The organism is Pseudomonas sp. LFS044, assembly GCF_047978245.1.
Taxonomy (GTDB): Bacteria; Pseudomonadota; Gammaproteobacteria; order Pseudomonadales; family Pseudomonadaceae; genus Aquipseudomonas.
Genome location: NZ_JBFPFX010000010.1, coordinates 56,563 through 111,833 on the forward strand (window position 1 = coordinate 56,563; position 55,271 = coordinate 111,833).

General features: G+C 63.1%; 54 protein-coding genes (1 of these 54 running past the window's edge). 29 read left to right on the forward strand and 25 right to left on the reverse strand.

What is annotated here, in order from left to right:
- The first annotated feature begins 324 nt into the window (after positions 1 to 324).
- Positions 325 to 2,736: a TonB-dependent siderophore receptor gene (locus tag ACNQPL_RS10915; protein WP_416466696.1), complete on the forward strand. Its 2,412-nt coding sequence runs from the start codon at positions 325 to 327 to the stop codon at positions 2,734 to 2,736.
- Between the two features lie 110 nt (positions 2,737 to 2,846).
- Here the strand turns inward: ACNQPL_RS10915 and ACNQPL_RS10920 are convergent, their stop codons facing one another.
- From ACNQPL_RS10920 to ACNQPL_RS10955, 8 genes are all read right to left on the reverse strand, one after another.
- On the reverse strand, positions 2,847 to 3,635 hold the full coding sequence (locus tag ACNQPL_RS10920; protein ID WP_416466697.1) for an EAL domain-containing protein: 789 nt from the start codon (positions 3,633 to 3,635) through the stop codon (positions 2,847 to 2,849).
- A gap of 139 nt (positions 3,636 to 3,774) precedes the next feature.
- Positions 3,775 to 4,173 (reverse strand): NUDIX domain-containing protein, encoded by a 399-nt coding sequence (locus ACNQPL_RS10925; RefSeq protein ID WP_416466699.1) that lies wholly within the window; start codon positions 4,171 to 4,173, stop codon positions 3,775 to 3,777.
- 159 nt (positions 4,174 to 4,332) lie between these two features.
- Complete coding sequence (locus tag ACNQPL_RS10930) at positions 4,333 to 4,653, reverse strand: hypothetical protein (RefSeq protein ID WP_416466701.1); 321 nt, start codon at positions 4,651 to 4,653, stop codon at positions 4,333 to 4,335.
- Positions 4,654 to 4,880: 227 nt separating this feature from the next.
- Complete coding sequence (gene arfB / locus ACNQPL_RS10935; RefSeq protein WP_346613376.1) at positions 4,881 to 5,294, reverse strand: alternative ribosome rescue aminoacyl-tRNA hydrolase ArfB; 414 nt, start codon at positions 5,292 to 5,294, stop codon at positions 4,881 to 4,883.
- Between the two features lie 171 nt (positions 5,295 to 5,465).
- Complete coding sequence (locus ACNQPL_RS10940; protein ID WP_346613377.1) at positions 5,466 to 5,951, reverse strand: heme-binding protein; 486 nt, start codon at positions 5,949 to 5,951, stop codon at positions 5,466 to 5,468.
- A 61-nt stretch (positions 5,952 to 6,012) separates the two neighbouring features.
- Positions 6,013 to 7,344: a cytochrome c gene (locus ACNQPL_RS10945; protein WP_416466702.1), complete on the reverse strand. Its 1,332-nt coding sequence runs from the start codon at positions 7,342 to 7,344 to the stop codon at positions 6,013 to 6,015.
- 10 nt (positions 7,345 to 7,354) lie between these two features.
- On the reverse strand, positions 7,355 to 8,980 hold the full coding sequence (locus ACNQPL_RS10950; protein WP_416466703.1) for a GMC family oxidoreductase: 1,626 nt from the start codon (positions 8,978 to 8,980) through the stop codon (positions 7,355 to 7,357).
- Positions 8,973 to 9,518 (reverse strand): sugar dehydrogenase complex small subunit, encoded by a 546-nt coding sequence (locus ACNQPL_RS10955; protein WP_346613380.1) that lies wholly within the window; start codon positions 9,516 to 9,518, stop codon positions 8,973 to 8,975. Before ACNQPL_RS10955 ends, ACNQPL_RS10950 begins: the two co-directional genes overlap by 8 nt.
- Before the next feature lie 582 nt (positions 9,519 to 10,100).
- On the opposite strand from ACNQPL_RS10955, the gene ACNQPL_RS10960 reads away from it, so the two are divergent.
- The 4 genes from ACNQPL_RS10960 to ACNQPL_RS10975 all read left to right on the forward strand — a co-directional run bounded on the left by ACNQPL_RS10960 (position 10,101) and on the right by ACNQPL_RS10975 (position 14,100).
- Entirely contained in the window at positions 10,101 to 11,234 is a 1,134-nt protein-coding gene (locus ACNQPL_RS10960) for an aminotransferase class V-fold PLP-dependent enzyme (protein WP_416466704.1), read from the forward strand.
- Between the two features lie 109 nt (positions 11,235 to 11,343).
- Positions 11,344 to 12,036, forward strand: coding sequence for a DUF421 domain-containing protein (locus ACNQPL_RS10965; RefSeq protein ID WP_416466705.1), 693 nt, complete (start codon positions 11,344 to 11,346; stop codon positions 12,034 to 12,036).
- A 97-nt stretch (positions 12,037 to 12,133) separates the two neighbouring features.
- Positions 12,134 to 13,708, forward strand: a complete 1,575-nt coding sequence (locus ACNQPL_RS10970) for a sensor domain-containing diguanylate cyclase (protein WP_416466706.1) — start codon at positions 12,134 to 12,136, stop codon at positions 13,706 to 13,708.
- 77 nt (positions 13,709 to 13,785) lie between these two features.
- Positions 13,786 to 14,100, forward strand: a complete 315-nt coding sequence (locus tag ACNQPL_RS10975) for a DUF7693 family protein (protein WP_346613385.1) — start codon at positions 13,786 to 13,788, stop codon at positions 14,098 to 14,100.
- 51 nt (positions 14,101 to 14,151) lie between these two features.
- On the opposite strand, the gene ACNQPL_RS10980 is transcribed toward ACNQPL_RS10975, so the two are convergent.
- Positions 14,152 to 15,150 carry a zinc-dependent alcohol dehydrogenase family protein gene (locus tag ACNQPL_RS10980; protein WP_416466707.1) on the reverse strand — a complete coding sequence of 333 codons (999 nt, stop codon included), beginning with the start codon at positions 15,148 to 15,150 and terminating at the stop codon, positions 14,152 to 14,154.
- 117 nt (positions 15,151 to 15,267) lie between these two features.
- On the opposite strand from ACNQPL_RS10980, the gene ACNQPL_RS10985 reads away from it, so the two are divergent.
- Positions 15,268 to 16,188 (forward strand): LysR substrate-binding domain-containing protein, encoded by a 921-nt coding sequence (locus ACNQPL_RS10985; protein ID WP_416466708.1) that lies wholly within the window; start codon positions 15,268 to 15,270, stop codon positions 16,186 to 16,188.
- Between the two features lie 52 nt (positions 16,189 to 16,240).
- Entirely contained in the window at positions 16,241 to 16,405 is a 165-nt protein-coding gene (locus ACNQPL_RS10990) for a hypothetical protein (protein ID WP_346613388.1), read from the forward strand.
- A gap of 17 nt (positions 16,406 to 16,422) precedes the next feature.
- Here ACNQPL_RS10990 and ACNQPL_RS10995 read toward each other — a convergent pair whose 3' ends face one another.
- The 4 genes from ACNQPL_RS10995 to ACNQPL_RS11010 all read right to left on the reverse strand — a co-directional run bounded on the left by ACNQPL_RS10995 (position 16,423) and on the right by ACNQPL_RS11010 (position 21,545).
- Positions 16,423 to 16,845: a hypothetical protein gene (locus ACNQPL_RS10995; protein WP_346613389.1), complete on the reverse strand. Its 423-nt coding sequence runs from the start codon at positions 16,843 to 16,845 to the stop codon at positions 16,423 to 16,425.
- A complete protein-coding gene (locus tag ACNQPL_RS11000) occupies positions 16,833 to 18,923 on the reverse strand; it encodes a PAS domain-containing protein (RefSeq protein ID WP_416466709.1) in 2,091 nt (696 codons plus the stop codon). Before ACNQPL_RS11000 ends, ACNQPL_RS10995 begins: the two co-directional genes overlap by 13 nt.
- A gap of 86 nt (positions 18,924 to 19,009) precedes the next feature.
- The gene (locus ACNQPL_RS11005) at positions 19,010 to 20,632 is read right to left on the reverse strand and encodes a methyl-accepting chemotaxis protein (RefSeq protein ID WP_416466711.1); all 1,623 of its coding nucleotides are present in this window, start codon (positions 20,630 to 20,632) and stop codon (positions 19,010 to 19,012) included.
- A gap of 106 nt (positions 20,633 to 20,738) precedes the next feature.
- Positions 20,739 to 21,545 (reverse strand): hypothetical protein, encoded by an 807-nt coding sequence (locus tag ACNQPL_RS11010; RefSeq protein WP_416466712.1) that lies wholly within the window; start codon positions 21,543 to 21,545, stop codon positions 20,739 to 20,741.
- Between the two features lie 633 nt (positions 21,546 to 22,178).
- Between ACNQPL_RS11010 and ACNQPL_RS11015 the strand changes: the two genes are divergently transcribed.
- From ACNQPL_RS11015 to ACNQPL_RS11035, 5 genes are all read left to right on the forward strand, one after another.
- Positions 22,179 to 23,204 carry an ABC transporter substrate-binding protein gene (locus tag ACNQPL_RS11015; protein WP_416466714.1) on the forward strand — a complete coding sequence of 342 codons (1,026 nt, stop codon included), beginning with the start codon at positions 22,179 to 22,181 and terminating at the stop codon, positions 23,202 to 23,204.
- Positions 23,205 to 23,243: 39 nt separating this feature from the next.
- On the forward strand, positions 23,244 to 24,269 hold the full coding sequence (locus ACNQPL_RS11020) for a Rieske 2Fe-2S domain-containing protein (RefSeq protein ID WP_416466715.1): 1,026 nt from the start codon (positions 23,244 to 23,246) through the stop codon (positions 24,267 to 24,269).
- Between the two features lie 66 nt (positions 24,270 to 24,335).
- Positions 24,336 to 25,190, forward strand: coding sequence for an ABC transporter ATP-binding protein (locus tag ACNQPL_RS11025; protein ID WP_346613395.1), 855 nt, complete (start codon positions 24,336 to 24,338; stop codon positions 25,188 to 25,190).
- 85 nt (positions 25,191 to 25,275) lie between these two features.
- A complete protein-coding gene (locus tag ACNQPL_RS11030) occupies positions 25,276 to 26,004 on the forward strand; it encodes an ABC transporter permease (protein ID WP_346613483.1) in 729 nt (242 codons plus the stop codon).
- 16 nt (positions 26,005 to 26,020) lie between these two features.
- Positions 26,021 to 27,454, forward strand: coding sequence for an amidohydrolase family protein (locus ACNQPL_RS11035; protein WP_416466716.1), 1,434 nt, complete (start codon positions 26,021 to 26,023; stop codon positions 27,452 to 27,454).
- A gap of 372 nt (positions 27,455 to 27,826) precedes the next feature.
- Here ACNQPL_RS11035 and ACNQPL_RS11040 read toward each other — a convergent pair whose 3' ends face one another.
- Both ACNQPL_RS11040 and ACNQPL_RS11045 read right to left on the reverse strand, forming a co-directional pair.
- Positions 27,827 to 28,444 (reverse strand): dTMP kinase, encoded by a 618-nt coding sequence (locus tag ACNQPL_RS11040; RefSeq protein WP_416466717.1) that lies wholly within the window; start codon positions 28,442 to 28,444, stop codon positions 27,827 to 27,829.
- A 2-nt stretch (positions 28,445 to 28,446) separates the two neighbouring features.
- Positions 28,447 to 28,953 (reverse strand): peroxiredoxin, encoded by a 507-nt coding sequence (locus tag ACNQPL_RS11045; RefSeq protein WP_416466718.1) that lies wholly within the window; start codon positions 28,951 to 28,953, stop codon positions 28,447 to 28,449.
- Positions 28,954 to 29,213: 260 nt separating this feature from the next.
- On the opposite strand from ACNQPL_RS11045, the gene ACNQPL_RS11050 reads away from it, so the two are divergent.
- Entirely contained in the window at positions 29,214 to 30,221 is a 1,008-nt protein-coding gene (locus ACNQPL_RS11050) for a zinc-binding alcohol dehydrogenase family protein (protein WP_416466719.1), read from the forward strand.
- Between the two features lie 47 nt (positions 30,222 to 30,268).
- Here ACNQPL_RS11050 and ACNQPL_RS11055 read toward each other — a convergent pair whose 3' ends face one another.
- The gene (locus ACNQPL_RS11055) at positions 30,269 to 31,639 is read right to left on the reverse strand and encodes an MFS family transporter (protein WP_416466720.1); all 1,371 of its coding nucleotides are present in this window, start codon (positions 31,637 to 31,639) and stop codon (positions 30,269 to 30,271) included.
- 139 nt (positions 31,640 to 31,778) lie between these two features.
- Entirely contained in the window at positions 31,779 to 32,702 is a 924-nt protein-coding gene (locus ACNQPL_RS11060; RefSeq protein ID WP_346613401.1) for a LysR family transcriptional regulator, read from the reverse strand.
- A gap of 264 nt (positions 32,703 to 32,966) precedes the next feature.
- Here ACNQPL_RS11060 and ACNQPL_RS11065 point away from each other — a divergent pair, with 264 nt between their 5' ends.
- The 11 genes from ACNQPL_RS11065 (at position 32,967) to ACNQPL_RS11115 (ending at position 42,542) form a co-directional block, all read left to right on the forward strand.
- Positions 32,967 to 33,497 (forward strand): thiamine pyrophosphate-binding protein, encoded by a 531-nt coding sequence (locus tag ACNQPL_RS11065; protein WP_346613402.1) that lies wholly within the window; start codon positions 32,967 to 32,969, stop codon positions 33,495 to 33,497.
- A complete protein-coding gene (locus tag ACNQPL_RS11070) occupies positions 33,485 to 34,081 on the forward strand; it encodes a thiamine pyrophosphate-dependent enzyme (protein ID WP_416466721.1) in 597 nt (198 codons plus the stop codon). The genes ACNQPL_RS11065 and ACNQPL_RS11070 overlap by 13 nt, the downstream gene beginning before the upstream one ends.
- A gap of 71 nt (positions 34,082 to 34,152) precedes the next feature.
- Complete coding sequence (locus ACNQPL_RS11075) at positions 34,153 to 35,316, forward strand: acyl-CoA dehydrogenase family protein (RefSeq protein WP_346613404.1); 1,164 nt, start codon at positions 34,153 to 34,155, stop codon at positions 35,314 to 35,316.
- A 56-nt stretch (positions 35,317 to 35,372) separates the two neighbouring features.
- Positions 35,373 to 36,575, forward strand: coding sequence for a CaiB/BaiF CoA transferase family protein (locus ACNQPL_RS11080; protein WP_416466722.1), 1,203 nt, complete (start codon positions 35,373 to 35,375; stop codon positions 36,573 to 36,575).
- Positions 36,576 to 36,605: 30 nt separating this feature from the next.
- Positions 36,606 to 37,355 (forward strand): electron transfer flavoprotein subunit beta/FixA family protein, encoded by a 750-nt coding sequence (locus tag ACNQPL_RS11085; RefSeq protein ID WP_346613406.1) that lies wholly within the window; start codon positions 36,606 to 36,608, stop codon positions 37,353 to 37,355.
- Complete coding sequence (locus ACNQPL_RS11090) at positions 37,355 to 38,080, forward strand: autoinducer binding domain-containing protein (RefSeq protein WP_009045585.1); 726 nt, start codon at positions 37,355 to 37,357, stop codon at positions 38,078 to 38,080. The genes ACNQPL_RS11085 and ACNQPL_RS11090 overlap by 1 nt, the downstream gene beginning before the upstream one ends.
- Positions 38,081 to 39,010: an electron transfer flavoprotein subunit alpha/FixB family protein gene (locus ACNQPL_RS11095; RefSeq protein WP_416466724.1), complete on the forward strand. Its 930-nt coding sequence runs from the start codon at positions 38,081 to 38,083 to the stop codon at positions 39,008 to 39,010.
- Positions 39,011 to 39,023: 13 nt separating this feature from the next.
- A complete protein-coding gene (locus tag ACNQPL_RS11100; protein ID WP_346613408.1) occupies positions 39,024 to 39,866 on the forward strand; it encodes an FAS1-like dehydratase domain-containing protein in 843 nt (280 codons plus the stop codon).
- Complete coding sequence (locus tag ACNQPL_RS11105; protein WP_416466725.1) at positions 39,863 to 40,771, forward strand: HpcH/HpaI aldolase/citrate lyase family protein; 909 nt, start codon at positions 39,863 to 39,865, stop codon at positions 40,769 to 40,771. The genes ACNQPL_RS11100 and ACNQPL_RS11105 overlap by 4 nt, the downstream gene beginning before the upstream one ends.
- Positions 40,756 to 41,316, forward strand: a complete 561-nt coding sequence (locus ACNQPL_RS11110; RefSeq protein ID WP_416466726.1) for a TetR/AcrR family transcriptional regulator — start codon at positions 40,756 to 40,758, stop codon at positions 41,314 to 41,316. Before ACNQPL_RS11105 ends, ACNQPL_RS11110 begins: the two co-directional genes overlap by 16 nt.
- An 86-nt stretch (positions 41,317 to 41,402) precedes the next feature.
- Entirely contained in the window at positions 41,403 to 42,542 is a 1,140-nt protein-coding gene (locus ACNQPL_RS11115) for an FUSC family protein (protein ID WP_416466728.1), read from the forward strand.
- Here ACNQPL_RS11115 and ACNQPL_RS11120 read toward each other — a convergent pair.
- From ACNQPL_RS11120 to ACNQPL_RS11135, 4 genes are all read right to left on the reverse strand, one after another.
- Positions 42,531 to 43,550, reverse strand: coding sequence for a hydroxyacid dehydrogenase (locus tag ACNQPL_RS11120; protein WP_416466729.1), 1,020 nt, complete (start codon positions 43,548 to 43,550; stop codon positions 42,531 to 42,533). The two genes, ACNQPL_RS11115 and ACNQPL_RS11120, sit on opposite strands and share 12 nt — an antisense overlap.
- Before the next feature lie 36 nt (positions 43,551 to 43,586).
- A complete protein-coding gene (locus ACNQPL_RS11125) occupies positions 43,587 to 44,942 on the reverse strand; it encodes an MFS family transporter (RefSeq protein WP_416466780.1) in 1,356 nt (451 codons plus the stop codon).
- A gap of 147 nt (positions 44,943 to 45,089) precedes the next feature.
- A complete protein-coding gene (locus ACNQPL_RS11130) occupies positions 45,090 to 45,905 on the reverse strand; it encodes an alpha/beta fold hydrolase (protein ID WP_416466730.1) in 816 nt (271 codons plus the stop codon).
- Between the two features lie 91 nt (positions 45,906 to 45,996).
- Entirely contained in the window at positions 45,997 to 46,893 is an 897-nt protein-coding gene (locus ACNQPL_RS11135) for a LysR family transcriptional regulator (RefSeq protein WP_401076210.1), read from the reverse strand.
- Between the two features lie 104 nt (positions 46,894 to 46,997).
- On the opposite strand from ACNQPL_RS11135, the gene ACNQPL_RS11140 reads away from it, so the two are divergent.
- From ACNQPL_RS11140 to ACNQPL_RS11155, 4 genes are read left to right on the forward strand one after another with little or no spacing between them, the layout of a single operon-like run.
- Entirely contained in the window at positions 46,998 to 47,663 is a 666-nt protein-coding gene (locus ACNQPL_RS11140) for an RraA family protein (protein WP_416466732.1), read from the forward strand.
- Positions 47,663 to 48,325, forward strand: coding sequence for an RraA family protein (locus ACNQPL_RS11145; protein WP_346613416.1), 663 nt, complete (start codon positions 47,663 to 47,665; stop codon positions 48,323 to 48,325). Before ACNQPL_RS11140 ends, ACNQPL_RS11145 begins: the two co-directional genes overlap by 1 nt.
- Entirely contained in the window at positions 48,325 to 48,975 is a 651-nt protein-coding gene (locus tag ACNQPL_RS11150; protein ID WP_346613417.1) for a dimethylmenaquinone methyltransferase, read from the forward strand. Before ACNQPL_RS11145 ends, ACNQPL_RS11150 begins: the two co-directional genes overlap by 1 nt.
- On the forward strand, positions 48,972 to 50,201 hold the full coding sequence (locus ACNQPL_RS11155; RefSeq protein WP_346613418.1) for a pyridoxal phosphate-dependent aminotransferase: 1,230 nt from the start codon (positions 48,972 to 48,974) through the stop codon (positions 50,199 to 50,201). The genes ACNQPL_RS11150 and ACNQPL_RS11155 overlap by 4 nt, the downstream gene beginning before the upstream one ends.
- A 7-nt stretch (positions 50,202 to 50,208) precedes the next feature.
- Here the strand turns inward: ACNQPL_RS11155 and ACNQPL_RS11160 are convergent, their stop codons facing one another.
- The gene (locus tag ACNQPL_RS11160; protein ID WP_346613419.1) at positions 50,209 to 50,913 is read right to left on the reverse strand and encodes a FadR/GntR family transcriptional regulator; all 705 of its coding nucleotides are present in this window, start codon (positions 50,911 to 50,913) and stop codon (positions 50,209 to 50,211) included.
- A 96-nt stretch (positions 50,914 to 51,009) separates the two neighbouring features.
- Between ACNQPL_RS11160 and ACNQPL_RS11165 the strand changes: the two genes are divergently transcribed.
- On the forward strand, positions 51,010 to 51,753 hold the full coding sequence (locus ACNQPL_RS11165; RefSeq protein WP_346613420.1) for a FadR/GntR family transcriptional regulator: 744 nt from the start codon (positions 51,010 to 51,012) through the stop codon (positions 51,751 to 51,753).
- 3 nt (positions 51,754 to 51,756) lie between these two features.
- Here the strand turns inward: ACNQPL_RS11165 and ACNQPL_RS11170 are convergent, their stop codons facing one another.
- The 3 genes from ACNQPL_RS11170 to ACNQPL_RS11180 form a co-directional block, all read right to left on the reverse strand.
- A complete protein-coding gene (locus tag ACNQPL_RS11170; RefSeq protein WP_416466733.1) occupies positions 51,757 to 53,538 on the reverse strand; it encodes a glycosyl hydrolase family 28 protein in 1,782 nt (593 codons plus the stop codon).
- A gap of 154 nt (positions 53,539 to 53,692) precedes the next feature.
- Positions 53,693 to 54,460: an ABC transporter ATP-binding protein gene (locus ACNQPL_RS11175; protein ID WP_346613422.1), complete on the reverse strand. Its 768-nt coding sequence runs from the start codon at positions 54,458 to 54,460 to the stop codon at positions 53,693 to 53,695.
- Between the two features lie 11 nt (positions 54,461 to 54,471).
- Positions 54,472 to 55,271 carry the 3' portion of an ABC transporter ATP-binding protein gene (locus ACNQPL_RS11180; protein WP_346613423.1) on the reverse strand. 40 nt of this gene lie beyond the right edge of the window, so 800 of the gene's 840 nt are visible here — the last part of the coding sequence; the start codon falls outside the window, past its right edge; the stop codon is at positions 54,472 to 54,474.

Genomic DNA, 55,271 nt, shown 5'->3' on the forward strand with positions numbered 1-55,271 from the left:
CAGAATGAAAGTGGGCCAAATCCGTAGCCATTGCGCTTGTATTCCTGCCTGCATTCCGAGAACTCCGACATCCTCGCTACCGCCAAGGCGACAAAAACGTTGGGGATAGGCTGCAGCCGATCCGACTATCTCGCCGCCATGCGCGATGAGGAAGCAACTTCTCAAGCTCCGTCTTTGAGGGTGTGCCAATTCAGCAAAACTGCAAAACATACGTTGACACTGCGACCTCAACGAAAGACTATCACGCCGCCCTTATGCGAAGGATTCCCATTAGCAATACGTTTCCTATTGGGAGGCCTGATTTCAACGAACAGGAGTCAATGGATGTCCGCTTGTTTGCCGTCTACCGCTACCAGCATCCGCCGAGCCGCACTGGCGATCAGCCTCTCGAGCTCTTTACTAGCTGCTAACAGTGCCCATGCGCAGGCTATCAGTTACAGCATCCCGGCTGGGTCTTTGGCCACTGCCGTGAACCAGTTCGCGAATGCCAGCGCAGTGGCTGTCAGCTTCAGCGATGAAGAAACTGCCGGTTTGCGCAGCGAGGGGTTGCGAGGCAGTTACGACCTGGAACAAGGTTTCGCTCAACTTCTGCAAGGTAGCGGCCTCCAGGTACAACAGGCGGGTGACAAACGCTACATGCTGGTTCGCCCAAGCCACGATGGCTCGATGGAGCTTTCCGCCACGACGGTTTCCAGCGTCGGGCTGGGTGCCACTACCGAAGGCACCGGCAGTTACACCACGGGCTCGGCCAATACCGCGACAGGGCTACGGCTCTCGGCCCGTGAGACGCCACAATCGGTCAGTGTGATCACACGCCAGCAGATCGAAGATCAGAACCTGAACAGTGTTGCCCAGGTTCTTGAACAAACCCCTGGCGTTGTCGTCGACAGCATGGGCCCGGCCGGTAGTGATGCCAACCATATCTATGTGCGCGGCTTCGAGGTAGGCAGCATTCAGGTGGATGGCATCAACAGGCCCAACACGTACGGGTTCCGGGACGACCTCGCCGACATGGTGTCCTACGACCGCGTGGAAGTGGTACGTGGCGCTACGGGGCTGATGTCAGGTACTGGCGATCCAGGTGCGACGGTCAACCTGATTCGCAAGAAGCCGACGCTGGAAACGCAACGGAAGCTGACCCTCAAGGCGGGCTCTTGGGACGACTACCGTCAGGAACTGGACGTGTCTGGCAAATTGTCCGACAGCGGCAACGTGCGAGGCCGCTTCGTCGCGTCGAACACCAACAGCCAGAGCTATGTCGACCGCCAGTCCTTGGAAAAGCAAGCGTTCTACGGAGTAGTGGAATGGGACATCACTGACAGCACGATGCTGACGGTCGGTGCGGAATACCAGGAGATGGATAACGAAGGCGCTGGTAACCACGGCTTCCCGATGTACAACTCAGACGGTAGCCACTTCAGCCCTTCCCGCTCGTTCAACTCCGCTTCAGACTGGAGTTATCACAAGCGTCGCACCAAGACGGTGTTCACCACCCTGGAGCAGCAGCTGGACAACGGCTGGCAGTTGAAACTCAATGCCGAGCACAACCGGCGCAGCTATGACGACGCCTTCGCAACGGCCGCCAGCGGTACCGTGAACCCAGATGGCAGCGGCATCAGTACCTGGACTGGCCGCTGGGCGGGCGAGCCCCGGCAGACCTCGTTCGACCTGTCAGCCGCAGGCCCGTTTGAACTGTTTGCCCGAGAGCACCAGGCGTATCTTGGGGCCAGTCACTACAGAGCCTATTACCGTAACGCCGGCTACCCGCTGTGGTCTTTCCAGACCATCGACAACATCAACACCTGGGACGGCTCGCTGGCGATCCCGGACGCCATCTACACCAAGTCATCGGAAGATGCCCTGGATGAAACCCAGGATGGCCTAGTCGCCTCGGTGCGCTGGAGCCTGGCCGATGACCTATCGCTGATCACCGGGGCGCGGGTAATCGACTGGCAACGTGATGAAACCTCAACCACCCTCGCCACCGGCGACACCAGCCGCACCTCGCGAAGTGAAACGGGCGTTGTCACGCCGTACCTTGGGCTGGTGTACGACCTCAACGAAAACTGGTCGGCCTACGCCAGCTACACCACCATCTTCAAGCCGCAGAGCAACAAGGATGTCGCAGGCACCTACCTCGATCCTTTGGAGGGCGTGAACTACGAACTGGGCTTGAAGAGCGAGTTCTTCGACAGGCGTCTGACGACTGCTCTCAGCGTATTCGAGGTTCACCAAGACAACCTGGCAGTGGCCGATGGCAGCAACCTGGCACCGGACGGCAATCAGGCCTACCGCGCCGAATCGGGTACCAAGACGCGCGGCTTCGAGATGGAAGTGGCCGGCGAAATCCTGCCCGACTGGCAGGTGTCTGCCAGCTACACCTACGCCGTTAGCAAAGACTCCGATGGCGACCGCTTGAACACTGAGGTGCCGCGAGACACGCTGAAACTGTTCACCACCTACCGTCTGCAGGCCCTGGCGCAGTTGAAAGTCGGTGGCGGTGTGCGCTGGCAGGGTACCGAATACTACAAAGGCGCCGGGCCCAATGACGAGACCTTTACTCAAGCTCCCTACAGCGTGGTCGATCTGATGGCGCAATACGCCTTCACCCCGCAAACTAGCGTATCGCTCAACCTCAATAACGTCTTTGACAAGACCTACTACACCGCCATCGGCTCACGTGGCTGGTATGGCACGCCGCGTAGTGCCACCGCCACATTGGTATACGCGTTCTAAATCAGTACCCTTCGAAGTGATGGTTCCCACGGACGGGCACCATCGTCGCTCCGTTTTCGCAATGCTGCCAACCGTCCACCATCGCGACAATGAGCGGGTGCGCTATCCGCTCAAGATGCTGCAAGCCGCTCGATCAAGGGCAACCCATTAACTTGCGGTCGCGCGAACAAATACCCTTGCATCAAGTCGATCCCCAGCGCCGCCAACGCTTGGCACTCTGCGTCAGTTTCGATTCCCTCGGCGATAAGCGTGATGCCCAGCCGCTCGGCCACCAGGACGATACCGGCGACGATGGCTTGGCGAACCGAATCCTGGCTAATTCCCCTGGTGAGTGCCATATCCAGCTTGAGTACGTCCGGCTGAAACTCCGCGAGTAGATTCAGCCCTGAGTAACCCGAGCCGAAGTCGTCTATCGCAGTGGTGAAGCCCTGTCGGTCGTACTCGTTGAAGATCGCTTTCAAATGCTCGGTATCTTCGATCCGCTCGCCCTCGGTCACTTCGAACATAAGCCGATTGGCGGGGAAGTCGAATAGCCGCGTGGCCTCCAAGGTAGCGCGGATGCAGGTGCTGGCACGATAGACGGCGTTGGGCAGAAAGTTGATGCTCAACTTACAGTCTGCCACCCGCCCCAAGCCCAGCCCTGCCGCTTGCTCGATGGCTTTCACCCGGCAGGCCTGATCAAAGCGGTACAGGTTGTCGGCCGATACCTTGGCCAGGATGTCCGCTGCGCCTTCACCGTTCAGGCCACGAACCAGGGCCTCATAGGCAAAGGGTTTGCCTGAGGGGACATGGATTATAGGCTGGAACGCCATTGTAATATCGAACCCCAAGCTTGCGAGGTCGCGACATTGGGAGCAGCCAATCGCTGCAAAAGGCTGGGGAAAAACAGGCTTGCGCATGAGTGATCGTCGAGGTACGTGAGTGCGGCTGTTTAGAATGCTTGAATACGCCTCATAAGCCAATCTCCGCTCATCCAACCTGGCTCTGGCTGGACTTCCAGGCGGCCATGAGGCAACTTCCGTGTACTTCAGCTTGGCTCTACGCGGTCAAGGCCGGCAGCTGACTTGATAAAAGCCCGGCAGCGGTTGCACTGAGCATCGCTGGGTTCAGCTTGTCTCTGAGTACCCATTTACAGGCCACGATCTCATTGCGAGCCACAGCCCTTTCTCGGTCATCGAAATGGGTGGTGAATACGTGGTGAACGGTCAACCCAACCTGCACGGTGCACAGAGGGAGCAAACCGTGGCCTTTGATGGACGTCTCCTCCTGGAGCTCCCGTGCAGCGGCTGCCACCGGCGACTCCCCAGGCTCGATAGCACCGCCAGGAAAATTCCACTTCCCGCTTTTTTTCCGCACCAGAAGAATACTGCCGCTTCGAAGGCAGATTATCGTTGCCCTAGCCTTGATTTTGACCTTGCGCGCTTTCTTGTCCCGCATGCACTCACTCAGCTCGTCATTAGGTTCATATCCGTCTCGTTGCAGCGACCTGAGACTTGTTCCCTGAAGACTCTTGTTTATGACGACTCGTTCAACATGATAGACACAGCCACAACCCGTGAAGCCATCAGCTGTAAAGCAGAGCGCTTTTTCGGGGGGTCATCCGCAATTCGTCTGGGAGCGATACCAATCAGCGTACGGAGTCTTGATGGCTTTGCGACGGTTGTAGTCAGGGCTGCCATCCGTCCACCACACCGGGCCCCTTTCCCCTAAAGCGACCTTTGCAGCGTCCACCTTGGCTCTGGCGGATCTGAGCTGCTCGGGATTACCCGAAGATTTCGCGGCTCTTACAGCTCGCCGCGCCTCCATCAGCTCGTGCACAAGGCGCTCACGCTCTTCCTCCGATAGCGCTGGATCGCTGCACCGCCACAACTGGCCTTTGACTACAAAATAGCGGCCATCTGGTGTTCTCGGATACATATCGCTGCTCCCATGATGCGCATAGAGGATTTACGACTGCTTCGCAGCCGATGGATCGCGGTCCTCCGGGCATGGATCGCGGTCCCTGTAGGAGCTGGCTTGCCTGCGATCGGCTGCGAAGCAGTCGTAAAATCGGTATCTGCGAAGCGCCAGACAGAATACGCATACAGGGTCTAAACCTGCCCCGCGGCCGGCCGCAGGCAAGCCAGCGTCTACAACTGCCAACCCTAGAAGTCCACCTTGCCCCGCCCCGCCTTGACCGTGCTGCGCCGGGCTTTGCCTTCGAGGCGGCGGGTCTTCGAGCCGAGGGTCGGCTTGGTGGGGCGGCGTTTCTTTTCGGTCTTGCCAGCAGCGATGATCAACTCGGCAAGGCGCGCCAGTGCGTCAGCCCGGTTCTGCTCCTGGGTGCGGTACTGCTGGCCCTTGATGATCAACACGCCATCGGCGGTGATGCGGCTGTCACGCAGCGCCAGCAGACGCTCTTTGTAAAACTCCGGCAGCGATGAGGCCGGGATGTCGAAGCGTAGGTGCACGGCGCTGGACACCTTGTTGACATTCTGCCCACCCGCGCCTTGCGCGCGGATGTATGTCAGTTCGATTTCGGCATCCGGCAGATGTACGTTATTGGAGATGGTCAGCATGACATGGCCCTCGTGATAGTCGCCATTATCACAGCCTTCGCCGCTCTCCCATAGACATTCCACTGAAAGGGTACTTCAAAGCGGTAGGCCCCAGCTCCACTGGTTTCCAAGGCTCGGGAACTGGAGCGCGTACTACCGCCATCGATTACGGCAAGTGCAGCAGCTCAACAGTTAGCGAGCGCCGTCCAACGCGTGTGCACCTGCCACCGAAATCGGGTCATCGTGCGCACCTACCGCAGTGCTCACGCCCACTGCACCGATCACCTTGCCGTCGACCAGTATCGGCTGACCGCCCGCCAGGGTGGTGACGTCCAGCGCCAGCAGCGCCGGGTGGCCGTCGTTCACACGGTTTTCGAAATTGACGCTGGGCGCGCCGAACAGCGCCGAGGCCTTGGCCTTGCGCATGGCAAGGTCTGCGCTGATGGCGGTAGCGCCATCCATGCGGCGGACCACGATGGGGTAACCGGCATTGTCGACCACGGCGATCGTACCGGCCCAGCCCTGTTGCCTGGCGTACAGGTCGGCGGCCTGGGCGATGCGCTCGGCAGCGGCCAGGTCCAGTTGTTTGATCGAAGGCAAGGCCACCTTTTCGGCAGCCTGGACGCCACCGGCGACGCCCAGGGCAAGCACGGCGGACAGCAGGAATCGTGCAGACATGAGGTTCTCCTGAGGATGTTGCGAAAGCGCCCGGCAAGCCGGGTGCGTGGGTAAAGGGCTTTCAGCGCAGCTTGGCCACTTCTGCAGCGGTGACCTGCACCTTGGAATTGCCGAACTGCTTGAACAAGAATGTGCTCAAGGTGGCCACCTGGGCATCGCTGAGGTTGGCGAAGCTCGGCATGAACACCTCCTGGCCATCGACCTTGCGGCGCACCCCGCGCAGCAGCACCGACACCACGTTGGTCGAATCGGTTGCGCCGAGCACACTGTTGCCGAACAGCCGCGGGTACTCGCCCACTCCCTTGCCCGTGACTGCATGGCAGGTGGCGCAGTTGGCGTTGAACATCACTTCAGCACCTAGCGCATCGCTGTTCGGGTCGTACTGCGGATGGCTGGCGCGCAGCGCAGTGGTGCCGGTGTAGGCCTGGCCCTGGCCGGTGCGGGCGGGCTTGCTGCCCGGGTTGCCGTTGGCGGGCAGGTCACGCAGGTAGGCGACCATCGCGTACAAGTCGGCATCGGGCAGGTGATTCAGGCTGTTCTCCACCGCCTCGGCCATGGGGCCGGCGGCGTTGGCCTTGCCGTGCACGGCACCGGTCTTGAGGTAAGTGAACAGCTCGTTATCGCTCCAGGTGCCGACACCGCCTGGCCCGCTGGTGATGTCATAGGCCTTCCAAATCCCCAGGTCGCCGCCCGCCAGGTGTGCATTGCCAAGCCCCTGGATGAAGTTACGCGGGGTGTGGCATTCGCCGCAGTGTTCCAGGCTCTGCACCAGGTAGGCGCCGCGGTTCCATTCTTCGCTCTTGCCGGCTACCGGCAACTGGCGCCCGGACTTGAAGTTCATGAGGTTCCAGAACGCCATGGCCCAGCGCTGGTTGAACGGGAAGCTCATGGTGTTTTCCGGCGGTTTGCTGTCGATCGGCTTGATCGTGCGCAGGTAGGCCACCAGCGCCAGAGCATCGTCGTCGGACATGCCCGTGTACGAGGTGTACGGCATGGCCGGGTACAGGCGCCGGCCATGCTGGGAAATACCGTTGCGCACCGAGCCGACGATCTCGGCGTCGGTGAACGTGCCGATGCCGTTGACCGGGTCCTGGGTGATGTTGGTCGAGTAGAGCCTGCCGAACGGTGTGTCGAAGGTCATGCCGCCGGCGTACGGCTTGCTCGCCTCGGAGGTGTGGCAGGCCACGCAGTCCGAGGCCAGGGCCACGGCGCGGCCGCGCTCGACCAGTGCCGCACCGCCCTGCCCCGGCTTGGCCACCGGCATGTCGATCTGCGCTTGCTGCCAGATCACGCTACCGGCGCCGATACCTGCGGCGACCGCCACGGCAAGGCCGGCCCAGGCCAGCGCCCGCCGGCGTGCGCGCGCTTTGATCGTTCCTGTTTTCATCAGCATGCGTAGGTCCTCACACCGAAGCCTTGATGATGCTGTCGGCGGCCAGCAGCGACAGCGCCACCCCGGTCAGCGTCGAGTTGACCAGCGCGGCGGTGGGCATCACGCCGGTTCCGCCGAAGTACAGGTTCTCGTGGTCGTGGGCCTGGGCCAGCTTGTTGCACACCGAGGTGTGCGGGTCGCTACCCATGCTCAAGGTGCCGGTGATGTGCTGGCTGTTGGTGTACTGGCCGCGCTCGGAGAACTTCACCTCGGTGCCGCCAGAGGCCTTCACGCAGTCGGCAAAATGCTCGCGGCAAACGTCGTAGCCACGGTGCACGTACTCGGGGAAGCGGTAGTGGACCTCCATCTTGGGGATGCCCCAGGCGTCCTTCTGGTCGCTGAGAACGATGCGGTTTTCCGGGTCCGGCAGCATCTCGAACATCGATTTGAGCAGCACGAAGCGTTCTGCGTCGCGCTTGATCTTGTCGTTCAGTTCGTTGCCGTAGTAACCCTGGGCCACGTACTTCTCGGTCAGGTAACGGGTCGGGTTGTCGTTGTGCACGTCGATGCGCAAGGCCGAACGCTCGCTGCGAAACGCGCCGTCACGGGTGTTGTTGATGCTGCCCGGGCACATCGGCCCACGCCCCACGTACAGGGGTTCGCCGGCCAGGTACTCCACGGCACTGGCCGGGTGATCCATCAGGCGGCGGCCAACCTGGTCGGTGGCGTTGGCCACGCCGTTGGGGTTGCGCTCGTCCTTGGACATCAACAGGATCTTCACGCTTTCCATGGCGTTGGCGGTGAGCATGAAGTGCTTGCCGGTGACCCGATGAATCTCCTTGTTCTGGTCGATGAAGTGGGCGGCGACGATGCGGTTGCCCTCCCCGGTCTCGAGCTTGAACACCACCGCGTTGCTGATCAGGTTCAGCCCCAGGCCCTGGGCGCGGCGCACCGACATGCTGCCGTTGTACTGGGCACCAATCGGGCAAATGGGCATGCAGTTGTTGTTGCCGCAGCACGCCGGGCGATCGTCGTAGGCAGTGCTGTTGCGCGCCTGGGGGCCAGGCAGCAGCTCCAGGCCAACCGATTGGTAGCGCTGGCGCAGGCGCTCGAAGGCGTAGGGCAGCGGCAGCACGTCCATGGGGTATGGCATCGAGCGCGGCGAGCCGTAGTCACCGGCCAGCGCACCGCCGCCGGACACGCCCATCTCGACCTCTGCTTCGCAGTAGTAGGGTTCGAGCTCGTCGTAGCTGATCGGCCAGTCCACCGATTGGCCATACAGGGACTGCATGCGGAAGTCGTTGGGGATCAGCCGCCAGGCTTGGCCGGCCCAGTGCCAGGTGGTGCCACCGACGCCGCGGATGTACTGCGCGGTATAGGGTGCCGGGCCCTTCTGGATCAGGTAGCCGTTGTCGTGGGGGACGAAGTTCGGGTGTGGCGCCCATGGCATCATCGGGTACGGCGCCATGTGGTTGTTCTTGTACGCGCCATTGCGGTAGTTGGACACCAGCATGCCTTGGTCCAGCGGTGCGCCGGCCTCGAGCATCAGCACCGACAGGCCCTTGCGCAGCAGCTTTACGGCAGCGGCGCCGCCAGCGGCACCGGCGCCAATGATGACCACGTCGGCCGACATGGGGGTGGAATTCGAATCAGGCATGGCGTTCGGCATCTTTTTGCAGGGCGTAGGCAGGAGGATTGACCCAGAAGTTAGGGCTTCCGGTGCAGTAGCTCGGGGGCTCGACGAAATCGGACACGGCCTGGTACGCCGCCACGCTCTCGAACGCCACGCACTCGCGTGCCCCTTCGGCATCCTCGACGGTGCCCAGGTACAGCGCGGTATTCATGCGCAGGAACAGGTTCTTCAGGGCCGGGTCTTTGCTGGCCAGTCGTTGCAGGCGCTCGGCCGGGGTGTTGGGCGCCGACAGTTCCGGTAGCGTTGCCAGCAACTGCTCGACCAGCGTGTCCAGGCCTGGGAGCGTCGACTGTAGTTTGTGGTGAACCAGGTTGATCAGCTCGCGATCGACACCGATCTGGCCGCAGAGCTGGTCTGCGAGAGCGATGAATGGGGCCGGGGCAACAGGGACTTCGAGTGCGCCACCGGCCGCCAGGGCCTTGGGCAGAAGTGTGGGTGCGCCCAGCGTCAGCAGCATCATGCCAGCGCCGCTGGAGACAAAGAATTCTCGTCTACTAAGCATGGGAAGTACCAATGAATGGAGAGCTGCCCAAGAGGGATGGCACAGTGCCCCCCTGCAAGGCGGCGCCACCCTAGCACATGTTACTAAATGTGTAGTTAATTTTTAACGGCGTTGAAACGCCCTTTCTAGAGCGGTTTAGTGCATTTATCTGCGACTTAAGGTGAGTGGTTTTTCGTGGATAAATCAGCTAGCCCCGGGGCTTCTGTGGCTTGAGGCTCAATGTTTACGGCACTCAGGAAAAAACTTGGGATCCAAAACTGACCGCCAACGCCGCGTCCGATAAACGCACACTTTCGTGACGGTGACTGGCCACAGCGGCATGTTCTACAGCCGTCCGGGGCGCCGATTGGCCCGCTATGATGATAGTGCGTTGTCTGTAGGAGCTGGCTTGCCTGCGATCGGCTGCGAAGCAGTCGTAAATCCTGAATCCGCATCCTGTCTGGCACTACGCAGATACCGATTTTACGACTGCTTCGCAGCCGATCGCAGGCAAGCCAGCTCCTACACTGACGGCGATACACAAGTGTTGTACAACCCTGGCGCAGGGTCGATACCACTGACATCCATGTAAAGGAGTTATCCATGTCAACGATTTACCCCAGCATCGATCCTGAGGGGCTGATCGAGTACTCGGTGGTCTACACCGACCGCTCGCTCAATCACATGTCCCAGGCATTTCAAGGCGTGATGAAGAACATATCCAGCACCCTGAAACAGGTGTACAGCGCCCAGGCTGTTGCGGTGGTGCCAGGCAGCGGCACATTCGGCATGGAGGCAGTGGCCCGGCAGTTTGCCACGGGCCAGCAATGCCTGGTGATACGCAACGGCTGGTTCAGTTACCGCTGGAGCCAGATCCTTGAGATGGGCAACATTCCGGCGGCCACCACGGTGCTCAAAGCCCGGCCGATCGACTCGGGTCGCCAGGCAGCGTATGCCCCACCCCCTCTTGACGAAGTTGTGGCAGCCATCAAGGCGCACAAGCCGCAGATCGTGTTCGCCCCCCACGTTGAAACTTCGTCAGGGATTATTCTGCCCGACGACTACTTGCGGGCCGTCGGCGACGCCGTGCATGCGGTGGGTGGCTTGTTCGTGCTGGACTGCATCGCCTCCGGCACAGTCTGGGTCGATATGCACAAATGCGCCGTGGACCTGCTGATCAGCGCACCGCAGAAAGGCTGGAGCGCCTCCCCTTGCTGTGCCCTGGTGATGTTCAGCGCGCTGGCCCTCGAGCGTATCGAGCAGACACACAGCAGCAGCTTTGCCTGCGACCTGAAAAAGTGGCTCCAGATCATGCAAGCCTACGAACAGGGCGGCCATGCCTACCACGCAACCATGCCCAGCGACTCGCTCGCGCGCTTCAATGATGTGATGAAGGAGATGCAAGCCTACGGTTTCGACAAGGTCCGCAGCGAGCAACAGGCGCTGGGCGATCGGGTGCGCGCCATGCTGGCCGGCAAAGGCATCAGAAGCGTGGCGGCTGCCGATTTTCAGGCGCCTGGCGTAGTGGTGAGCTACACCGATGATGCAGGCATCAAGACCGGCAAGAGATTTGCCGACCACGGCCTGCAGATCGCTGCCGGGGTACCGTTGCAATGCGACGAGCCTGCTGATTTCCAGACCTTTCGCATCGGTTTGTTCGGGCTCGAAAAACTGCACAATATCGAGCGCACGGTCAGCACCCTCGAGCAGGCGTTGGACGAAGTCTTGGGGAAATAAGGCATCAGTTTAGCCGCAGCAGCGACGCAGCTTGGAAGTGGGCTGCGTGCTGCTGGGCCACGAGCCCTACGTCGCCTTGACCCACTGGCCAGCAAAACAGGAAAAACGCATGGTCTCGTTCGATCTTCAACGCATGCTGCTGGGCGACCTGCCCTTGACCTTTCTTCTGGAGGTCGCCCTCAGGGTCTTCGCAGCCTTTGCTGCCGTCTTCTTCTTCCTCAAGTTCAGTGGCCGACGCGGGATCAAACAGCTCTCCCGCTTCGAGCTGGTCGTTATTCTCACACTCGGCTCCGCTGCCGGCGATGTGACGTTCTACGAGGATGTTCCGCTGCTGCCCGTCGCGTTGGTGTTCCTGACCCTGCTGCTGCTGTATCGGGGGACGGTCCACCTCATGAAGCGCAGCAAGACCTGCGAAGCCTGGATTGATGGGTTGCCCATCACCGTGGTGAAAGGTGGAATGTACGAGGTTCATTCCCTGCGCAATCTGAATATTTCCGCCAATGAGCTGTTCATGGAGCTGCGCCAACGCGGTGTAGAGCATCTGGGGCAAGTACGTTTGGGCCTGTTGGAAACCGATGGCGAGCTCAGCTTGTATTTCTATGAGCCCGAGGACACCAAGCCAGGGCTGTCAGTGCTGCCTTTCGAACATCGCCCGGAATACACCTCCCCGCCCTCTGCCGGCCTCTACTGCTGCGTCAGCTGCGGTTTTCCGACCTACCAAGAGGCGCAAGGCACGGCTGCATGTGAGCGTTGCGGCCATGGCGTCTGGTCTCCAGCGCTGAGCACAGCTCGCAACCGTTAGCGGTCACGCTGGCGTACACACCGCCCAACCGCCTGCCCAGCAATCCCCGTCTACGCTTGTGCCAAACTTTCCAGCTATCGAGGGATGAGGCGTACTCATGGGCAAAGTGCTGTCATCGCGTATCGGCCTGCGTGGCCTGGTTCTTGGCTTTGTCCTGCTCGCCGTGCTGGCCACCCTGTGCAACAGCTTGATCACCGCCTACGGTGTGCAGCGCGACGCGTTGGTGCACTCGGCGCTGGAGGCCAACCGTGCCTACGCCTTCAAGGTCGCCTCGAGCATCGATCAGTTTCTGTACTCGGTGAATGAACGCCTGAAGTACAGCAGCCAGCGCCTTGGAGATGGCTTCGCCAATCAAGCGTTGCTCGAGGAAGAAGCGCGTCGCCTGCAGGCGCAGGACTCGGAGTTGAACACCGTGCTGATCACCGACCCTGCTGGCAAGGTAGTGCAGGCTTACCCGCCTGCGGTGCCGATCGGTTCGAGCGTCAGCTCCGCCGAACTGCACGAAGCGCTCGAACTGCGTCGCCCCTTGGTCAGCCAGGCTTTTACCTCAACCAGCGGCAAGCTGATCGTTTTTGTCTCTCAGCCGATCTTCAGCCCCACAGGCCAGTATCTCGGGCTGGTCGGAGGCTCGGTGTTCCTGCAACAGCACGGCGTGATGCATTCGCTGATTGGCGAACATCACCTGGAAGGCGCCTTCGCCTTCGTCGCCGACGGCAACCGCCGGTTGCTCTACCACCCCGACCAGCAGCGCATCGGTGAAGTGCTCGGCTGGAGCCAGACGGTGGACAAGGCCTTGCTCGGTGACAGCGGCACACTGGAGACGGTCAATTATCAGGGCGTGCCCATGCTCGCAGGCTTTGCCCACGTGCAGGGCTCCAACTGGGCCGTGGTCGTCCAGCAACCCCGGGAACAGGCGCTGGCGCCACTGGGCAAGCTGATGCGCGACATGCTGGTCAGGATTATCCCGGCCGGCGTGATTGGGCTGGTACTGATCCTGCTCGGTGTGATGCTGATCACCCGGCCCTTGCGGGCACTGGCCGGCCATGCCATCGACCTTTCGACACCCAACGCCACGGCGGAACTGTCCGCGATCAATGCCTGGTACGCCGAGGCAGCGGCGATCCGCCAGGCGTTGGTCCTGCAGTCGCAACAGCTGCAACAGAAGATCGGCACCTTGAACGCAGCAGCCGACACAGATCCATTGACCGGCCTTGCCAATCGCCGCGCGATGAACGCGGCACTCCAGGCGCTCGACTCGACTCAACAGGCCTATTCGGTACTGGCGTTGGACATCGACCACTTCAAGCGGGTAAACGACACCTTCGGCCATGATTCAGGTGACCTGGCGTTGCAAAAGGTCGCCCAAGTGATACGTGACTGCACCCGGGCCGGGGACCTGGCGTGCAGGGCCGGTGGCGAAGAGTTCTGCCTGCTGCTGCCGAACACTGCGCTGAGCACGGCCTACGAGGTGGCCGAGCGCATCCGCACGACGCTCAGCGCTACCTCGATAGCTCAGATCGGCACGGTGACCATTTCCATCGGGGTGGCCTGCCGAGACCCAGCCACGCCTGACGCACCGGCAATCCTCAAGCGCGCCGACCAGCGTTTGTACTTGGCCAAACAGAACGGGCGTAACCGGGTAGTGACGGATGATTGCTCGACGCTCAACTGAAGCGCGCACTGTGCATGGCTGTTGGCAGCGCAGTCATGTACCCTGCCTCGCGCCATGCAATCGCCCGGAAATCGATTTTGTCCTCCAATGCCTTGACCCCCCGTGAAACCTACCAGCTGCTGCGTGATATCGCGCTGGGTATTCGCACCATGCGCCGCCTTGGCGAGCAAAGCTGGGCGCAGGTCCAGCCCGGCTTGATGACGGTGGAGGTAGAAGGTTGGGTGCTCACCTTCTGCAACGACGGCGACGCCCTGGGTTACTGCGCCAGCTGTTACGCACCAGACGGCAGGGCCTATGTCCTGGGCTCAGACCAGAAATTCGGCACCGACCCGATCGAGCTGATGAGTACCTGGGAGCACGGCGAGTTGCAGCGGCTGCTCAAGGCACTTTGACGCCAGCCACGGGGGCCTGGCCCTGCCGCTGTCGCAAGGCCAGGTGCTGCCTCAGGAGGGGTTCGGCACGAGCAGAATCTTGCCGCCCCGCTCGCCCTTGGCTGCGGCAGCGACCGCCGCCTTGACCTGGCTCAGATCATAGGTCGCTTCGATGGGCGCACTGAGCTTTCCTGCGGCTACCAAACCAGCCAGTTCGGCAAAAAGCTTGGCCTGTTGCGCCGGGCTGGTGGTGCGGAACCATCGAGCCAGCCAAAAGCCTTTGGCAGTCACATCATTGAATACCAGGTCTCGGGCCGACAGCTCGGACGGCGCCCCGCTCAGCGCGCCGTACGTCACGACGGTACCGCTTTCAGCCAGCGTGGCTGCCAGGTACCGGGTAGATGCGCCGCCCACGGCATCAATCGCCAGCTTGATAGCTGCGCCTTCGGTCGCCGCTTTCACCCGGGCGGCCAGATCGTCGCCATCCACCAGCACAACATCGCCACCCAGCGCAGCGACGCCTGCCACTGCTGACTCCCGCCGTACCACGTTTACAGTTCGAACCCCGCGCAAGGCCGCCAACTGGACCACATAACTGCCTACAGCCGAGTTTGCGGCGTTCTGGATGATCCAGTCCCCTGGCTGCAATTGCACAAAATCACTCAACAACAGCGCTGCAGTCGGTGGGTTGACGGCGAGCATGGACAGCTGGGCGTAATCGGCCACATCCGGTAACGCAATCAAACGCGCGGCATCCGCGACCAGGTGGGTCGCCCAGGTGCCGGAGCCTATGGGCAACAGCACCACCTGGCCGACCGCGATAGGGTCGGCCCCGGGCCCGCGTTCGATCACCCGGCCGACACCTTCATTCCCGCCCACGGCAGGCAGTGGCGGCAGGGAGCCGTACTGGCCAGTGAGCGTCAGCACATCACTTGGGTTGATAGGCGCTGCCATCACTTCAAGCAGTACTTGCCCCGGTTGCAGGTCAGGCACTTCAAACGGTACGGCTTCGATAACGGCTTCAGGTACGGGGCCACGTTCAGTGTATCGGGCCTGGAGTTTGGCTGGCATGGGTCGGTTCCTCGCATTCAGGGTGCCGCAAGACTAGGAAAAAATCCTCCAGCCCGAAATCGTCATAATAGGTAATATGTTTTGTCTTTAAGGCAATAGTGCCCCGAGTGTGATGTGATGGACAAACTGCGTGCCCTGAATTACTTCCTCAAAGTGGCCGAAACCCTTAGCTTCACCGAGGCTGCGAAGGCTTTCGACGTGCCAGCCTCATCGATCTCCCGCAGGGTGTCCGAGCTTGAAGCCGCCCTCGGCGCGCAGCTGCTGCACAGGACCACCCGCACGGTCCGGCTCACTGAAGCGGGTGAACGCTACCTGGAGCAGGTGCGTGTAGGCATGGCCCAGCTCACCGCCGCAGAAGAGCATGTGCGCGAGCGCGGCAACAAACCAGGCGGCACCCTGCGCATCAGCTGTATGGCGGGTTACGGCAGGGTCATGCTGATGCCGGTACTGCAGGCCTTCAGTGAGCAGTACCCGGACATCCTCCTCGACGTGCATTTGAGCGACGAATTGGTCGACCTGGGCGGCGACCAGTTCGATATCACCATCCGTGGCGGCACGCAGCCTGAAAACCGCGTAGTCGCGCGTCGGCTCGACCCGAACCGTTTCGTCCTGGCAGCATCGCCCCGTTATCTAGCGACCCGTGGCGTACCGAAATCCCTGGCGGATTTGGCCGGCCATTCGGCGCTGCTGTATCGCGGCCCGAGCAACGTGCTCAAATGGGTTGGCTTCGATGGCAGCCACTGGATCAACCCCGCTGTCATACCGGCGTTCATCAGCAACGACGGCGCCAGCCTCCTGGCGCTAGCTTGCCGGCATCGGGGCATGGTTCTGCTACCAGAATGGAGCTTGAAAGGTTACCTTGCGCGGGGTGAGTTGGTGGCGGTGGCGCTCGAGCAGCACTTATCCGTTACCCGGAGCGATCAGGTCGGCATTTTCATGCTTTACCTGCAGGCTCGATACTCGATCCCAAAAATCCGCGTAGCCGTCGAGTTCATTCATGAGCGACTCGCCCGACCAGACGAGGGTGCTGGCAGTTGAGCGCTGTTTCTGCTGGCTACGCTACCTACCACTGTTACCGCTGGAAGCCTTGATGAATAAATTGATCCTGCCTGTTGCCATCTTCGTCAGCGTGATCATCGCTGGCAAAATAGCCGAGCATTACGAGGTTCAGGGCAGTTGGAAAATCGGCGTGCTGTGCGTGGTGGCCGCCGCCGTGCAGATCGCGGTGACGCGGTACCAACGCTCGCGCCAGTAACCAGCGCTCACCGCCCCTCAGATCAGGCAATAGAACTCGCTGACCTCTGCAACTATCTGGCCCTTGGCATCGTACAGGCGTGCCTCTGGGGTCAGCGCCATGGAGCGCGCTTCCAGCACATAACGTTCGCCCGCTTTGAAATGCCCGTACGGGATCGTCAGGTAGCACTGGCGAACGGTGGTACCGCCCATCATGCTCATCCCTCCGCCGCCGCCCACCTCGTAGTCGAACCTGACGATCAGCTCATGGCTCCCCGGGCTTACCTGAAAGAAGCGCCCGTCGCTCAGGCGTTGTTTATCCAGACGCTCAGCCATCAGCACGCGGTCATTGGGAAATGGCACCGAGAAATCGACCCAGGCCATCTGTGGATTGGCGGTTGGCATGGGGGCCTGGCAACCCGCAACCGCCAAGGTTGCGAGTAAAGGCATCAATCTGCGCATGATGGGTGTCCCAAGCGTGGTTGCCGCAACAGGTTACTGACGTTCAGCGTCAGCGTTTCGAGCGCAAAGGGTTTGGTCAGTACAGCAGTGTTGGCTTCCAGCGCAGCCCCTTCAAGAATATGCGGCTGCACGTAGCCGGTCATGAACAGGACCGGCAAACCTGGCCGGGACAAACGCGCGGTCTCGGCCATCTGCCGACCGTCGATGCCGCCCGGCAAGCCGATGTCCGTCACCAGCAGGTCGATACGGGTGTCCGACCGCAGCAGTTGCAGGCCGGCGAGGCTATCAGCGGCCTCGATGACCACGTACCCGCAGCTGCCAAGCGTTTCGCTCACGAACATGCGCACGGACGGCTCGTCATCGACGACCAGCACCGTTTCCCCTGGCGAGGCTGACGGCGCCTGCACAGGTGGTCTCGAACGTTCCTCGCGCTCGACCTGTGCGGCGTGGCCAGGTAGCTGCAGGTAGACCCGTGTACCAACCCCCTCTTGCGAGGCGATCTTCACCTGCCCACCCGACTGCTTGGCGAACCCGTACACCATCGACAAGCCCAGCCCGGTGCCCGCGCCGACAGGCTTTGTGGTGAAAAAGGGCTCGAATGCCTTGGACAGCGTATCGGCATTCATGCCAATGCCATTGTCGGCTACGCAGATGGTCAGGAAGGTGCCCGGTGCAAGTTCAGGGTCCAGGTCCGGCCCCTGCTCGAGCACTTGGTTGCAGGTACTGATGGCAATGTCGACGCCCCCTGCGTCACGCGCGTTGATGCACAGGTTCAGCAATGCATTTTCAACTTGTGCAGGGTCCACCAGGCAGATGCTCGATTGCGCCTGCAATGCCACCCGCAGGTTGATCGACGGGCCAACGGTACGGCGGATCAACTCTTCCATATCGCTGATCAAACGGTTCACGTCCGTTTGCACCGGCAATAACGTCTGCCGGCGCGAGAACGCCAGCAGCCTGTGGGTCAGTGAGGCCGCCCGCTGCGCTGCGCCATGCGCCACCGACAGATAACGTTCCACGTCGGCGACACGGCCTTGTTTCAGGCGGATCTGGATCAGGTCCAGGCTGCCGGTGATCCCCGCCAGCAGATTATTGAAATCATGAGCGATGCCCCCGGTCAGCTGGCCGACCGCTTCCATCTTCTGTGACTGACGCAGCGCCGCCTGGGCCGCTTCGCGTTCAGCAACCGCCTGCTCGACCCGTGCCTCCAGGGTGCGGTTCAGCTCCAGCAGTTTCGCTTCGGCGCTTTTGCGCGCCGTCACGTCGATGGAGGAGCCGATCAGCCCGATCACCTCCCCCGTATCGCTCAGCAGTGGGGCCTTGATCGAGAGCCAGTAGGTTGCCGAGCCATCCGGCATGTCCACCCGTTCTTCCACTTGCTCCGCGACACCACCGCGCATGATGCGCTGATCGGTCTCCATCACCTGGCGGGCCTGGGCCTTGTCTTCCAGAAACTCCACATCGGTCTTGCCCAGATAGAACTGCGGCGGCTTGCCGATCAGCCGAGTGGCGCCGTCGTTGGCCACCAGCATGCGCCCCTCAAGGTCCTTGGCGTAGACCACACCGGGTACCGCAGCGGTGAAGGTACGCAGCAACGCTGACATCCGGTCGCGTTCGGCCTCGGCCGAGCGGCGCGATTCGATGTCCATCAGCACGCCCGGGAAGCGCACCGCCACGCCTTCGCTGTTCAGCTCCGCGCGGCCGTTGGCCTCGATCCAGCGATAACAGCCGTCCTCCTGGCGCACCCGGTATTCGCAGCGGAACGCCCCGCCCCGGTCCATGGCGCCCTGGATGTCCGCCCAGACGCCCTCGCGGTCGTCTGGGTGAATGGATGCAAAAGCCTCCTCGATCGCTATCCCTGCCATGCACCGGTCCGCGGGCAGCCCGAAGGAACGGGAGAAACGTTCGTCCGCCGTCACGCGGTTATCGGGAATGTCCCACACCCAGGTGCCGATGATGGCGCCGGCGTCCAGGGCCAGTTGCAATCGCTCGGCGGCATTGGTGGGAAAAGCCTTTTCCTGATCCTGCGCCGCAGACGTGCTGGTATGGCTGGAAGTACCCAGGCTCTCGCGATCCATGATTCATCTCTTCGTTGCACTGCCTGTATGGTCGCATATGACAGCCGATTGCGCAGGTGGTGCAACACGCCTGAGCCGCGTGCGGCTCAGAGCTGAAACCGCTTCATCATCCCGTTCAAGCCAATCGACAAGCTGGCCAGTTCCTGGCTCGCCGCACTGATCTGGTCCGCACCCTCCGAGGTTTGCACCGCCAGGTCCCTGATGTTCAGCAGGTTGCGGTCCACTTCCCGGGCCACCTGGGCCTGTTCTTCAGTGGCACTGGCCACCACCAGGTTGCGCTCATGGATCGCGCTGGCGCCGTTGCTGATCTCATCCAGTGCCTGCCCGGCCAGCTCGGCCACCTGCAAGGTATGTCCCACCTGCTGGCTGTTGCTCTGCATCGACTGCACGACCCGCGCCGTGCCGCTGCGGATGGCATTGACCATTTCCTCGATCTCCAGCGTCGAGCTCTGGGTGCGGGCTGCCAGTGCCCGCACTTCATCCGCCACCACGGCAAAACCGCGCCCGGCCTCACCCGCCCTCGCCGCCTCGATCGCGGCATTGAGCGCCAGCAAGTTGGTCTGCCCGGCAATCGCGCCAATCACGTCGAGCACCTTGCCGACCTGCTGGGACTGCACCGACAGCGCTTCGATCTGCCGCGACGCCTCATGCACATCGTCACTCATCTTGCTGATCGAGCTGATCGCCTCACCCACCCGCTCACGACCGCGACGTGCCGCGTCTTCCGACTGACTGGAGACTTCGGAGGTGCTGACGGTGTTGCGCGCCACCTCCTCCACCGCGACGCTCATCTCGGTTACCGCAGTGGCAGCCTGCTGGATTTCGTCGCTTTGCCGATTGAGGTCGCGGGAGGTTTGCTGGGTAATCGCCGACATCTGTTCGCTGGCCGCCGCCAGCTGGTGCGAGGAGTCGCCGATCAGGCGCAGGGCATCTTTCAGGCTGGCCTGCATGGCCGCCAAGGCGTGCATCAGCTGGGTGGCCTCGTCACGGCCGCTGGCGTGCACGGGGTGGGAAAGATCGCCGCCTGCAATGTTCTGGGCCACGCCGATGGCTTCGCGCAGCGGGCTGACGATGCTGCGGGTCAACAGCCAGGCAAGGGCAATGGTCAGCACCAACACCAGGCCGATGACGCCGAAGGTCAGGTACAGGGCGCGCTGGTAATCGTCGCGGGCCTTGGCCGTGTACTGTTCGGCGGCGTCGCTGCTGAGCTTGACCAGGTTGTCGTAGAGTTCGCCAATGCGGTTGGAGATGTCCTGCATGGCGCCGCTGAGCATGGCCTGCATCTGCGGCACTTGGTTCTGCTCGGACAACCTTTTGTATTGGTCGAGCAGCACGTGGTACTGCCCGATCAGCTGCTGCATCTCGGCAAACACCGGCTTGCCTGCCGCCGGCATCACTGCGCCATAGCCTTTGACGCCGTTGTCCAGCAAGCCCTTGAGTACCTCCAGGCGCGCCAGGGTCGGGGCCAGCTGGGCAGGCTCGCGGGCAATGGCCATGCGCAGGGTGATGACCCGCAAGCCCAGCGTATGGCTGCGAACTTCACCCAGGTAGCGGGTGCCGACGTTGGTCACCTGCTCGGTGTACACCACGGCTTCGCGCATGCTGGAGATCTTGTCGATGGAAAACAGCCCGAGCACCACCACAAGGGCGGCGATCAGGCTGAAACTCAGGTAAGAGCGGGTGGCGATGTTGAGGTGGCGCAGGGGCATGGCGACGCATCCGAGTGGCAATGGAATGTACTGCCCATTACGTTCGGCATGGCTCGCAGAAGGTTTAGTGCTCGAATGCGCCTAGTGCCCGATAATCGAACACTACTCAAAAATGCGCCTTGAGCAACAGGCTCAGCGCATTCTGATCGGTCGGGAACCCGTGGCTGTCCTCGATCCCATACTTGTCCGACCAGTAATCCCACTCGACCCCCGCGTAAAGCCGCTTCGGGGTATGGCCCAGCGCCTTGCCCACGTCGTATTTGATTTGCGGGTTGAAGTGAAAACTCTTCGCCACATAGTTGGACGTGCCCTTGCGCCCGACATCATTCACATACCACTCCAGGTAACCGTCGAACAGAATGTCCGACCTTCCCAGCGGCAGGGTCATCGCCCAGGTCGGGTTTATCTGCCATTGCCCCGATGCCTTGCCGGTGATGCCGTCGGGCTTGCGGTAGTAGGTGTTGAGCGAAAAGCGGTCGAAGCCCGGGATCAGCAGGTCCACGGCAGGGCCCAGGAGGTACTTGCGATTGCGCCCCTCACCGCGCTCGTAGGTGGCAGCGACCAATACATCCTTGACGATGCCATAGCGCAGGTTCTGCCCGCTGACCTTGCCCAGCGACAAGCGCGGGGAGAATTCACCGTAGTAGGTATGCCCGTCATTGCCGGACAACCCGTTCGACCATTTGTTGTCGACGAACAGGAACACGTCGCCCCAGGTCCAGCCGCTGGCATGCTCGAAGGTGATGGTCTGCTGAATGTCGTTGCCGGTGCCATCGACTTTGTAGTTATGGCCATACAGGTAGCTGAGGCTGTTGTCGCTCCACATCAACGGGCCGGCCTGCGCGCTGGCGCTGGCCAAGGCGCAGAGTGGCAGGAAGCTGTGGCATAGCCAGGCAAGAGGGTCGAGTTTCATGTGCATCCCTTGGGTCGAGGTCGGTGAGGTTCACCGGCAAGGGACGCAGCGGACGGACCTCTCCTCTGGCCACAGTGCAAACTGTGGCGCCACCCTTGCCGGGTGTGCGGCGCGAGGCCGCCAGAGCAATGTCCCATGCCATTTCAGGCACTGACCGCTTCTACTCGGCTTAGCCTTAGCAGGGCGCGTGCCAAGTGATCGAATACAGTCTTGGCTGGGAATTGTGGCCAATATGCCAACCCAATGAATACCGATAAGCAGCCATATTGCGCACTTTGATAGCGCTGGCCATCGCTGCCTTGCACCTTCTCGGTTCACGACCTGCCCTCGCCATACGAACGCAGGCGCGGCGTAGGCGACATTGAGAAATTGGCACGCTTCTGGCTTTGTCCACCCTCGAGTAGAAGCGGTCAGTGCCAGGCATGGCATGGGGCATTGCTCTTGCGCCTCCGATGGGGCGTACATCCGAGCGGATGTTTGCACGCGGCCTGATGGCCCTGGGCAAGAGAGAAGTGTCGGCCGTGATCCTGCGTGCAATGCGCTGACTCGTGTGCCCCGTTCTCCCCGCTCGGTCCTGTTGCCGGCGTGCTCCTGAGCACCCCGGCGGATTTCGAATCGAGGTGGAGAACAATCATGAAAAACCGCTTTGCTTTGACTCACCCGCTTCGCTCGCTGCTGGCAGCGGCGGTGCTCCCCGCAATGGTCGGCAGTGCCCCGGTGGCGATGGCCAACGACAAGGTCGTGTTGCTCACCTCCTGGTACGCCCAGGCCGAACAAGGCGGTTTCTACCAGGCCGTGGCCGACGGGTTGTACGCCCGGGAAGGCCTGGATGTCACCATCCGCATGGGCGGCCCGCAGGTCAATGGCATGCAACTGCTGGTGAGCAAGCAGGCTGACTTCATCGTCAACTACGACCTGCAGGTCCTCAAGAGCGTGGAGCAAGGGCTGCCGGTAGTGGCGGTAGCCGCACCGTTCCAGGGTGACCCGCAGGGCTTGATGACCCACGCCGACGTCGCCGCCCTGGACGGCCTGAAAAACAAGCAAGTGCTGGTGTCCACGTCCGGCCAGCAAACCTGGTGGCCTTGGCTCAAGGGCAAGTACCAGCTCGAGGACAATCAGGCGCGGCCCTACACCTTCAACCTGCAGCCGTTCCTGGCTAGCGCTGACACCACCCAGCAGGCCTATGCCAGCTCCGAACTGTTCCAGGCCATCAAGGCAGGCCAGAAACCCAATTTCTTCCTGTTCGCCGATGCCGGCTACCCGCCCTACGGCTCTACGCTGGTTACCCGCCAGGACGTCATCGAGCAGCACCCGGAGCGCGTTGCAGGGTTTGTCCGCGCCTCACTCGAAGGCTGGAAGCGCTACCTGGAAAACCCCGCCGCAGGCAACGCGCTGATCAAGCGCGACAACCCCAACATGAGCGATGAGCTGCTGGCCTGGGGCGTCTCGACCCTCAAGCAATACCAACTGGTGACCGGTGGCGAGGCAGCCACCCAGGGCATCGGCACGATGAACGACGCCCGCTGGCAAGCCACGCGCGACTTCATGGTCGAGGCCGGCCTGCTGGGTGCCGCCGCCCCTTGGCAGAAGGCCTACACCACCCGCTTCGTGCAAGGCCTCAAGGTGCTGCCCGGCAACGTCCAGGCCGCCAGCCGCTGAACCCCATAACAACATTCAACGCCGTGAGGAAACTGGATCATGTTGGTCACCAAACAACCTGTATTGCGCCGCTTCTGGTACGCCCTGCTGCCCATGACCGCCCTGGACGACGGGCCAAAACCGTTCACCTTGCTCGGTGAAGCTCTGGTGCTGTGGAAGCACCCGAATGGCACCCCGGTAGCGATGCGCGACCGTTGCTGCCACCGCACCGCCAAACTGTCCAAAGGCTTTGTCAGCGAAGACGGCAATATCGCCTGCGGCTACCATGGCTGGGAATACGACTGCAGCGGCACCTGCGTGAGGATCCCGCAGAACCCCACGGGCGCCATCCCGCCCCGCGCGGCGGTCAAGGCCTATCACTGCCAGGAAAAATACGGCTATGCCTGGGTGGCCCTGGACGATCCGCTGCAGCCGATTCCCGAGTTCCCCGAAGACGGCGCACCCGGCTACCGGCGTATCTTCCAGTTCTATGAAGAGTGGAAAACCAGCCCCCTGCGGGTCATGGAAAACGCCTTCGACAACTCGCATTTTTCTTTTGTGCACAAGGCCAACTTCGGCCTGTTCGACCAGCCGCAACCGGCCCGCTACGAATTTCGCGAAACCGATTACGGCTTCGAAGCTGAAACCCGCGTGCCAGTGCGCAACCCCGAAGAAAGCTTCGCCATCACCGGCACCCGTGCGCCGATCACCGAGCGCCACCTGGTCAACCGCTACTACCTGCCGTTCTCCCGGCGTTTTGGCTGCATGTACCCGGACAGCGGCATCCACCACATCATCTACAACTGCGCCACGCCGATCGATGACGGCCGGCTGATGCTGGTGCAGTGGCTGTACCGCAACGACAGCGAAGCACAGTGCTCAACCCAGGCGCTGATCGACTGGGACGCCGCGATCACCGCCGAAGACCGCGACATCCTCGAGGCCACCGACCCGGACGCCTGCGTCGATACCCGCCGGCGCGTCGAGCTGCACATGCCTTCGGACAAGCCCGGCCTGGTGATCCGCCGGCAACTGCAGGGCCTGCTCGAAGCCCATGGCGAAAGCGAAGTGTTCGCCAGCCACTGACCGCCTGTTCAGCGCCCCGGTGCGCCGGGGCATACGCAACCGCTCATTGCCCGTGGGGAGAGCGCCATGTTGATGCAGACCCTGTCCAAAGCCAGCGCCCAGTTGCAACTACCACCCAATACCGACGCCGTGGGTGCCGATACGCCGCTGTTCGCCAACCAGGTCGAAAAAACCTACGGCAACGGCACTCATGCCCTGAGCCGCGTCAAGCTGGCGATCCAGCGCGGCGAATTCGTTTCGTTGCTGGGCCCTTCGGGCTGCGGCAAAAGCACCTTGCTGAAGATGTTCGCCGGCCTCGAACAGCCCAGCGCCGGCCACGTGCGCTGGTGGGGCAAGGATGCCCCCGACGGTGACCCTCGCGCGGCCAGCGTGGGCCGCAACCTGGCCATGGTGTTCCAGGAAGCCACCTTGATGCCGTGGGCCAAGGTGCAGGACAACGTGCGCCTGCCGCTGGACCTGGCGGGTGTGCCCAAAGTCGACAGCCAGGCCAAGGTACAGGCCGCACTGGAGCAGGTAGGCCTGGGCGCGTTCGGCAATGTTTACCCGCGTGAATTGTCTGGCGGCATGCAGATGCGTGCCTCGATTGCCCGGGCATTGGCCACCGAGCCCAACCTGCTGCTGATGGACGAACCGTTTGGCGCGCTCGACGAGTTCACCCGCAACAAGCTCGACAGCGACCTGCGCCAGCTTTGGGCCGAGCGTGACCTGACGGTGGTGTTCGTCACCCACAGCATTTTCGAGGCGGTGTATCTCTCCTCGCGGGTCGTGGTGATGGGGGCTCGCCCCGGGCGTGTGATCGCCGATGTCGCCATCGACGGCCCGCAGGTACGCGACGAGGCCTACTGCACCTCCCCGGCGTTCATCGCGCAATGCGCTTACCTGTCCCAGCTGCTGGCCCAGGCCAACGGCGAACCGGCTTGAGGGCCTCTGAATGAGCCAAACCCCTGCTCCCTGGTTACGTAACCCCGCCGTGCTGCGCATCGTCTCGCCACTGCTTGTCGGCACCTTGCTGCTGGGCCTGTGGCAGCTGGCCTGCATCGCCTGGCAGGTACCGGTGTACCTGGTGCCCTCCCCTGCAGACATCGGCCGCACGCTGATCATCGACGGCCCGATGCTGCTCGGGGCACTGTGGATGACCCTGAAAATCACCTTCCTGTCGTTCGCCCTTGCGGTCGTCATCGGCACCCTGGCCGCGTTCGTGTTCGTGCAGAGCCGGGTGATCGAAGCCAGCCTGTTCCCCTACGCGATTCTGCTGCAGGTGACGCCGGTGGTGGCGATCGCCCCGCTGATCATCATCTGGTGCAGCGACACCACCGTGGCGCTGGTGATCTGCGCCACGCTGGTCGCGGTGTTCCCGATCATCGCCAACACGGTACTGGGCCTGCGCAGCGTCAACCCCGGGCTAGTCAACCTGTTCCGCCTCAACCGCGCCAGCCGCTGGCAGGTGCTGCTGCGCCTGCGCATCCCCAGTGCCTTGCCGTGCTTTTTCGCCGGCCTGCGGATTGCCAGCGGGCTGGCGTTGATCGGCGCGGTGGTGGCGGAGTTCGTGGCTGGCACCGGTGGGACTGGTGCGGGGCTTGCGTACCAGATCCTGCAAGCGGGCTTTCAACTCAACATTGCGCGGCTGTTCGCCGCCCTGGTGCTGATCGCCCTCACCGGCGTCGCGCTGTTCAGCCTGATGGCCCTGCTGGCACGCCTGAGCCTGCGCCACTGGCACGAAAGTGAACTGGGCTAAGCCCCTGGAGCCGTACATGAAGCACTATGCCGACAGCTGGCTGATACGTAACGCCAGCGCCATTCTCACCGGGCTGCGGGGCGCGCCTGCGCGTCATGCTGGCCCAGACATCCGCATCAGCCACGGGCGCATCGCCGCCCTCGGGGCGCTGCAACCGCTGCCAGGCGAGCAGGTGCTCGACGCCACCGATTGCGTGGTCTACCCGGGGTGGGTGAACACCCACCACCACCTGTTCCAGTCGCTGCTAAAAGGCATCCCGGCAGGTATCGACCAAAGTCTGGGAGCCTGGTTGGGTGCGGTGCCCTACCGCTACCGCGGCCTGTTCGATGAACACAGCTTCCGCCTGGCGGCGCGTATCGGCCTGGTGGAGCTGGCCCGCTCAGGCTGCAGCACGGTGGCCGACCACCATTACCTGTACCTGCCAGGCATGGCGTTTGACAGCGCACAGATCCTGTTCGAGGAGGCCGAGCGGCTAGGCCTGCGCTTCGTGCTGTGCCGGGGCGGGGCAACCCAGGTGCGCCAGGCCGAAGGCGCGGCAAGCGCTGGGCCGGAAACCCTGGGTCAATACCTGAGTGACGTCGAGCGGCTGGTGCGCACCTACCACGACCCCGCCGCCGATGCCTGGCGCCGGGTAGTGATGGCCCCCACCAGCCCGCCGTATTCGATGCCGCCCGAGCACCTGCGCGAAACCGCCAGGGCTGCGCGCAGGCTGGGTATCCGCCTGCACAGCCACCTGAGCGAAACGGTGGAGTACCAGAACGACGTGCAGCGCCGCCACAACCTGTCGCCGGTGGCTTTCTGCGCGGAGCACGAGTGGCTCGGCGCCGACGTGTGGTTCGCCCACCTGGTCAAGCTCAGCCGCGAGGAAATCCAGCTTTTGGGCGCTACCGGCACTGGCATTGCTCATTGCCCACAGAGCAACGGCCGGCTAGGCAGTGGCATCGCTGACATCGTCGCCATGGAAGCGGCAGGTATGCCGATTTCGATCGGCGTAGACGGTGCCGCCTCCAACGAAGCCTGCGACATGATCAGCGAAACCCACGCCGCCTGGCTGATGCAGCGCGCCAAGGCTGGCGAGCGGGCCTTGCCAGCCTATGCCGGCGGCCAGCAGGAGGGCGGTGCGCATGTTGCCTGCGTGGAAGACGTGGTGCGCTGGGGCACTGCCGGTGGCGCGCAGGTGCTGGGGCTGGATGCACTGGGCACGCTGGAGGTGGGCAAGGCAGCGGACCTGGCGCTGTATCGGCTGGACCAGCCGCGCTACTTCGGCCTGCACGACGTAGGCATTGCGCCGGTGGTGGGCGGTGGCCGGCCGACATTGCGCGCATTGCTGGTAGGCGGGCGCCTGAGCGTGGAGAACGACGCGATCCCTGGTCTGGACCTGGCGGAACTGGGCAGCCAGGCGCGCGAGGCCGTAGTGCGGCTGCAACGGGCGGTGGGGGTGCGGGCGTGAGGTGCCCGCCACGGCATGGACAGCGCCTATGAGATCGAGCGCCGCCCGCGCGGCGCATCGCGGGCAAGCCCGCTCCTACATTTGTTGCAACGTGCCATGGCCTGTGAGGCCATAGTTGCCTGCCTTGTTGGCATTACCCAATTTTTCGGCTGGCGCTGCCGACGCCCCATCTGTCTTCAGCCATGCGCCAAGGCAGACAACCATGGCCTGACTGGAACGGCGCGTTGCAACAAATGTAGGAGCGGGCTTGCCCGCGATGCGCCGCGGGGCGGCGCTCGATTTGTGCATCACCACAAAACCCCAGCCAGGCCCCCGGTAGCCCCAACCCTATCTCCCGACAAACCTATCGCAACCCCTCACACCAACCCATTCCTAATGCCCACCAAGCACCCTACCAACCTGCGCAACCACCTGCCTCGTCGCCTCTTCAACCGTCCCTTCATTCCGGCACAACACCCACCCATTATCAGCAACCGCTCGCTCGAACGCCTCGGTACTGGCCACCTGTTCTGCCAGATTAAACATCACCGTACTGCGCAGCCCCGCCGTGCGCGCCGCGGCCCTCGCCCATGAAATCTCAGGGTCGGTGACCACCCCCACATGCAGGTCTGGCACGCGCACCTCTCGCGCCATGTTCAACCGCAGCACCTCGGCAAACGGGATCAGGCGACGGAACGCGGCATCCGATGGGTACCAGCGATCGATCAGGATGATGCTGTCGGCAGGCTGCTTGGGCAGCACGTTCAGGGAAATCCAGCGACGGCTGTCGGCCAGGCGTTCACACACCTCCAGCTCCAGTGCTCGGCTGGGGTTTCGCACGAGTCGGTTGACCAGCGCCATGGTCTCGGCCCGGCCCGGGTCGTTGTTGCGCTCGCACAGCCGCACCACCTTGTGCTTGTCTGCCCTCAAGGCGTGGGTGACGGCCTCCAGCAAGGTGGTCTTGCCGGTTCCTTTTGGCCCATCGAGCGAAATGAACAGGGAGCGGCCCATGTTCAAGCCTGTCGCAGGAATGCAAGCATGGCCTGGGCATCCGTAAGCTCGAGCTTACCGGGGGCGTCCACGACGACACGCTTGACCACCAGGTCTTCGACCAGCAAGGCATAGCGCTGCGAACGCAGCCCCATACCCCGCGCCGACAGATCCTGGGCCAAACCCAGGGCCTGGGTGAAGGTGCCGTTGCCGTCACCGATCATGCTGACCGTGCCACCCACCTGCAGCGCATTGCCCCAGGCATTCATCACGAAGGAATCGTTGACCGAAACACAAAGCACCTCGTCGACACCGGCGTCTACCAAGTCCTGAGCCGCCGCCACATAGCCCGGCACATGACGCTCCGAACAGGTGGGGGTGAATGCCCCGGGCAAGCCGAAGATCACTACCTTTTTCTGCTTGCAGCGCTCATGGAGTGAAAACGCATTCGGGCCGATCGGGCATTCACCCTCGCCATTGCTGTATTCGTGAAGGGTTGCATCAGGCACCACGTCGCCGGTTTCGATCATCGCTGTCTCCAGGGGCCCAGCGGCCCGTTCAAGTCATCGCAGTCTATCAAGATCACGTTGGCAGGACTGGAGCACATTTGTACTCCATCCGGTTGCTGGACGACAACAAAGTGCCCCATCCGATTGCTTTTACAAAAACCGATACAGGTAATGCCCCGGATTTTCATCACAGCAGTGAAAGTCTTACCTCGTCTCGCTGGTTTTTGCAGCCCGCCAATACAGCTAGCCTTGCAGTACTTCCCTTTACCGAGGTCACGCCAATGAAGGCCGTTGTTTACACCCAAGCCGGTTTGCCTATTCAGGATCCGCATGCCCTGTTCGACACCGACCTGCCCCAGCCCACACCCGGCCCCCGCGACCTGCTGGTCGAGGTCAAGGCCATCGCAGTGAACCCGGTCGATACCAAAGTCCGCGCCAGCCGCAACGCTGAACAACCGCAGGTTCTGGGTTGGGATGCAGTCGGTGTCGTGCGCGAGGTGGGCAGCGAGGTGTCGCTGTTCCAAGCGGGCGACGAGGTGTTCTATGCCGGCGCCATCGACCGCCCCGGCAGCTACAGCGAATTGCACCTGGTCGATGAACGCATCGTCGGCCACAAGCCACGCAGCCTGGACTACGCCAGTGCCGCCGCCTTGCCTCTGACGTCCATCACTGCCTGGGAATTGCTGTTCGACCGGCTGGGTGTCGAGGAAAAAGGCGGCAAGGGGCAACGCTTGCTGATCGTCGGCGCTGGCGGTGGCGTTGGCTCGATCCTGGTGCAACTGGCCCGCCAACTCACGCAACTGACGGTGATCGGTACCGCCTCGCGGCCTGAAACCCAGCAGTGGGTCAGGGAACTGGGCGCCCACCATGTCATCGACCACTCGGCAGCGCTCGCTGAGCAACTGGCAGCCCTCGAGCAAGATCCGGTGGACTACGTGATCAGCCTGACCCACACCGACACGTACCTGCCGCAACTGGTGCAAGTGCTACGGCCGCAAGGCAAGCTGGCCCTGATCGACGACCCGGCGCAACTGGATGTCATGCCGCTCAAGCGCAAATCGCTGTCCGTGCACTGGGAACTGATGTTCACCCGTTCGCTGTACCAGACCGAAGACATGATCAAGCAGCACCAGCTGCTGGAGCGCGTCTCGGCCCTGGTTGACCAAGGCGTCATCAAGACCACGGTCGGCGAGCACTACGGCGCAATCAACGCGGACAACCTCAAGCGCGCCCATGCCCTGATCGAAAGTGGCAAGGCGCGCGGCAAGGTAGTACTCGAAGGGTTCTGACCCACGGCTCAAGGCAGAGCGGCCCGCTGCGGCCGCCCTGCAATCACTCACCGGGCATCCGAGTACGCAACACCCCCACGCCAGCCGGTGTTCTCCTCCACCGTGCCCGCACCGTCCAGATACCCATGCTTGCGAAGATCCGGCATGAGCACCGCCGCCAGCAGCGTGATCGCACTCATGGCGGCAACGTAGTAATAGAACACCGACTCCACCCCTGCCCCACGCAGCAACAACGCCACATACTCGGCGGTACCGCCACACAGCGCATTGCCCAAGGCATACGGCAAACCCACGCCCAACGCGCGGACCGTCGCCGGGTACAGGTCGGCCTTCAGCACGCCGGTGACCGGCGTGTAGAACGCCGCAATCAACAAGCCGCCCATCACCAGTGCAAACGCCTCATACGGGTTGCTGACGTTCTTCAACCCCGACAGCAAAGGCACGATGAAAATGCTGGAGAGCAAACCGAAGGCAATCATGCTGTTCCTTGAGCCGATCTTGTCCGCCAGCATGCCAAACACCGGCTGCAGGCACATGAACACCACCAGCGCCGCCGTCATGATGAAACTCACGGTAGAAGGGTCGAAGCCTGCCGAGACCACCAGGTACTTCTGCATGTAGGTCGAAAACGTGTAGAAGTGCAGCGAGCAGCCGGCAGTGATCGCCAGGGTCAACACAATGGCTTTCTTGTGCCGCAGCAGGGCTTTGATCGAGCCCGCTTCCTTGTGCTTGTCACCCTGCACATGGGCGGTTTCGAGCATCGAGCGGCGCAGGTAGACCACCACCAGCGCGCTCACCGCACCGATCAGGAACGGGATCCGCCAGCCCCAGGCTTTCAGGTCTTCCAGCGCCAGCACGTTCTGCAGCACCACCACCGTCAGCAAGGCCAGCAGTTGGCCTGCGATGATCGTGAAGTACTGGAATGAGCCAAAGAAGCAGCGCTTGCCTGGCCTGGACACTTCGCTGATGTAGGTGGCGCCGGTGCCATATTCGGCGCCCACCGAAAGCCCCTGCATCAGGCGAGCAATCAGCAGCAGCACAGGGGCTGCCATGCCGACGCTTTCATAAGTCGGCAGCACCGCGATCATCAGCGAACCGCCGCACATCAGAAACACCGAGAGGATCATCGAGAACCGGCGGCCACGGGTGTCGGCCAGGTAACCGAAAATCCACCCGCCCAGCGGGCGCATGAAAAAACCGACGGCGAAGATGCCGGCGGTGGCCAGCAGTTGCGTGGTCTGGTCACCCTGGGGGAACAACAACGCGGCAAAGTAGATGGAGGTATAGGCGTAGATGAAAAAGTCGTACCACTCCACCAGGTTGCCGGAGCAGGCCCCGAGGATGGCGCGGATACGTTGCCGGTTGGTGAGGGTGCCGATAGCCGGCGAGACAGCAGCATTATTGTTGTGGGTGTGCATGAGGCACCTTTTGGGATTTATTATTTTTCAAGCCAGTCAAGGGCGCTGGCTTTTAGTCCCAAATCACGCTACGCGCTCTACCACAGGCCTGCCAGACCACCATCCCTCTAGCAGTTATGCCGTGATTGAATAGCTGAACTCAGAGCATGTGCCCCGCCCAGATGCCTTGGTCGACCAGCTCGGAGGCGATGTCGACGAAGGTCTGCCCAACATAGCGCGTGGCCGGGCTGACGTGGCGGTCCGCCGGCGAAACCAGCACCAGCTTGCGCATGGGGGTGGGGTCGATCAACGGGGCAGCGCACAGCGTGCCCTGCTTCAGGTGTGCATAGATGGACGCCAGCGGCAAAGCGGTAAACCCGAAGCCGTTGCGTACCAGGTCGATCATCGCGCCAAACGAGTCGGCCTCCACGCTGGTGGTGAGCTTGAAGCCCCGCTCCAGGGCGCACTGGTCCATGATCTTGCGCAAGCCGTGGCGCGGGCTGGGTAGCACCAGTTGCTCATCGGCCAGCACGGCAAAGGGCACGGCGCTGTTCCAGTCGAGGCCAGCCTCCGGTGGCCCCACCAGTACCAGGTTCTCCATCATCACCGGCTCGATCCGCAAGGTGTGCAGCGGTTGCGGGTCGTAGGAAATCGCCAGCTCCAGTTCACCGCGTTGCAGCCAATCCAGAAGGTAGCCACTGAAGGCAGACGAGAACCTGATGGACAAGTCAGGGTGGGTATCGCGGATGCGTTTGACCAATGGCACGGTGACGATTTCGGCAATGGTCGGCGTAGTACCCACGGCCACCATGCCGCGGAACGCCGCGCGCCCGCCTGCCACCGACGCACGAATGGCCTCGAGCTCATCCATGATGCGCGTGGCGTGTTCGAGCACCTCCAGGCCGGCTTCGGTGATTTCCATGCCACGGCCATGGCGCTCGAACAAGTACACGCCCAGTTCTTTCTCCAGCTGGCGTATCTGCCGGCTGAGCGCGGGCTGCGCCACGTGCAGGCGGTCGGACGCCTTGCTCAGGCTGCCCAGCTCAGCCACATGGATCAGGGTCTTGAGTTGCACGACGTCCATCGATGATCACCACAAACGGCAGTAAAGGGCCTGAGCCTAAGGTTACGCCTCAGTCTAAACACCGGCTCATCCAACAGCTATAGCAATTGGGCATATCAGTTAGATGGCTGCACCACGTGACAAGCGGTAGCGGTTTATGCAGGCGCCGCGTGCCCCGTAGCTATGCCCAACCGGCATATCTCAAAGAAAAAAACGGTAGTCGTCCTTGGGGCTGTCTCACCCCATGATGTGGGAAAACAAAAGCAGCATGCCCTGGAGATACCCATGTCATCGCAAGAAGCAGAACAGCACTGGCAAGAGGACGTGTTCCGCGTGCTCAAGGCCCACGACGTCAAACACGTGGTGTTCGTGCCCGATGCCGGCCACTCGGCTGCCATCCGCATGTCCTATGCAGACCCTGATATCAAAGCGGTTGTCCTGACCACAGAAGAAGAAGGCATCGGCTACCTGGCCGGCGCCTGGCTTGGCGGTGAGCGCGGCGCGCTGCTGATGCAGTCCAGCGGCGTGGGCAACTGCATCAACACGCTGGCGTTGCAGAACTGCGCAGGCTTCCCGCTGCTGATGGTGGTGACCATGCGTGGCGACTGGGCAGAGTTCAATGCCTGGCAGAACCCGATGGGCCAGGCCACCGAAGCCTCGCTGCAACTGATGAAGGTGATGACCTGGCGCGCCGACGTGCCGGAAGACGTCGCACCGCTGCTGCATGGCGCAGCCACCATGGCCTTCAACGGTGATTGCGCCACTGCCCTGCTGCTCGGCCAGCGCCTGATCGGAGAAAAGAAATGGGTCAAGTAAGCGCCAACCACACCCTGTGCCGCCGCGAAGTGGTACGCACCCTGCTCGCCGATCGCCAGGACCTGCTGGTGGTGACCGGCCTCGGCTCGGCCTCCTACGACGTGATGGCCGCCGGTGACCATGACGGCAACTACTACCTGTGGGCCGCCATGGGCAGTGCGATCACCGTCGGCCTTGGGCTGGCCAACGCCCAGCCGGGCAAATCGGTGGTGGTCATCACCGGTGACGGCGAGTTGCTGATGGGCTTTGGTGCCCTGGCCACGGTCGCTTTGCAGAAGCCCGCCAACCTCACCATCGTGGTGCTGGACAACGGCCACTTCGGCGAAACCGGCATGCAGGTCAGCCATGCCGGCTTCGGCATCAAGCTTGACCAGGTGGCGCAAACCTGCGGCTTCAGCTGGACCCGTGAAATCCGCGAAATGGAAGGTGTGCATGACCTGCGCGAACGCTTTGCCAGCCGCGAAGGCGTGAAGCTTGCGACCGTCAAGATCAAGGCCGAAAACCCGCCCCGGGTGTTGCCGCCACGCGACGGCCACTACATCAAGAATCGCTTTCGCGCGGCCCTGGGCTTCCAGCCGCTTTGACCCCGTTTGCGGGTGGGGCCGGTTGCCGAACCACGCCAAGGCAGCCGGCCCTGCCCACCCTGGAGAACGTTATGACTGCAACCAACCACGAAGAACTGACGGCCATCCGCGAGGGCGTGCGCGCCCTGTGCGCCGATTTCCCGGCCGAGTACTGGCGCAAGATCGACGAGCAGAAAGGCTTCCCTGAAGCCTTCGTCAAAGCCATGACCGACGCAGGCTGGCTGTCGGCGATGATCCCCGAGCAATTCGGCGGCTCGGGCCTGGGCCTGGCCGAAGCGTCGGTGATTCTGGAAGAAGTGAACGCCTGTGGTGGCAACTCCGGCACCATCCATGGCCAGATGTACAACATGTTCACCCTGCTGCGTAACGGCAGCGAGGAACAGAAAAGCTACTACCTGCCCAAGCTCGCCAGTGGCGAACTGCGCCTGCAGTCGATGGGTGTGACCGAGCCAACCACCGGTACCGACACCACCAAGATCAAGACCACCGCCGTGCGCAAGGGCGACAAGTATGTAATCAACGGGCAGAAGGTGTGGATCTCCCGCGTTCAGCACTCCGACCTGATGATCCTGCTGGCGCGCACCACGCCGCTGGCCGAGGTGAAGAAAAAGTCCGAAGGCATGTCGATCTTCCTGGTCGACCTGCGCGAGGCCATCGGCAACGGCATGACCGTGCAACCGATTGCCAACCTGGTCAACCACGAAACCAACGAACTGTTCTTCGACAACCTCGAAATCCCTGCCAGCAGCCTGATCGGCGAAGAAGGCAAAGGCTTCCGCTACATCCTCGACGGGCTCAATGCCGAACGCACGCTGATTGCCGCCGAGTGCATCGGTGACGGCCGCTGGTTCGTCGAAAAAGCCAGCCAATATGCCCGCGACCGCGTGGTGTTCGGCCGCCCGATCGGCCAGAACCAAGGCGTGCAGTTCCCCATCGCCGAAGCCCACATCGAGATCGAGGCAGCCGACCTGATGCGCTGGCGTGCGTGCGAGGAATACGACAGCGGCCGCAATGCCGGTGCCGCTGCGAACATGGCCAAGTACCTGGCGGCCAAGGCCAGCTGGGAAGCCGCCAACGCCTGCCTGCAAACCCACGGTGGCTTCGGCTTTGCCAACGAATACGACGTCGAGCGCAAATTCCGCGAGACCCGCCTGTACCAGGTGGCGCCGATCTCCACCAACCTGATCCTGTCGTACGTGGCCGAACACCTGCTGGAGCTGCCACGCTCGTTCTGATCCGCAATTCCCCTCGCCCACGGTGAGGGGTGTCTTTGCCAGGAGAGATAATAATCATGAGCCAGCCCACGGCCACCCGCCCACTCGACGGCATCACCGTCATCAGCCTCGAACACGCCATTGCAGCGCCCTTCTGCACGCGCCAATTGGCCGACCTCGGTGCACGCGTGATCAAAGTCGAACGCCCCGGCAGCGGCGACTTCGCGCGCGGCTACGACCAACGGGTCAACGGCCTCGCCTCGCACTTCGTCTGGACCAACCGCTCGAAAGAAAGCCTGGCGCTGGACCTGAAGCAGGACATCGCCGGCGACATCCTCGAGCAATTGCTCGAGCAGGCCGATGTCCTGGTACAGAACCTGGCGCCCGGCGCCGCGGCGCGCCTGGGCTTGAGTTTCGAGGCGCTGCATGCGCGGTTCCCCAGGCTGATCGTGTGCGATATCTCCGGCTACGGCAGCGGCGGGCCTTACCAGCAGAAAAAGGCCTATGACCTGCTGATCCAGAGCGAGGGCGGGTTTCTGTCGGTAACCGGCGGCCCAGGCGATGAGCACATGGCCAAGGCGGGCAACTCCATCGCAGACATCGCTGCGGGCATGTACGCCTACACCGGCATCCTCTCGGCGGTATTGCTGCGTGAGAAGACCGGGGTCGGCAGCCAGGTCGAGGTGTCCATGCTCGAAGCCCTGGTCGAATGGATGAACTATCCGCTGTACTACGCCTACCAAGGCGCCCCGCCGCCACCACGCGCCGGCGCCGCACACGCCACCATTTACCCCTATGGGCCGTTCCCGATCGGCGATGGCAGCACGGTCATGCTCGGGTTGCAGAACGAACGCGAGTGGCAACTGTTTTGCGAGCAGGTATTGCTGCAGCCAGCGCTGGCCAGCGATGACCGCTTCGCCGCCAATTTCAAGCGTGTGGCCAACCGCGATGCCTTGCGTGCACTGATTGTGCAGGCCTTCGCTGCGCTGGACTTCGACACCGTCATCCAGCGCCTGGACCAGGCAAGCATCGCCAACGCCAAGGTCAACGACATGCAAGGCGTGTGGCAGCACCCACAACTGAAGGCGCGCGAGCGCTGGCGGCAGATCGGCACAGCCGCCGGCAGCGTACCCAGCCTGCTACCGCCCGCCACCAGCAATGCCTACAGCCCGCGCATGGACCCGGTGCCCGCCCTGGGCGAACACAGCGAAGCCATCCTGGCCGAACTGGGCCTGCCTGGCCAACGTATCCAACAGCTGCGCGCTTCAGGGGTCATCTGACCCCTCTTTTTCAAAAGAGAACTACTGCTTATGAAAGTGCTGGTCGCTATCAAACGTGTGGTCGATTACAACGTCAAGGTTCGCGTCAAGGCGGACAACTCCGGCGTCGACCTGGCTAACGTCAAGATGTCCATGAACCCCTTCTGCGAAATCGCCGTGGAAGAAGCCGTACGCCTGAAAGAGCAAGGTGTGGTGAGCGAGATCGTGGTCGCCTCCGTGGGCCCGACCACCGCCCAGGAGCAGCTGCGCACGGCCTTGGCACTGGGTGCCGACCGCGCCATCCTGGTCGAAGCCGCCGATGAGCTGAATTCGCTGGCCGTGGCCAAGGCGCTGAAAGCGGTTGTCGATAAAGAGCAGCCGCAGCTGGTCATTCTCGGCAAACAGGCCATCGACAGTGACAACAACCAGACCGGCCAGATGCTGGCCGCGCTGACCGGCTACGCCCAGGGCACCTTTGCCTCCAAGGTCACCGTGGCGGGCGACACGCTGAACGTCACCCGTGAAATCGACGGCGGCCTGCAGACCGTTGCCCTGAACCTGCCGGCTATCGTCACCACCGACCTGCGCCTGAACGAACCGCGCTATGCGTCGCTGCCCAACATCATGAAGGCCAAGAAAAAGCCGCTGGAAACTGTGACTCCAGACGCGCTGGGGGTATCGCTCGCCTCCACCAACAAAACCCTGAAAGTCGAAGCGCCTGCCGCCCGTAGCGCGGGCATCAGGGTCAAGTCAGTGGCTGAGCTGGTCGAGAAACTGAAAAACGAGGCGAAGGTAATCTGATGGAATTAGGGCAGCAGTTGGGATGGGATGCGTACTTTTATAGTATCTTTGCGCGAACCATGGATATGCAGGAGTTTACGGCTGTCGCGTTGAGGGCCTTGCGCGAACTACGGTTTGATTTTTTTGCCTACGGCATGTGCAGCGTGACTCCGTTCATGCGGCCCAGGACTTATATGTATGGCAATTATCCCGAGGACTGGGTGCAGCGATATCAGGCGGCTAACTACGCGGTGATCGATCCCACGGTGAAACACAGCAAAGTATCGTCGTCCCCCATTTTGTGGAGCAATGAGTTGTTCCGTGGGTGCCCGGATCTGTGGTCCGAAGCCAACGACTCGAATTTACGCCACGGCCTGGCACAGCCCTCGTTCAACACCCAGGGGAGGGTTGGGGTGTTAAGCCTGGCGCGCAAGGATAATCCCATCAGTCTTCAGGAATTTGAGGCGTTGAAGGTGGTGACCAAGGCGTTTGCCGCAGCGGTCCACGAGAAGATTTCCGAGCTGGAGAGCGACGTGCGTGTGTTCAATACGGATGTGGAGTTCAGCGGTAGGGAATGTGATGTGCTGCGCTGGACGGCCGACGGCAAGACCTCGGAGGAAATCGGCGTGATCATGGGGGTGTGCACCGATACGGTGAATTACCACCACCGCAACATCCAACGCAAAATCGGCGCCAGTAACCGCGTGCAGGCAGTCTCTTACGCCGTCGCGATGGGCTATATCTGAATGGCTATTTTGCTAGTAGCAGAACACGAAAACCATTCGCTGGCCGCCGCCACGCTCAACACCCTGGCAGCGGCGCAGCAGATCGGCGGTGAAATCGTCGTGCTGGTGGCCGGCCATGATGTGGCAGGGGTGGCGTTCGCCGCTGCCGAGGTTGCCGGCGTCAGCAAAGTGCTGGTCGCCGACCATGCCGCCTACGCGCATCAATTACCGGAAAACCTCGCGCCCCTGGTCGCTAACCTTGGCCGCGACTTCAGTCACGTCCTCGCGCCCGCCACCAGCAACGGCAAAAATACCTTGCCCAGGGTTGCGGCATTGCTGGATGTCGACCAGATCTCCGAGATCATTGCGGTCGAGTCCAGCGACACCTTCAAGCGCCCGATCTATGCCGGTAACGCCATCGCTACCGTGCAATCGAGCGCGCCGGTCAAGGTCATCACGGTGCGCAGCACCGGTTTCGATGCCGTCCCGGCCAGCGGCGGCAGTGCAGTGATCGAAGCACTGGCGGGCGCCACGGATGCACGGCTGTCACGCGTCGTCGACGAGCAACTGGCCACTTCAGAGCGCCCGGAGCTGACCGCTGCCAAGGTTGTGGTGTCCGGCGGCCGTGGCCTGGGCAACGGTGACAACTTCAAGCACCTGTACAGCCTGGCCGACAAGCTCGGCGCGGCGGTCGGTGCTTCGCGCGCGGCGGTGGACGCAGGCTTCGTGCCCAACGACATGCAAGTGGGCCAGACCGGCAAGATCGTTGCGCCGCAGTTGTACATCGCCGTGGGTATTTCCGGCGCCATCCAGCACCTGGCTGGCATGAAAGACTCCAAGGTGATCGTTGCGATCAACAAGGATGAAGAAGCGCCGATCTTCCAGGTAGCGGATTACGGCCTGGTGGGTGATTTGTTCGAACTGGTTCCGGAACTCACCGCTTCCCTTTGAAAGGATAACGATCATGGCTACAGATGCATTGCAGAACTGGGTCGGCCGCAGCGAGACCAGCCACGACCACATCAGCCACAACCTGGTGAAGCGCCTGGCCGCGACGCTCAACGAGCCCACCCCAGCCCCCGGCGACGCCCTGCCCCTGCTGTGGCACTGGGCGTTCTTTCAGGAACCGGTCGGTGAGCCTGGGCTTGGGGCCGACGGCCACCCCGCCCGTGGCGGCTTCCTGCCGCCCGCCGACAACCGCAACCGGATGTGGGCCGGCGGCCGCCTGACGTTCAACCAGCCGCTGCGCGTCGACGCCCAGGTGACGCGCCGCTCGACCATTCTGGATGTGCAGGAAAAGCACGGCCGCACCGGCTCGTTGCTGTTCGTCACAGTGCAGCATGAGTACGTGCAGGACGGCCAGTGCGCACTGGTCGAAGAGCAGGACATCGTCTACCGCGAGCCCACGCCGCCCAAGTTGAGCGGCACCGACCCACTGCCGCAAGGTGAGTGGCAGCAGGCGGTGCAACCGACCCCGACGCTGCTGTTCCGCTATTCGGCCGTGACCTTCAACGGCCACCGTATCCACTACGACTGGCCCTATGTCACCGAAACCGAGGGCTACCCAGGCCTGGTGGTGCATGGCCCCTTGATCGCGACCTTGAACCTGCGCGCGTTCGTCCAGGCCCACCCGCACGCGCAGGTGCGCCGCTTCAGCTTCCGCGGGGTGCGGCCGTTGATCTGCCCCGACGCCTTCGAAGTCGGCGGCCGCCTGCTGGGCGATGGCACGGCGCAGGTCTGGGCTGGCAATGCCGCGGGCCAGGCGCAGGTGGGCGAAGTCGAATTCACGCAAGGGGTACAGGCATGAACCCGGCCACCGTTCGCAGTGCACTGTTCGTTCCCGCCAGCCGCCCGGAGCGCATCCCCAAGGCGTTGGCCAGTGGCGCCGACCGGGTCATCGTCGACCTGGAAGATGCGGTCGAAGAGGCGCTCAAGGAGCAGGCGCGCGATAACCTGGAGCAGTTTCTCAGCGCGCAACCGGGCGCCAGCGTGCTGGTGCGGGTAAACGCACCCGGGCACTGGGCGCATGAAGCGGACCTTGGGCTGTGCCAGCGCCAGCCTGGGGTTGTCGGCATCCTGTTGCCCAAGGCCGAAACCTGCGAGCAGATTGCGCAGGCCCATGCCACCGGCAAGCCGGTATGGCCGATCATCGAAAGTGCCAAAGGCCTTGCTGCCCTGCCCTCGCTGGCCAGCGCGCCAGGGGTTGATCGCCTGTCGTTCGGCAGCCTCGACCTGGGGCTGGACCTGGGCCTGGCCACGGGCAGCGAAGCGGCAGAACAGGTGCTGGGGCATGCCCGTTATGCCGTGCTGCTGCACAGCCGCGTTGCCGGGCTGGCCGCACCGCTGGACGGCGTATACCCCGCCATCCACGACACCGCCGGGCTGCAGCGCCACGTACAGTTCGCCCGCGACATGGGCTTTGGCGGCGCCTTGTGCATCCACCCGAGCCAGGTCGCGATCATTCACGCCGCGCTCAAGCCTGCCGAAGCCGAACTGGACTGGGCGCGGCGTGTGGTCGCCCAGGCCGAAAGCGGCGCCGGCGTGTTTACCCTGGACGGGCAGATGGTCGATGCCCCGGTGATCCCGCGCGCTGCTGCTGCACGCAGATTGACTGACATGCCCACGGTACAGGCACGCCCCACTGTTCTGACGCGCAGCGGCGGCCTGTACCGGGGGCACCCTGGGGAGGCCCCATCGTGGCTGAAGCGTTGAGACAGTGCCCTGCATCCCTGTTGCAGGCGGCAGCACAATTGATGGCGGAGTCCGGCTACGTCGCCATGAGCATGCGCCAGCTGGCCAGCCGGGTCGGGTTGCTGCCCGGCAGCCTCTATCACCACGTCGCCTGCAAACAGGACCTGTTGCTGACCGTGCTGCTCGATGTGGTCGAGCGGCGGATAGACGCCTGGCACAACGGCGCGTACGCCAACGACCTGAACGGGTTCGTCCGCTTCATGCTCAGGCGCCAGCGCAGCCACCCTCACGAATCAATGCTGCTGCGCCACGAGGCACGGCACCTGGACGGCCGGCAGCGCCGTTGGCTGGACCAGGCGCTGGGGCGGTTGAGCCTGCCGCTGATGCACATCATCCAGGCCGCACAACCGCGCCTGCCTGATCCCCAGCGCACCTGCCAGGCGATGCTCACCGTCATCGATGCCGCCGACGGCATGCGCCATGAACCGGGCCATTGCGATGAAACCTGGGTCGAAGCACGCGTGCTGGCGATGTGTCGCGCCCTGCTGCAACCCTGCGCCGTTTAAACCTGTGGTTGCCGTGGCTGGCCTATCCTGTGCTCAGGGGCCTATGGCGCACCTTGCCATGCCGTCGAACAGGTTCACGTCACACAATGTCCGATCACAGCTCCCCCTGGCGTAGCCTGGCTGCCTTCTGCCAAGGCATCCGCGCCGAATTCATTGCCCCGAAACGTTTGCCCCAGCGCCTGCTGGACGAGGCCGAAACCCTGCTCTCGGTGCTGCTGGCCATCGCCATGGCGCATTACCTGGGCGTGGCCAATGTCGGCTGGGCGGCGTTCAGCGGCTACATGGTCATGCGCTCGAGCCTGCACGACAGCGTGTACCGCGGTGGGCTGAGAATCATCGGCACCGCTGCCGGCGCCATGGCCGCTGCGCTGCTGGCAACCCATGCAGGTTTGCCCGGGCATTGGCTGGGGCCGGTGATCGGCCTGGTCGGGGCGGCCACCCTGCTGTGCGCCATCCGCTACGCGCATGGCTATGCCTGGCTGTTCGCCGGGCTGACCTTCGCCATGGTCGCCCTCGCCAGCCTGCAGGCAGACAGCGCCGACGGCGTGCTGTATTTCGCCCGCACGCGGGTCGAGGAAGTCGCCTGCGGCACCCTGGCCTGCTGGTTCGTGGCCATGCTTTCGGGCCGCACAGTAAGGCGCGCCCTGCCCGCTGTCAGTGCGCACGCCAGCCTGGCCAAGGGCGCTGTGCCAGCGCAGATAACCCGCAGCATGCTGGTGCACGTGCTGCAAGCAGGCCTGGCCCTGGCACTGATACCCTTGCTCGGCCACTGGCTGGCGATCGAGGGGCTTAGCCAGGCCGCCATCACCGTCATGGCGGTGATGATGGTGCCGCCGGCGGCGTTGGTGCCGGGCAGCAAAACCGTCACCCTGCGCAATATCCACCGGCTGGTCGGCTGCGCGGCAGGTGCCGCCTGCGCGGGGCTGGCCCTGGCGTTGCTGGGTTCGAACTGGCTCGCCATGACCTTGATAATGTGCCTCGGGGTGCTGCTGGGCCGGCATATCGAAAACAGCAACCGCGCCTTTGCCTATGCCGGCACCCAATTCGCCCTGGTGTACCTGGTGGTGATGGTGCCCGACACCTACACGCATGCCAGCCCGGAACCCGGCTGGATACGCTTGGAAGGTGTGGTTGCAGGGTTTGTCCTGATCGGCGTCGTGCGCCTGGCGAACCTGTTCGTCCGCCAGCGCACGCCGGTCGATCAGCACACACCGTCAGGCGATTGAGGGGGCGCTGGCCCGTAACCGCTCCAGATACACCGGGAATACCTCTGGGTTGACCATGCGTGGCCCGGGCTCGGCGTTCAGTACCTGGAGAATCTGCTGCGCTGCCCAGTGCCCCATCCGCCACCGGGCCTCAGCGGTGACCCCGGCGGTGTGGTAAAGGCCCACAACATTGTTCAACGCAAGCAGCGGGTGATCGAGCGCGGGTGGCTCTTCGTCCCAGACGTCGAGGCCGGCGCCGCCCAGATGGCCACGGGCGAGCGCGCCATGCAGGGCGGCTTCATCGTGCAGCCCACCGCGGGCCGTGTTGATGAAGATGGCGCCTTGGCGCATCCGCGCAAAAGCAGCCGCGTCCATCAGGTTGAGTGTCGCCGGTGTTCTCGGGCAATGCAGCGAAACCACGTGGCTTTGCTGCAGCACCTCATCCAGCGAACACGGCCGAGCTCCTTTGGCAGTGATCTGTCCGGTGTCCAGCAGCGGATCATGGGCGATTACCTGCATCCCCAGTGCCTGCGCAATCCGCGCTACCCGGGTTCCGATTTGCCCCAGGCCGACGATGCCCAGCGTCTTCTCGTACAGTTCTGCCCCCATCAAATCTTCACGGGCAAAGCCCCTTGTCGAGCGCAAGCGCCGGTCCGACTCGCTGATACGCCGGGCGCAATCGAGCATGAGGCCGATGGCCGCCTCCGCCACCGACTGGGCATTGGCGCCAGACTGGTTGACCACCAGCACACCGGCCCGGCTGCACGCGGCAATGTCGACCGTGTCATACCCGGCGCCGTTGGTGGATACGCACAACAGGTTCGGCAACTGGCTCAACAGGGGCGCAGTCACGTGCCAGGCCAGGGGCAGCTCATCACGGGCCGAGGGCACCTGATACACATGGCTGCTGCGCAGTGCCCGCAAGATCACCTCGGGGCGCTCGGCACGGGCCACGGTGGTCAATTCGACCCCTGGCGTCATGGCCAAGGTCTGCGCCATTACCGGGTGGTACCAAACGTCGAAACGCATGACCTTCTTTGAATTCAAATTCATCTGGCCGGCCCCTCAGTGGCTGACGTGGCTAGGCAACGGCTTGCGCCCCAAGAACTTGCGCACGCCGATGTTTTCCTCGACCTTGCCGTCGCCATCCAGGTAGCCGTGCTGGCGCAAGTCGGGCATCAGCAGTGCGGAAACCAAGGTAATGGCGCCGATAGCGGCCACGTACAGGTAGAAGTACTGCTCCACGCCCAGTGAGCGGAAGGTCAGTGCCACGTATTCGGCCGAGCCACCGAACATCGCCGCGCCCACGGCATAAGGCAGGCCTACCCCCAGGGCGCGTACGGTCGGCGGGTAGAAGTCGGCCTTGAGCACGCCCGTCACCGGGGTATAGAACGCGGCGATGAGCAGCCCGCCCACTACCAGCGCGAACGCAGCCAGCGGGCTGTGCACCGACTTGATGGCGGTCAGCAGCGGGATGACCAGGCAGGTCGACAGCACGCCGAAGATGATCATGTTGCGGCGCACGCCAATCTTGTCGGCGAGCAGGCCGAAGACCGGCTGGCAGAGCATGAAGATCACCAGTGCCGCTGCCATGATGATGCTTACCGTCGGCGCAGGCATGCCGACGCTGACTACCAGAAACTTCTGCATGTAGGCCGTGAAGGTGTAGAAGTACAACGAGCAACCGATGGTGATGGTGAAGGTCAGCAACACGGCGCGCCTGTGTTGCAGCAACGCCTTGATCGAGCCGGCCTCCTTGCGCTTCATGTCTTGCTCGGTGGCCGTCTCACGCATGGTCCGGCGCAGGTACACCACCACGATAGAGGCCAATGCACCGATCAGGAACGGCACGCGCCAGCCCCAGGCCTTGAGGTCCTGTTCGGCAAGCACCAGCTGCAGCACGGCCACGGTGAGCAAGGCCAGCAGTTGCCCGGCAATGATGGTCATGTACTGGAAGGAGCCATAGAACGAACGCCGCCCTGCCCTGGACACCTCGCTGATGTAGGTGGCCCCGGTGCCATACTCGGCGCCGACCGACAGCCCCTGCATCAGCCGCGCCACCACCAGCAACACCGGTGCGGCGACGCCGATGGATGCGTAAGTGGGCATGATCGCGATCATCAGCGAGCCGCCGCACATCATGAACACCGAGATGATCATGGAAACCTTGCGCCCGCGGGTATCGGCGATGTAGCCAAAGATCCAGCCGCCCAGCGGGCGCATGAAAAAGCCCACCGCAAAGATGCCCGCCGTGGCCAGCAGCTGGCTGGTCTGGTCACCTGCCGGGAAGAACAGCGAAGCGAAGTAGATCGAGGTGTAGGCGTAGATGAAGAAGTCGTACCACTCCACCAGGTTGCCGGAACACACGCCGACGATGGCGGTGGTGCGCTCTTTGCGCGTCAACGGACGGGCCGTGCCCATGTCTGCATTCATGTTAGTACCCTTGTTGTTATTGTTTTACCGACTCGGCTACAGCTTTGCACAGCGCCGTTTTCGCGGAAGGCCTGCCGGGCGTCTATCAGTTATGCCTGCCCGGCATGGCTAAGTTGCCATGACGCCGATGACACTTCAGCCGCCATGCCGGGCCTGGAAATCCGCGATCCGGCGCCACATTTCGATGGGGTTGGAATACATCGGGAAGTGCCCACACTCAGGGACGCTGGCCAGTTCCACGCCCTTGGCCCGGATATCTGCCAGGTAGGACAGGTGGCTGTTCTGCTCGCCGTACATGAACAGGCGCGGGCACGGCAGGCCGAGAAACCGGGCCATCAGCGCGCCTTGGTCGGACAGCCGCACCATCGAGGTGAAAATGCCCCTTACCGCCTCGGCCCGCACCTTGTACGGCAGGCTGGCAGCGTACAGCGCACTGGCCGGGTCGCTGCTGTGGCGGGTGCGCTCGATGAAGGCATCGAAGAATGCCCCGGGTTGCTCAGCTGGGTAATCGAAGATCTGGCGGCTGAGGAAGCAATCCTCCGGGGCGATGTTGCCTTCGATGTCGACGAAGCTGATCACGCGCTCGGGGCAGTGGTCGGCGAGCAGCAGCGCTGTCAGGCCGCCCATCGAGTGCCCCACCAGGTGAAAGCGCTCGACGGCAAAGTGGTCGAGTACCTTGAGCGCGGTCGCCAGCAACAGCGCAACGTCGATCCGCGACAGGTCGCTGCAACGGCTTTCACCGCACCCCGGCGCGTCATACGCAATGAACCCACGGCCAGCGAACGCTGGCTGTCGCGTCAGGCCGGCGTAATCTTCCTTGGTCGAGCCGAAACCATGCAGAAACAGGATCGGCGCGCCCTGCCCTTGGCGATACGCAGTGGCTAGCTCAAGGTTGACCCCTTCGATCGTCAAAGGCAGCACGCACTGGCGATAAGATTGCGAGTCGGGCACGGGTGAGCTCCTGTTGGGTTGGGGCGCTCACTCTCGACGGTCATCGGCCATCTGTAAATTCCTCATCGACAATCTTTTCCATACGCCAAACCTATCGACTGCCCGCCCCCAACTGCGCCACCAACGCCTCCACCAACGGGTTGCCCCGTGCGGTATTCCAGGCATAGGTGGTGGTCACCACGCTGACCTTCTGCGACAGCGGCCGCATCACCACATTGGCCGGCGCCAGCTTTTTCATGGCAGCGGGCACCAGGGCAATACCCTGCCCGCAACTGACGAAGGCGATTTGCGAAGCCACCGAGCGCACCTCGTGCAGTACCCGGGGCGAATAACCATGCGCACGGCAGGTCGCGATCAGGTTGTCGAAGTACAGCGGGCTGACCTTGCGGGCGAACATCACCAACGGCTCACTGGCCAGGCTCGCCAGGTCGATGCGGCTGCGCTTGGCGAGGGGGTGCTCGGTCGGCAAGGCGACCATCAGCCGCTCTTCAGTCAACGGGCGCCACTCCAGGCCTTTGCCCAGGTCGCCATCGAGCCGGGCGAACGCCAGGTCGATATCGCCTGCCTCCAGCGCGGGTACCGCCTCGACGCTGTCGATTTCACGCACCGACACCGTCACCTGCGGATGATCGTGCTTGAACCGCTCGATCACCCCGGGCAGTACATCGAACATGGCCGACGAGATGGCGCCGATGGTCAGCATGCCCTGGTGCCCCGCCACCGCCTCCTCCACCGCCAACTCCAGCCGTTCGAGCTGGTCGGCGAATTTGCGCACTGCGGGCAGAATGGCCGCGCCTACCGGGGTCAGGCTCGCGCCGCGCCGGGAGCGCTCGAACAGCTTGACCTTGAGCGCCTGCTCGAGAATCTGGATCTGCTCGGTCAACGGTGGCTGGGTCATGCCCAGGCGCTTGGCTGCGCGGCCGAAATTGCGTTCCTCGGCCACCGCAAGAAACAGCCAGAGGTGGCGGATGAGGCGGAAATTGATCATGGCGGTTCCATAGGTTGGGCATATGTCAAGCATCCTTGATAAGGAATATACCTATCATATGCGCTGTCGGACACTCAGGCCTCCTTCACCACAGAGGTTCACCCATGAGCCAAGACAGCGTGCTCGACCGCCTGGCCGCACTGGACACCAATACCGTGTCCGACGCCCTGGACTTTCTCGGGCTGCCCGGCGCCACCTTCGGCCTGCGCCCGTTGTGGCCATGCCCCAAGGTGGTCGGCCGCGCCAGCACCGTGCAGCTGGCGGCCAAGGCCGACAGCGCACCCACCGTGCACTTGATCACCCCGGTGGTCGAGGCCATCACCACGGCTGACCGTGTGCTGGTCATTGCCGGCGGGCTGGAAGGCGTTTCCTGCTGGGGCGACATCCTGGCCAATGCGGCCCGCGCAAAAAACGTGCGCGGCAGCATCATCGATGGCTGCAGCCGCGACATCGACGGCAGCGCCGCGATCGGCTACCCGCTGTATGGCCGCGGCGTGACCATGATCAGCGCGCGTAACCGCGTGATTCAGGTAGCTGCCGCCTGCCCCGTGCAGGTGGCCGGGGTAGCGGTCGCGCAGGATGACTACGTGATCGCCGACACCTGCGGCACCGTCTTCATCGCCCAGGCGCAGATCGCCAAGGTGCTGGACCTGGCCGAGCGCATCGATCGCCGCCAGGCTGGCATGGTCGACGCCGTACGCGCCGGCCGCTCGGTGGCTGAGGTGATGCACGACAGCCAGTTCGAAGCCATCAACACGGAGCAGCCTTGATGAGCGACCTCGATAAAGACCTGGTGGCGCTGTTCGCAGGCCTGGACACGCCCGGTGTTTCGGACGCACTGGACAAGCTGGGCCTGCCCGGCCAGTGCCTGGGCGTGATGCCACTGGCCAACTACGACACAGTGCTGGTCGGCCCGGCCTACACCGTGCAATACGTGTCGGCCAGCACCCCGCCAGGCACCGTTGGCGACTTCATCGACGATGTCGCCCCGGGCGATGTGGTGGTGATCGACAACCAGGGCCGTACCGACTGCACGGTGTGGGGCGACATCATGACCCAGTACGCCGGGCAACAGGGTATTGCCGCGACGGTGATCGACGGTGTGTGCCGTGATGTAACCAAGGCCCTGGGCGACGGCTACCCGATTTTCAGCAAGGGCCGCTTCATGCGCACCGGCAAAGACCGCGTGCAGGTGCAGGCGATCAACCAGCCGGTGTCGATCGGCACTGCCCGCGTCTGCGCCCGCGACATCATCGTCGCCGACGCCAATGGCGTGGTGGTGGTGCCGCGTGAGCGCGCCCGCGAAGTTGCCGCAACCGCCCGCCGTATCGAAGCGGTGGAGGCGCAGATCCGTACGCAGATCAGCCAGGGCAGATCGCTCAGGCAAGCGCGTGAAGCCCTGGGTTACCACACACTGCAGAGTAAAGCCTGATGAGCATGAACCATTCCGACCTGCCATTTCCCGCCGACTTCGCCGAGCGTGCCCGCCTGCTGGGCACGTCCACCCTGTTCGAGGCCTCGCACCTGCCCTGTGCGGTAGACAGCGACATCCGCCCGGTATGGGCAGGCGCCTTCATCGCCGGCCCGGCGTACCCGCTGCAGTGCTCGCCAGGTGACAACCTCGCGCTGCACCTGGCCCTGGAGCGCGTCCCACGCGGCAGCGTGCTGGTGGTCGGCACCGGCAACTTCATCGCCGGTTACTGGGGCGAGGTGCTCACCGTTGCCGCCGAAGCCGCCGGTGTCATTGGCCTGGTGATCGATGGCGGTGTGCGCGATATTGCCGCGCTGCGGCGTCGCGGCTTCCCGGTGTTCGCCCGCGCCATCTCGGTCAAGGGCACGGTCAAGGCCAGCCTGGGCTCGCTGGGCCAACCGTTCAATTTCGCCGGCGCAGCGGTTGCCCAGGGCGACCTGGTGGTGGCCGACGACGATGGGGTGGTCATCGTGCCCAAAGCCGATGCCGCGCGCACCCTCGCCGAGGGCCAGGCGCGTGCTGACAAGGAGGCGTTGATGATGCACGCCATCGAACAAGGCACGACCACGCTGGAGCTCATGCAGCTGACCCAGTGGCGAGAAGCGCAATGACCGGCAATGGCAACCTTCAGCGCCTGAACACGCGCCTGGCCAGCGCCCGCCCCTCCGCCACCTACGCGATCATCGACCGCGTCGCCCAGCGCCGCGCCGAAGGGGCGAAGATCATCTCCCTGTGCGCGGGCGAGCCGGACTTCGACACCCCCGCGCCGATCCGTGAGGCGGCCAGGCAGGCCATCGACCAAGGGCATACCCGCTACACCCAAGTGGCCGGCAGCCGTGCCTTGCGCGAAGCGGTGGCGGCAAAATTCCGTGAGGAGAACGGCTTGCCGGTAGAGTGGCAGGACACCCTGGTGTGCAGCGGCGGCAAGCAGGTGATCTACAACGCCCTGGCAGCCACCCTCAATGAGGGTGACGAGGTGATCGTGCCGGCGCCTTTCTGGGTCAGCTACCCGGAGATGGTCCAGCTCTGCGGTGCGCGCAGCGTGATCGTAACCTGCGATGCCCGCAGCGGCTTCAAGCTCACGGCCCAGGCGCTTGTCGAGGCGATCACCCCGCGCACCCGCTGGCTGATCCTCAACTCGCCAAGCAACCCGACCGGCGCTGTGTACAGCCGTGAAGCGCTACAGGCACTGGCAGAGGTGTTGCTGGCGAACCCCGATGTGCTGGTGCTGGCCGACGACATTTATGAGCACCTGATCTTCGATAATCAGCGCTTTCACACCTTGGCCCAGGTAGAGCCGCGCCTTGCCGGCCGTACCCTGACCATGAACGGGGTATCCAAGGCCTATGCCATGACGGGGTGGCGCATCGGCTTCGCGACCGGCCCGCGCTGGCTGCTGGCAGCCATGGAAAAACTACAGGGGCAACAGACCTCCGGCGCCTGTTCGGTTTCACAGCAAGCGGCGCTGGCTGCACTGCAAGGCCCCAAGGATTTCCTTCACACTTCGCGCGCAGTATTTCAGCGGCGGCGCAACCTGATGGTCGAGGCCCTCGGCGCAACCCCCGGCCTGCACTGCGAACCACCGGCCGGTGCGTTCTATGCGTTTGCCAATTGTGCCGGGCTGATCGGCAAGACCTCACCCGGCGGCCGCTACCTGGCCAGCGATGAGGATGTGGCCCTGGCGCTGCTCGACGAAGCCGATGTGGCGGTGGTTCATGGCAGTGCCTTCGGGCTCGGCCCGTACCTGCGCATTGCCTACGCGCTGGACGATGATTCGCTGGCCAGCGCCTGTGCAGCCATCGCCCAGTTCTGCCGGGCCGTCATGCCCCAGGCCTGAGGTAACCTCACCCGGCCGTTGCCTGCGCCGTGCACTGCGCGCTGTGCAGGCAATTGGTCAGGTGCAGGCGCATCGCCGCACGCGCCACCTCGGCGTCGCCCCGCTCCAGCGCGGCGCAGATCTGCTCGCGCTCACGTGCCTGGCGCATGCGTTGTTGCGGGTCGACGGTGGGTTGAACGCCTTCGATTTGGGTGTTGCCGACATGCGTCATGGCATCGATGAAGAAGCTGTTGCCAGTGCACAGGGCGATTTGCAGGTGGAACTCGAATTCGATGCGGTTGCTGTCCTTGTGCAACGGCCCCACGGCGTTGGCCTGATCCAGCGCTTTGCGCAGGGCAAGCAACTGGCTGGGCGTAGCACGTTGCGCCGCCAGCGCGGCACCCTCCACTTCCAGGCTCAGGCGCAGCTCGATGCGGGCCACGGCGTCGTGGGCGGTGCCCTTCTCGCCTTGACCGTCCTGAAAATCACCCGGCCGGGTGGTGTCCACCACGAAGGTACCAATGCCACGGCGCGTCTCTACCAGGCCCTCTGCCTGCAGCCGCGACATGGCTTCGCGCACCACGGTACGGCTGACGCCGCGGGCTTCGGTGAACGCTTGTTCAGTGGGCAGCTTGCTGCCGGCAGGCAGCTCGCCAGCCAGAATCCTGCGCGACAGGTCGAGCACCAGTTGCTGGGCCAGGCTGAGGCGTCGGTCGGGGGTGTCGCGCTCCATTCACTTGATCCATTCAAACAAAACGATGCGCGATTATACCCGCAGGCTTGCGCATGAAAGCACTATAATGCCCGCTGATCACACTAGAGCAAGACGATGTCCAACGTTACCTCTACTGCCCCAATCAAACCTCGCCGCCTCGCCGAAGCGCTGGTCGAGCGCTTTGCCCAGCGCATCCGCGAAGGCACCCTCAAGCGCGGTGACAAACTCCCCACCGAAGCGCAGATCATGGCCGCCGAAAGCGTCAGCCGGGCCGTGGTGCGCGAAGCCATGTCGCGGATGCAGGCAGCGGGCCTGGTCGAGACCCAGCACGGTGTCGGCACCTTCGTGCTCGACATGCCGGCACCCGAAGGCTTCAACGTCGGGCCGGCGACCATCGCCCTGCTGTCCGATGTCCTCGACCTGCTGGATTTTCGTATCAGCCTGGAAGTGCAGGCCGCGGGTATGGCTGCCGAACGCGCCACACCGCAGGCCCTGGCAGAGCTTGAGCAAGCCCTGCAGGAGCTGCTGCAAGGCCCGGAAAAGTCCGGCAGCACCATCAATGCCGACTTTCAGTTCCACCTGAAAATCGCCAAGGCCGCTGCCAACCCCTACCTGATCGACATCATGAAGCACCTGGGCACCAAGCTGATCCCGCGCACCCGGATGAACTCCGCCTACACGGGGCAAAGCAACCGCAGCACCTACCTGGCGGGGATCAACGCCGAACATCAGCAGATCTATGACGCGATCGCCAGCCGCCAGGTCGATGCAGCGCGCGCGGCGATGTTCCTGCATTTGAGCAACAGCCGCATGCGCCTGCGCGAGGCGCAGCAGCGTCAAGCCTTCTACAGCGAATAACGCCTACTTGGCTTGGGGTGCCGGCACCACATTGTGGAACGCCAGGCCGGTACTGCCGCTCACCTGCCAGGGGTTGCTGGCGTTGGTGTCAGAGAACTGCACCGCGTCGAACCGCGAATCCTTCAGGCCATCGATCCGCGCCACGGCCGGCCCGCTGAACCGCACACGCTCGAACGCCAGGTGGTGGTGAAAAGCCCCGTGCTGGCTGTCGCCCTTGACCTCGATGGCAGCCAGCTGGGCGTTTTCTACCGTCACGTCGCTGACCTGCACGTCTCGGAACTGCCCGGCGATGGTCGACTTTTCGTAATCCAGTATGGCGTTGGGGTCGTTGTAATCGAGGGTAAAGATGAACGCCTGTTTAACCGTGTTGCGCAGCGCCGAATCGCGGAAAATCACGTTGCGCGCCCCGCCGCCCATGAAGTTGGTGCTTTTCATGCGCAGGCCGGCATCGGTGCCATCGGACACATTGTCCTCGGCCAGGATGTTCTGGATCCATGCACCGGTGTGGCTGCCCGCAACGACCATGCCGTGGCCTTTGGCGAAGTAGTTGTTGAAGATCCAGGCGTCTTGCTGGGGCTTCTGCTTCACGGCCTGGGCGCCGGTACCGGCGGCGAAGTTGACGCAGTCATCGCCGGTGTCGAAGAAATTGTTGAACACCAGCGCGCCGCGGCTGTTGGCGAATTCGATGCCGTCCCCGTTGTTGGCGTCGTAGGTCTTGTGCGTGGTGTTGGCCAGCACCACGTTTTCGGTTTCCAGGTTCATGATGCCGTGGTACGCCGGGTTGAGCACGGTGAAGCCACCGTAGAAGACATTCTTCACCTCGCGCAGGGTAATCAGTGAAGAACGCATCTGGCCGTAGGCGTCCTTGACGTTCATGCCTTCGGCCACCGCGCGCTCGACCTGGGCCTTGGCCAGCACGCCGTCGTGCATGTACCGCGTGTTGTCGCTGGCCCGGTAGACCGGCAAGGCCTGGCCATGTTCATCGATCAGGTCCGGGTTACGCTTCCAGCCATTGCCGTCAATTGTGCCCTTGCCGACGATGCGGATGTTCTCGAATGCCTGGTGTTTGCGCGGGTCACGCGGCAAGGCGTTGATCAGCGAAGCCGGGCGCACGGTGGTCGAGTACGGGTACTGGATGTAGCCATCGCGGGGGTAATCCTCGGCACGCCCTGACCCCAGCAGGGTCGCGTCTTCGCCGATCTCCAGGGTCATGTTGCTCTTGAGGTAGAGCGCGCCGCTGTTGTAGATGCCCTTGGGCAGCAGCACTTTGCAACCGGGCGTGCAGGCATCGATGGCGCGTTGAATAGCGGCGGTGTCGAGGGTATGACCGTCGCCCTTGGCGCCGAACCTGCGCACATCGAACAGCGCCGGCACGGCGGTGGTGCGCTGCACGACTACCGGGCTATCGGCTGACTCCTTGCCGTCACGGCCAACCGAACGCACGGTGAAGCGGTATTCGTTGTCGGGCTTGAGGCCCAGTGCAGTGAAGCTGTGGATGGCGATGCGGTGGTGAAAGTTGCGCGTGTCCTGCTGGTAGAAGCGGTCGATGTGCGGCTTGGCTGGGGATACCTGGCCATTGTTGGCATTGCTGGACCCGAGCAACTGGCCGTTGGCGTAGACGTGGTAATCGATGATGTCGGCGTGGTGGGCAGGCTTTTCCCAGACCAGGATGATCTGTTGGTCGTCGTAGGCCAACGTCGGGACCAGGACTTTGCTGGGGGCTTCGAGTGCCCACAGCGGAAGGCAAATGCTCATGGTCAGGGTGGCCAGCAGTGTTCTGTGCATGTCTTTCTCTTCCTTGTTTTAACCAGAGCCGGGCCGCTTTGCGGCCCATTCGCCGGCAAGCCGGCTCCCACAGTGAGCGTGCCAGCCCTGAGCGACACGGTCCCTGTAGGAGCTGGCTTGCCGGCGATGGGCTGCAAAGCAGCCCCAAGTTCACTCAGGCCGAAGCAGCCTGAGCACTGAAATCGCGGCTGGCCTGCACCAGCATGCGGGTGTACGCGTGGCTGGCCAGGTCCTGGCTGAGCGCCTGGCTGTCCAGGCGTTCGACGATCCGCCCCTGCTGCATCACCGCAACCTTGTCGCACAGGTGGCTGACCACGCCCAGGTCGTGGGTCACCATCAGGTAGGTCAGCTTCTCGCGCTGGCGCAGGTCCGCCAGCAGGTTGAGAATTTCTGCCTGCACCGATACGTCAAGGGCCGAAGTCGGCTCGTCGAGCAACAACACCCGTGGCTGCAGTATCAGCGCCCGGGCAATCGCCACGCGCTGGCGCTGGCCGCCAGACAACTGGTGCGGGTAGCGGTAGCGGAAACTGTCGTTGAGGCCGACCTTTACCAGAATGTCGTTTATCCGGTCGTCGCGCTCGCCCATGCCATGGATGGTCAGCGGCTCGCGCAAAGCGGTGTCGATGGTGTGCCGCGGGTGCAACGAGCCATACGGGTCCTGGAAGACCATCTGCACCTTGCGAAAGTGCTCCTTGGGCGGCTTGTGCTGCAGCGCCACGCCGGCAATGCTCAGCGCCCCGCTCCAGTGCCGGTACTGCCCGGCCAGGCAACGCAGCACGGTGGTCTTGCCGGACCCTGACTCCCCCACCAGGCCGAACGATTCGCCGTCTTCAACCGTCAGGTCGACATCGTGCAACACCTGGTTGAGCGCAGGGCCAACGCCGAAACTCAGGTTCAGCGCGTGTGCTTGGATCATGGACATCGTCAGTTACCTCAGCAGGTGAGCCAGAGCGGGTCGCGTTGCAACACCGGCAAGCGCGGGCGGCGGTTGTCCATGCTTGGCAAGGCTGCCAGCAGGCCACGGGTATACGGGTGTTCGGCGTACTGCAGGTCGCAGGCGGCAAGCGACTCGACCACGCGCCCGGCGTACATCACCAGCACCCGGTCGCAGTAGTTGCGCACCAGGTTGAGGTCGTGGCTGACAAAAATCAGCCCCATCTGCTGCTCGACCACCAGCTCTTCGAGCACGTTGAGCACCTGCTGGCGCACCGACACGTCGAGCGCCGAGGTCGGTTCGTCGGCGATGATCACCTCCGGGTTGGTGATCACCATCATGGCGATCATGATGCGCTGGCCCATGCCGCCGCTGACTTCATGCGGGTACAGGTTGTAGACGCGCTTCGGGTCGCGGATATGCACCTTTTCCAACATCAGCAGTACCCGCTCGCGGGCCTCACTGCGGCTGGCCTTGTGGTGCGCAAGGTAGGCCTCGGCGATCTGCTCGCCGACCTTGACCACCGGGTTGAGCGAGTACTTGGGGTCTTGCATGATCATCGAAATCCGTTGGCCGCGGATCTTCTGCATGGCCTTTTCGCTGGCGCTGAGCAAATCGACATCACCGAACTCCAGGGCCTTGGCGGTGATCTGCGTGCTGGCCGGGTGCAACTTGAGCAGGCTGCGCCCGACCGTGGACTTGCCCGAGCCCGACTCACCCACGATGGCAAGTTTCTCGCGGCCCAGGGTGAACGACACATCGCGCACCGCGTGCATTTCTTTCTTGCCATTGACGAAGC

What these genes read in the sequence shown, in the direction of transcription:
- ACNQPL_RS11005 (WP_416466711.1), bottom strand. Translation starts at nt 20,632, where the DNA reads ATGCCCCTGCGCCACCTCAACATCGCCACCCGCTCTTACCTGAGTTTC.
- ACNQPL_RS11050 (WP_416466719.1), top strand. Translation starts at nt 29,214, where the DNA reads ATGAAGGCCGTTGTTTACACCCAAGCCGGTTTGCCTATTCAGGATCCG.
- ACNQPL_RS10980 (WP_416466707.1), bottom strand. Translation starts at nt 15,150, where the DNA reads ATGCCAGCCAAACTCCAGGCCCGATACACTGAACGTGGCCCCGTACCT.
- ACNQPL_RS11165 (WP_346613420.1), top strand. Translation starts at nt 51,010, where the DNA reads ATGTCCAACGTTACCTCTACTGCCCCAATCAAACCTCGCCGCCTCGCC.
- ACNQPL_RS11155 (WP_346613418.1), top strand. Translation starts at nt 48,972, where the DNA reads ATGACCGGCAATGGCAACCTTCAGCGCCTGAACACGCGCCTGGCCAGC.
- ACNQPL_RS11035 (WP_416466716.1), top strand. Translation starts at nt 26,021, where the DNA reads ATGAAGCACTATGCCGACAGCTGGCTGATACGTAACGCCAGCGCCATT.
- ACNQPL_RS11060 (WP_346613401.1), bottom strand. Translation starts at nt 32,702, where the DNA reads ATGGACGTCGTGCAACTCAAGACCCTGATCCATGTGGCTGAGCTGGGC.
- ACNQPL_RS11015 (WP_416466714.1), top strand. Translation starts at nt 22,179, where the DNA reads ATGAAAAACCGCTTTGCTTTGACTCACCCGCTTCGCTCGCTGCTGGCA.
- ACNQPL_RS11055 (WP_416466720.1), bottom strand. Translation starts at nt 31,639, where the DNA reads ATGCACACCCACAACAATAATGCTGCTGTCTCGCCGGCTATCGGCACC.
- ACNQPL_RS11020 (WP_416466715.1), top strand. Translation starts at nt 23,244, where the DNA reads ATGTTGGTCACCAAACAACCTGTATTGCGCCGCTTCTGGTACGCCCTG.
- ACNQPL_RS11105 (WP_416466725.1), top strand. Translation starts at nt 39,863, where the DNA reads ATGAACCCGGCCACCGTTCGCAGTGCACTGTTCGTTCCCGCCAGCCGC.
- ACNQPL_RS11170 (WP_416466733.1), bottom strand. Translation starts at nt 53,538, where the DNA reads ATGCACAGAACACTGCTGGCCACCCTGACCATGAGCATTTGCCTTCCG.
- ACNQPL_RS11080 (WP_416466722.1), top strand. Translation starts at nt 35,373, where the DNA reads ATGAGCCAGCCCACGGCCACCCGCCCACTCGACGGCATCACCGTCATC.
- ACNQPL_RS11000 (WP_416466709.1), bottom strand. Translation starts at nt 18,923, where the DNA reads ATGGATCGCGAGAGCCTGGGTACTTCCAGCCATACCAGCACGTCTGCG.
- ACNQPL_RS11150 (WP_346613417.1), top strand. Translation starts at nt 48,325, where the DNA reads ATGAGCATGAACCATTCCGACCTGCCATTTCCCGCCGACTTCGCCGAG.
- ACNQPL_RS11100 (WP_346613408.1), top strand. Translation starts at nt 39,024, where the DNA reads ATGGCTACAGATGCATTGCAGAACTGGGTCGGCCGCAGCGAGACCAGC.
- ACNQPL_RS11115 (WP_416466728.1), top strand. Translation starts at nt 41,403, where the DNA reads ATGTCCGATCACAGCTCCCCCTGGCGTAGCCTGGCTGCCTTCTGCCAA.
- ACNQPL_RS11070 (WP_416466721.1), top strand. Translation starts at nt 33,485, where the DNA reads ATGGGTCAAGTAAGCGCCAACCACACCCTGTGCCGCCGCGAAGTGGTA.
- ACNQPL_RS11120 (WP_416466729.1), bottom strand. Translation starts at nt 43,550, where the DNA reads ATGCGTTTCGACGTTTGGTACCACCCGGTAATGGCGCAGACCTTGGCC.
- ACNQPL_RS10940 (WP_346613377.1), bottom strand. Translation starts at nt 5,951, where the DNA reads ATGTCTGCACGATTCCTGCTGTCCGCCGTGCTTGCCCTGGGCGTCGCC.
- ACNQPL_RS10930 (WP_416466701.1), bottom strand. Translation starts at nt 4,653, where the DNA reads ATGTATCCGAGAACACCAGATGGCCGCTATTTTGTAGTCAAAGGCCAG.
- ACNQPL_RS10970 (WP_416466706.1), top strand. Translation starts at nt 12,134, where the DNA reads ATGGGCAAAGTGCTGTCATCGCGTATCGGCCTGCGTGGCCTGGTTCTT.
- ACNQPL_RS10985 (WP_416466708.1), top strand. Translation starts at nt 15,268, where the DNA reads ATGGACAAACTGCGTGCCCTGAATTACTTCCTCAAAGTGGCCGAAACC.
- ACNQPL_RS10965 (WP_416466705.1), top strand. Translation starts at nt 11,344, where the DNA reads ATGGTCTCGTTCGATCTTCAACGCATGCTGCTGGGCGACCTGCCCTTG.
- ACNQPL_RS11075 (WP_346613404.1), top strand. Translation starts at nt 34,153, where the DNA reads ATGACTGCAACCAACCACGAAGAACTGACGGCCATCCGCGAGGGCGTG.
- ACNQPL_RS10960 (WP_416466704.1), top strand. Translation starts at nt 10,101, where the DNA reads ATGTCAACGATTTACCCCAGCATCGATCCTGAGGGGCTGATCGAGTAC.
- ACNQPL_RS11140 (WP_416466732.1), top strand. Translation starts at nt 46,998, where the DNA reads ATGAGCCAAGACAGCGTGCTCGACCGCCTGGCCGCACTGGACACCAAT.
- arfB (WP_346613376.1), bottom strand. Translation starts at nt 5,294, where the DNA reads ATGCTGACCATCTCCAATAACGTACATCTGCCGGATGCCGAAATCGAA.
- ACNQPL_RS11125 (WP_416466780.1), bottom strand. Translation starts at nt 44,942, where the DNA reads ATGGGCACGGCCCGTCCGTTGACGCGCAAAGAGCGCACCACCGCCATC.
- ACNQPL_RS10950 (WP_416466703.1), bottom strand. Translation starts at nt 8,980, where the DNA reads ATGCCTGATTCGAATTCCACCCCCATGTCGGCCGACGTGGTCATCATT.
- ACNQPL_RS11025 (WP_346613395.1), top strand. Translation starts at nt 24,336, where the DNA reads ATGTTGATGCAGACCCTGTCCAAAGCCAGCGCCCAGTTGCAACTACCA.
- ACNQPL_RS11065 (WP_346613402.1), top strand. Translation starts at nt 32,967, where the DNA reads ATGTCATCGCAAGAAGCAGAACAGCACTGGCAAGAGGACGTGTTCCGC.
- ACNQPL_RS11040 (WP_416466717.1), bottom strand. Translation starts at nt 28,444, where the DNA reads ATGGGCCGCTCCCTGTTCATTTCGCTCGATGGGCCAAAAGGAACCGGC.
- ACNQPL_RS10990 (WP_346613388.1), top strand. Translation starts at nt 16,241, where the DNA reads ATGAATAAATTGATCCTGCCTGTTGCCATCTTCGTCAGCGTGATCATC.
- ACNQPL_RS11175 (WP_346613422.1), bottom strand. Translation starts at nt 54,460, where the DNA reads ATGTCCATGATCCAAGCACACGCGCTGAACCTGAGTTTCGGCGTTGGC.
- ACNQPL_RS11045 (WP_416466718.1), bottom strand. Translation starts at nt 28,953, where the DNA reads ATGATCGAAACCGGCGACGTGGTGCCTGATGCAACCCTTCACGAATAC.
- ACNQPL_RS10925 (WP_416466699.1), bottom strand. Translation starts at nt 4,173, where the DNA reads ATGCGGGACAAGAAAGCGCGCAAGGTCAAAATCAAGGCTAGGGCAACG.
- ACNQPL_RS11145 (WP_346613416.1), top strand. Translation starts at nt 47,663, where the DNA reads ATGAGCGACCTCGATAAAGACCTGGTGGCGCTGTTCGCAGGCCTGGAC.
- ACNQPL_RS10945 (WP_416466702.1), bottom strand. Translation starts at nt 7,344, where the DNA reads ATGCTGATGAAAACAGGAACGATCAAAGCGCGCGCACGCCGGCGGGCG.
- ACNQPL_RS10995 (WP_346613389.1), bottom strand. Translation starts at nt 16,845, where the DNA reads ATGCGCAGATTGATGCCTTTACTCGCAACCTTGGCGGTTGCGGGTTGC.
- ACNQPL_RS10920 (WP_416466697.1), bottom strand. Translation starts at nt 3,635, where the DNA reads ATGCGCAAGCCTGTTTTTCCCCAGCCTTTTGCAGCGATTGGCTGCTCC.
- ACNQPL_RS11090 (WP_009045585.1), top strand. Translation starts at nt 37,355, where the DNA reads ATGGAATTAGGGCAGCAGTTGGGATGGGATGCGTACTTTTATAGTATC.
- ACNQPL_RS11095 (WP_416466724.1), top strand. Translation starts at nt 38,081, where the DNA reads ATGGCTATTTTGCTAGTAGCAGAACACGAAAACCATTCGCTGGCCGCC.
- ACNQPL_RS11085 (WP_346613406.1), top strand. Translation starts at nt 36,606, where the DNA reads ATGAAAGTGCTGGTCGCTATCAAACGTGTGGTCGATTACAACGTCAAG.
- ACNQPL_RS10955 (WP_346613380.1), bottom strand. Translation starts at nt 9,518, where the DNA reads ATGCTTAGTAGACGAGAATTCTTTGTCTCCAGCGGCGCTGGCATGATG.
- ACNQPL_RS11160 (WP_346613419.1), bottom strand. Translation starts at nt 50,913, where the DNA reads ATGGAGCGCGACACCCCCGACCGACGCCTCAGCCTGGCCCAGCAACTG.
- ACNQPL_RS10915 (WP_416466696.1), top strand. Translation starts at nt 325, where the DNA reads ATGTCCGCTTGTTTGCCGTCTACCGCTACCAGCATCCGCCGAGCCGCA.
- ACNQPL_RS11010 (WP_416466712.1), bottom strand. Translation starts at nt 21,545, where the DNA reads ATGAAACTCGACCCTCTTGCCTGGCTATGCCACAGCTTCCTGCCACTC.
- ACNQPL_RS11135 (WP_401076210.1), bottom strand. Translation starts at nt 46,893, where the DNA reads ATGATCAATTTCCGCCTCATCCGCCACCTCTGGCTGTTTCTTGCGGTG.